The 55,942-nt window shown below is 53.1% G+C and carries 50 protein-coding genes, 3 tRNA genes and 1 pseudogene (1 of these 54 running past the window's edge); 30 read left to right on the top strand and 24 right to left on the bottom strand.

Annotated features, from left to right (window positions below; translation table 11 throughout):
* Window positions 1-114 precede the first annotated feature (114 nt).
* Window positions 115-190, top strand: a tRNA-Lys gene (locus GKG34_RS12825).
* A gap of 100 nt (window positions 191-290) precedes the next feature.
* Here GKG34_RS12825 and tnpA read toward each other — a convergent pair.
* Together tnpA and GKG34_RS12815 are read right to left on the bottom strand one after the other, a co-directional pair.
* Window positions 291-634, bottom strand: a pseudogene (gene tnpA / locus GKG34_RS12820) (IS200/IS605 family transposase); the annotation flags it as partial.
* Window positions 635-1,064: 430 nt separating this feature from the next.
* Window positions 1,065-3,326 (bottom strand): glycogen/starch/alpha-glucan phosphorylase, encoded by a 2,262-nt coding sequence (locus tag GKG34_RS12815; RefSeq protein ID WP_154256479.1) that lies wholly within the window; start codon window positions 3,324-3,326, stop codon window positions 1,065-1,067.
* Window positions 3,327-3,584: 258 nt separating this feature from the next.
* On the opposite strand from GKG34_RS12815, the gene GKG34_RS12810 reads away from it, so the two are divergent.
* From GKG34_RS12810 to GKG34_RS12795, 4 genes are all read left to right on the top strand, one after another.
* On the top strand, window positions 3,585-4,442 hold the full coding sequence (locus GKG34_RS12810) for an AraC family transcriptional regulator (RefSeq protein WP_120121008.1): 858 nt from the start codon (window positions 3,585-3,587) through the stop codon (window positions 4,440-4,442).
* Window positions 4,443-4,590: 148 nt separating this feature from the next.
* The gene (locus GKG34_RS12805; RefSeq protein WP_337679960.1) at window positions 4,591-5,142 is read left to right on the top strand and encodes a 4-alpha-glucanotransferase; all 552 of its coding nucleotides are present in this window, start codon (window positions 4,591-4,593) and stop codon (window positions 5,140-5,142) included.
* Between the two features lie 415 nt (window positions 5,143-5,557).
* The gene (locus GKG34_RS12800; RefSeq protein WP_165852626.1) at window positions 5,558-6,289 is read left to right on the top strand and encodes a GntR family transcriptional regulator; all 732 of its coding nucleotides are present in this window, start codon (window positions 5,558-5,560) and stop codon (window positions 6,287-6,289) included.
* Window positions 6,290-6,568: 279 nt separating this feature from the next.
* Window positions 6,569-8,086: a sodium/proline symporter gene (locus GKG34_RS12795; RefSeq protein ID WP_154256474.1), complete on the top strand. Its 1,518-nt coding sequence runs from the start codon at window positions 6,569-6,571 to the stop codon at window positions 8,084-8,086.
* Window positions 8,087-8,220: 134 nt separating this feature from the next.
* Here GKG34_RS12795 and GKG34_RS12790 read toward each other — a convergent pair whose 3' ends face one another.
* From GKG34_RS12790 to GKG34_RS12780, 3 genes are all read right to left on the bottom strand, one after another.
* Window positions 8,221-8,883: a helix-turn-helix transcriptional regulator gene (locus GKG34_RS12790; RefSeq protein WP_154256472.1), complete on the bottom strand. Its 663-nt coding sequence runs from the start codon at window positions 8,881-8,883 to the stop codon at window positions 8,221-8,223.
* Between the two features lie 150 nt (window positions 8,884-9,033).
* On the bottom strand, window positions 9,034-10,638 hold the full coding sequence (pckA, locus tag GKG34_RS12785) for a phosphoenolpyruvate carboxykinase (ATP) (protein WP_097774186.1): 1,605 nt from the start codon (window positions 10,636-10,638) through the stop codon (window positions 9,034-9,036).
* A 216-nt stretch (window positions 10,639-10,854) separates the two neighbouring features.
* Window positions 10,855-11,160 carry a hypothetical protein gene (locus GKG34_RS12780; protein WP_154256470.1) on the bottom strand — a complete coding sequence of 102 codons (306 nt, stop codon included), beginning with the start codon at window positions 11,158-11,160 and terminating at the stop codon, window positions 10,855-10,857.
* On the opposite strand from GKG34_RS12780, the gene GKG34_RS12775 reads away from it, so the two are divergent.
* The 12 genes from GKG34_RS12775 (at window position 11,150) to thrS (ending at window position 22,733) form a co-directional block, all read left to right on the top strand.
* The gene (locus tag GKG34_RS12775; RefSeq protein WP_154256468.1) at window positions 11,150-11,782 is read left to right on the top strand and encodes a hypothetical protein; all 633 of its coding nucleotides are present in this window, start codon (window positions 11,150-11,152) and stop codon (window positions 11,780-11,782) included. The genes GKG34_RS12780 and GKG34_RS12775 overlap by 11 nt on opposite strands.
* A gap of 88 nt (window positions 11,783-11,870) precedes the next feature.
* Window positions 11,871-11,945: transfer RNA gene (locus GKG34_RS12770), tRNA-Glu, on the top strand.
* Between the two features lie 41 nt (window positions 11,946-11,986).
* Window positions 11,987-12,063: transfer RNA gene (locus GKG34_RS12765), tRNA-Asn, on the top strand.
* A gap of 319 nt (window positions 12,064-12,382) precedes the next feature.
* Complete coding sequence (trpS, locus tag GKG34_RS12760) at window positions 12,383-13,444, top strand: tryptophan--tRNA ligase (protein WP_097781017.1); 1,062 nt, start codon at window positions 12,383-12,385, stop codon at window positions 13,442-13,444.
* Window positions 13,445-13,600: 156 nt separating this feature from the next.
* Window positions 13,601-14,362, top strand: a complete 762-nt coding sequence (locus tag GKG34_RS12755; RefSeq protein ID WP_005938331.1) for an SDR family oxidoreductase — start codon at window positions 13,601-13,603, stop codon at window positions 14,360-14,362.
* A 319-nt stretch (window positions 14,363-14,681) separates the two neighbouring features.
* A complete protein-coding gene (locus GKG34_RS12750) occupies window positions 14,682-15,491 on the top strand; it encodes a gluconate 5-dehydrogenase (protein ID WP_005938335.1) in 810 nt (269 codons plus the stop codon).
* A 103-nt stretch (window positions 15,492-15,594) separates the two neighbouring features.
* Window positions 15,595-15,939 (top strand): cupin domain-containing protein, encoded by a 345-nt coding sequence (locus GKG34_RS12745; RefSeq protein WP_154256466.1) that lies wholly within the window; start codon window positions 15,595-15,597, stop codon window positions 15,937-15,939.
* 45 nt (window positions 15,940-15,984) lie between these two features.
* Window positions 15,985-16,620 (top strand): RpiB/LacA/LacB family sugar-phosphate isomerase, encoded by a 636-nt coding sequence (locus GKG34_RS12740; RefSeq protein ID WP_097781014.1) that lies wholly within the window; start codon window positions 15,985-15,987, stop codon window positions 16,618-16,620.
* A 12-nt stretch (window positions 16,621-16,632) separates the two neighbouring features.
* On the top strand, window positions 16,633-17,040 hold the full coding sequence (locus tag GKG34_RS12735; protein ID WP_154256464.1) for a DUF1622 domain-containing protein: 408 nt from the start codon (window positions 16,633-16,635) through the stop codon (window positions 17,038-17,040).
* 321 nt (window positions 17,041-17,361) lie between these two features.
* Window positions 17,362-19,107, top strand: coding sequence for an ammonium transporter (locus tag GKG34_RS12730; RefSeq protein ID WP_005938342.1), 1,746 nt, complete (start codon window positions 17,362-17,364; stop codon window positions 19,105-19,107).
* A gap of 207 nt (window positions 19,108-19,314) precedes the next feature.
* Window positions 19,315-20,583 carry a chloride channel protein gene (locus GKG34_RS12725; RefSeq protein ID WP_154256462.1) on the top strand — a complete coding sequence of 423 codons (1,269 nt, stop codon included), beginning with the start codon at window positions 19,315-19,317 and terminating at the stop codon, window positions 20,581-20,583.
* A gap of 365 nt (window positions 20,584-20,948) precedes the next feature.
* On the top strand, window positions 20,949-22,733 hold the full coding sequence (thrS, locus tag GKG34_RS12720) for a threonine--tRNA ligase (RefSeq protein ID WP_005938348.1): 1,785 nt from the start codon (window positions 20,949-20,951) through the stop codon (window positions 22,731-22,733).
* Between the two features lie 507 nt (window positions 22,734-23,240).
* Here thrS and GKG34_RS12715 read toward each other — a convergent pair.
* Complete coding sequence (locus GKG34_RS12715) at window positions 23,241-23,762, bottom strand: hypothetical protein (RefSeq protein WP_097774180.1); 522 nt, start codon at window positions 23,760-23,762, stop codon at window positions 23,241-23,243.
* Window positions 23,763-24,323: 561 nt separating this feature from the next.
* Between GKG34_RS12715 and GKG34_RS12710 the strand changes: the two genes are divergently transcribed.
* Window positions 24,324-25,244, top strand: a complete 921-nt coding sequence (locus GKG34_RS12710; protein WP_097774179.1) for a sugar phosphate nucleotidyltransferase — start codon at window positions 24,324-24,326, stop codon at window positions 25,242-25,244.
* 109 nt (window positions 25,245-25,353) lie between these two features.
* On the opposite strand, the gene GKG34_RS12705 is transcribed toward GKG34_RS12710, so the two are convergent.
* From GKG34_RS12705 to GKG34_RS12685, 5 genes are all read right to left on the bottom strand, one after another.
* Complete coding sequence (locus GKG34_RS12705; protein WP_154256460.1) at window positions 25,354-27,654, bottom strand: GGDEF domain-containing protein; 2,301 nt, start codon at window positions 27,652-27,654, stop codon at window positions 25,354-25,356.
* A 200-nt stretch (window positions 27,655-27,854) separates the two neighbouring features.
* Entirely contained in the window at window positions 27,855-28,958 is a 1,104-nt protein-coding gene (locus GKG34_RS12700; RefSeq protein WP_120081321.1) for a putative ABC transporter permease, read from the bottom strand.
* Between the two features lie 36 nt (window positions 28,959-28,994).
* Window positions 28,995-29,174: a DUF6472 family protein gene (locus tag GKG34_RS12695; protein WP_097781009.1), complete on the bottom strand. Its 180-nt coding sequence runs from the start codon at window positions 29,172-29,174 to the stop codon at window positions 28,995-28,997.
* Entirely contained in the window at window positions 29,167-29,943 is a 777-nt protein-coding gene (gene trmB / locus GKG34_RS12690) for a tRNA (guanosine(46)-N7)-methyltransferase TrmB (RefSeq protein WP_097781008.1), read from the bottom strand. The genes GKG34_RS12695 and trmB overlap by 8 nt, the downstream gene beginning before the upstream one ends.
* Before the next feature lie 169 nt (window positions 29,944-30,112).
* A complete protein-coding gene (locus GKG34_RS12685; protein ID WP_154256458.1) occupies window positions 30,113-31,300 on the bottom strand; it encodes an alanyl-tRNA editing protein in 1,188 nt (395 codons plus the stop codon).
* A gap of 531 nt (window positions 31,301-31,831) precedes the next feature.
* Here GKG34_RS12685 and malQ point away from each other — a divergent pair.
* The 3 genes from malQ to GKG34_RS12670 all read left to right on the top strand — a co-directional run bounded on the left by malQ (window position 31,832) and on the right by GKG34_RS12670 (window position 34,941).
* A complete protein-coding gene (malQ, locus tag GKG34_RS12680; protein ID WP_005938260.1) occupies window positions 31,832-33,373 on the top strand; it encodes a 4-alpha-glucanotransferase in 1,542 nt (513 codons plus the stop codon).
* Between the two features lie 279 nt (window positions 33,374-33,652).
* Window positions 33,653-34,441, top strand: a complete 789-nt coding sequence (locus tag GKG34_RS12675; RefSeq protein ID WP_005938264.1) for a diguanylate cyclase — start codon at window positions 33,653-33,655, stop codon at window positions 34,439-34,441.
* 59 nt (window positions 34,442-34,500) lie between these two features.
* Window positions 34,501-34,941: a hypothetical protein gene (locus GKG34_RS12670; RefSeq protein ID WP_044953312.1), complete on the top strand. Its 441-nt coding sequence runs from the start codon at window positions 34,501-34,503 to the stop codon at window positions 34,939-34,941.
* A gap of 144 nt (window positions 34,942-35,085) precedes the next feature.
* Here the strand turns inward: GKG34_RS12670 and GKG34_RS12665 are convergent, their stop codons facing one another.
* From GKG34_RS12665 to GKG34_RS12630, 9 genes are all read right to left on the bottom strand, one after another.
* Window positions 35,086-35,769 (bottom strand): 5'-methylthioadenosine/adenosylhomocysteine nucleosidase, encoded by a 684-nt coding sequence (locus GKG34_RS12665; protein WP_005938270.1) that lies wholly within the window; start codon window positions 35,767-35,769, stop codon window positions 35,086-35,088.
* Window positions 35,770-35,929: 160 nt separating this feature from the next.
* Window positions 35,930-37,063 (bottom strand): redox-regulated ATPase YchF, encoded by a 1,134-nt coding sequence (gene ychF / locus GKG34_RS12660; protein WP_097774170.1) that lies wholly within the window; start codon window positions 37,061-37,063, stop codon window positions 35,930-35,932.
* A 121-nt stretch (window positions 37,064-37,184) separates the two neighbouring features.
* Window positions 37,185-38,180 carry a site-specific integrase gene (locus GKG34_RS12655; RefSeq protein ID WP_279235900.1) on the bottom strand — a complete coding sequence of 332 codons (996 nt, stop codon included), beginning with the start codon at window positions 38,178-38,180 and terminating at the stop codon, window positions 37,185-37,187.
* Between the two features lie 11 nt (window positions 38,181-38,191).
* Entirely contained in the window at window positions 38,192-38,356 is a 165-nt protein-coding gene (locus GKG34_RS15930; RefSeq protein ID WP_243139266.1) for a hypothetical protein, read from the bottom strand.
* A gap of 127 nt (window positions 38,357-38,483) precedes the next feature.
* Window positions 38,484-38,795, bottom strand: a complete 312-nt coding sequence (locus GKG34_RS12650; protein WP_154256454.1) for an excisionase — start codon at window positions 38,793-38,795, stop codon at window positions 38,484-38,486.
* A gap of 39 nt (window positions 38,796-38,834) precedes the next feature.
* Window positions 38,835-39,347 carry a hypothetical protein gene (locus GKG34_RS12645; RefSeq protein ID WP_154256452.1) on the bottom strand — a complete coding sequence of 171 codons (513 nt, stop codon included), beginning with the start codon at window positions 39,345-39,347 and terminating at the stop codon, window positions 38,835-38,837.
* Window position 39,348: 1 nt separating this feature from the next.
* Window positions 39,349-41,049 carry a DEAD/DEAH box helicase family protein gene (locus tag GKG34_RS12640; RefSeq protein ID WP_154256450.1) on the bottom strand — a complete coding sequence of 567 codons (1,701 nt, stop codon included), beginning with the start codon at window positions 41,047-41,049 and terminating at the stop codon, window positions 39,349-39,351.
* A gap of 145 nt (window positions 41,050-41,194) precedes the next feature.
* Entirely contained in the window at window positions 41,195-42,832 is a 1,638-nt protein-coding gene (locus tag GKG34_RS12635) for a hypothetical protein (RefSeq protein WP_154256448.1), read from the bottom strand.
* A 377-nt stretch (window positions 42,833-43,209) separates the two neighbouring features.
* A complete protein-coding gene (locus GKG34_RS12630) occupies window positions 43,210-44,385 on the bottom strand; it encodes an IS110 family transposase (protein WP_154256446.1) in 1,176 nt (391 codons plus the stop codon).
* A gap of 461 nt (window positions 44,386-44,846) precedes the next feature.
* Between GKG34_RS12630 and GKG34_RS12625 the strand changes: the two genes are divergently transcribed.
* The 8 genes from GKG34_RS12625 (at window position 44,847) to GKG34_RS16090 (ending at window position 50,235) form a co-directional block, all read left to right on the top strand.
* Window positions 44,847-45,782: a DUF932 domain-containing protein gene (locus tag GKG34_RS12625; RefSeq protein ID WP_154256444.1), complete on the top strand. Its 936-nt coding sequence runs from the start codon at window positions 44,847-44,849 to the stop codon at window positions 45,780-45,782.
* Between the two features lie 10 nt (window positions 45,783-45,792).
* Entirely contained in the window at window positions 45,793-46,131 is a 339-nt protein-coding gene (locus GKG34_RS12620; protein WP_154256442.1) for a DUF3848 domain-containing protein, read from the top strand.
* Complete coding sequence (locus GKG34_RS12615) at window positions 46,128-47,060, top strand: lambda-exonuclease family protein (RefSeq protein ID WP_154256440.1); 933 nt, start codon at window positions 46,128-46,130, stop codon at window positions 47,058-47,060. The genes GKG34_RS12620 and GKG34_RS12615 overlap by 4 nt, the downstream gene beginning before the upstream one ends.
* A 60-nt stretch (window positions 47,061-47,120) precedes the next feature.
* Window positions 47,121-47,837: a DUF1071 domain-containing protein gene (locus tag GKG34_RS12610; protein WP_154256438.1), complete on the top strand. Its 717-nt coding sequence runs from the start codon at window positions 47,121-47,123 to the stop codon at window positions 47,835-47,837.
* A gap of 65 nt (window positions 47,838-47,902) precedes the next feature.
* Window positions 47,903-48,796 carry an Rpn family recombination-promoting nuclease/putative transposase gene (locus GKG34_RS12605; RefSeq protein WP_154256436.1) on the top strand — a complete coding sequence of 298 codons (894 nt, stop codon included), beginning with the start codon at window positions 47,903-47,905 and terminating at the stop codon, window positions 48,794-48,796.
* Between the two features lie 111 nt (window positions 48,797-48,907).
* Complete coding sequence (locus tag GKG34_RS12600) at window positions 48,908-49,270, top strand: LPD28 domain-containing protein (RefSeq protein WP_154256434.1); 363 nt, start codon at window positions 48,908-48,910, stop codon at window positions 49,268-49,270.
* Between the two features lie 112 nt (window positions 49,271-49,382).
* Complete coding sequence (locus tag GKG34_RS12595; protein WP_173015257.1) at window positions 49,383-50,123, top strand: recombinase family protein; 741 nt, start codon at window positions 49,383-49,385, stop codon at window positions 50,121-50,123.
* Window positions 50,101-50,235, top strand: a complete 135-nt coding sequence (locus GKG34_RS16090; protein ID WP_279235899.1) for a hypothetical protein — start codon at window positions 50,101-50,103, stop codon at window positions 50,233-50,235. The genes GKG34_RS12595 and GKG34_RS16090 overlap by 23 nt, the downstream gene beginning before the upstream one ends.
* 51 nt (window positions 50,236-50,286) lie before the next feature.
* Here GKG34_RS16090 and GKG34_RS12590 read toward each other — a convergent pair whose 3' ends face one another.
* From GKG34_RS12590 to GKG34_RS12580, 3 genes are read right to left on the bottom strand one after another with little or no spacing between them, the layout of a single operon-like run.
* Window positions 50,287-50,448: a hypothetical protein gene (locus tag GKG34_RS12590; protein WP_154256430.1), complete on the bottom strand. Its 162-nt coding sequence runs from the start codon at window positions 50,446-50,448 to the stop codon at window positions 50,287-50,289.
* 45 nt (window positions 50,449-50,493) lie between these two features.
* Window positions 50,494-52,173, bottom strand: a complete 1,680-nt coding sequence (locus tag GKG34_RS12585) for a hypothetical protein (protein WP_154256428.1) — start codon at window positions 52,171-52,173, stop codon at window positions 50,494-50,496.
* 15 nt (window positions 52,174-52,188) lie between these two features.
* Window positions 52,189-55,047 carry a zinc ribbon domain-containing protein gene (locus GKG34_RS12580; protein ID WP_154256426.1) on the bottom strand — a complete coding sequence of 953 codons (2,859 nt, stop codon included), beginning with the start codon at window positions 55,045-55,047 and terminating at the stop codon, window positions 52,189-52,191.
* A gap of 226 nt (window positions 55,048-55,273) precedes the next feature.
* Here GKG34_RS12580 and GKG34_RS12575 point away from each other — a divergent pair, with 226 nt between their 5' ends.
* On the top strand, window positions 55,274-55,609 hold the full coding sequence (locus GKG34_RS12575; protein WP_154256424.1) for a helix-turn-helix domain-containing protein: 336 nt from the start codon (window positions 55,274-55,276) through the stop codon (window positions 55,607-55,609).
* A gap of 236 nt (window positions 55,610-55,845) precedes the next feature.
* On the opposite strand, the gene GKG34_RS12570 is transcribed toward GKG34_RS12575, so the two are convergent.
* Window positions 55,846-55,942 carry the end of an AAA family ATPase gene (locus GKG34_RS12570; RefSeq protein ID WP_154256422.1) on the bottom strand. The gene runs 1,160 nt beyond the window's last position, so only the last 97 of its 1,257 coding nucleotides appear in the window; its start codon lies beyond the right edge, outside the window — the gene reads right to left on this strand; its stop codon occupies window positions 55,846-55,848.

The raw sequence follows: 55,942 nt of genomic DNA, 5'->3' as shown, positions 1-55,942 counted from the left end.
GAACACAGAAGTTAAGCTCACTTGTGCCGAAGATAGTTCGCTGGAAACGGCGCGTGAAAATAGGTAGTCGCCGACTTGAGTTATCAGAATGAAGAAACCGCATTCTGATAATATGCACCTCTAGCTCAGTTGGTAGAGCAACTGACTCTTAATCAGTGGGCCCAGGGTTCGAGTCCCTGGAGGTGCACCAGATATTGAACGTCAAATCGTAAGATTTGGCGTTCTTTTTTATACAGGAAAGCGACTGCACACTTTCTGCACCACCGTTTGCACAGCCTGCTTTCTTTTGCATCCACAAAATATCCTCTGGCCCAGAAATGCCGATTTCCATACTTGTACTTTAAATTCGCGTGTCTGTCGAAAATAGGCTGCTCTTTCCCTTGAGATATCCCATAACGTAAGAAATGCTGTACTTCGGCGAAAAACTTATCAGCATATGGATATGGTCCGGGCAGGCTTCTGCTTCAATTATTTCAATATCCTTTTGCTCGCATAGTTTGCGAAGTATCTGACCAATATCTTTTTTGATTTGGCCATATATCACCATTCTCCGATATTTCGGTGCAAACACTACATGGTATTGACATCTCCATGTCGTATGGCTTAAACTATCTACGTCTTTGTTATTTTTCATTTCAAAGAGAAACCTCTCTGTTCCTAGAATGTGGTTGGCAAACCCACACTCTATTCTACAGAGAGGTTTCTCTTTGTCTAGGGCTAAAGCCGTTTTTATTCCACCAGCTTAGCTGGTGGTTTTTCTTCACTCAAGTTCTTAATAAGTAAAAGACGGAGTGCTGTGCATTTGTGCAGCACCCCGTCTTTTATTTGTGTTCATCTGCGCCCGGCTCATAGAGCAGCTCCAAATAGGGGTGCTTCCGGATGGCGGCAACCACCTCATCCAGGCGGGTCGCGCAGAAATTCTGGCAGCATAGAGTTTGTGCCGATAGAAATTTTGCGTACAGTAGATTTTGGAAATCTTCTTTGATGCCGCAAATCGTAGGCGGTGCCCATGGTTAGATAGATCTCGTCCTGCGGCAGAAGATCAATAAAATTGCGATAATAAACTATTTGCCCAGATGCCAGATGTCGCGGTCGTACTCGGCAATGGTGCGGTCGGAGGAGAACATGCCCGCTTTGGCAATGTTCACCAGACACTTGCGCCGCCAGCCTTTCGGGTCGCAGGCGTAATCGCTGAGGGCCTGCCCCTTGCGCACAACGTAGGCGTTGAAGTCCGGCAGGGTCTGGAACCAGTCTTTATGGATCAGCTCGTTGTGCAGGCGGGTCAGGTTTTCGGCGTGACCGGCGGCCAGCATCTCCGGGCCGGTGAGGAAGTTGATAGCGCGGCGGATGTTGGCATCCCCCTCCACCCACTGGGCGGGGTCGTAGTCGCCCACGGCGTAGCGGTGGATGACCTGATCGGAGGTCTGGCCGAAGATATAGATGTTCTCCTCGCCCACCTGCTGGCTGATCTCCACATTGGCACCGTCCATGGTGCCCAGCGTCAGCGCGCCGTTCAGCATGAACTTCATGTTGCCGGTGCCGGAAGCTTCCTTGGAGGCAAGGCTGATCTGCTCGGACAGGTCGCAGGCGGGGATCAGCTTTTCGGCGGCGGTAACGTTGTAGTTCTCCACGAACACCACCTGCAGCCACTTGGACACTTCCGGGTCTGCGGCAATGACCTTGGACAGGGTCAGCAGCGCATGGATGATGTCCTTTGCAATGGTGTAGGCAGGTGCCGCCTTGGCACCGAAGATGCTCACCAGCGGAGCAGCGGGCAGGTGCCCGGCCTTGATCTCGTAGTACTGATGGATGAGGTACAGCAGGTTCAGCTGCTGGCGCTTGTACTCGTGCAGGCGCTTGGACTGGATGTCGAACACAGCATCGGTGTTCACGCTCACCTTCTGGGTGCGCAGCAGCCAGTCTGCCAGTGCTTCCTTGTTGGCCTTTTTCACAGCGGTCAGCTGCTCCAGCACAGCTTCGTCGTCAGCAAAGGCCAGCAGCTTTTCCAGCTCGGCGGCATCCTTACGGAAGCCGGAGCCGATGTGCTGTTCCAGCGCGGCGGTCAGGCGGGGGTCGCATTCCAGCAGCCAGCGGCGGAAGGTGATGCCGTTGGTCTTATTGTTGAACTTTTCCGGGTACAGCTCGTAAAAGCCGTGCAGCTCGGATTTTTTCAAAATCTCGGTGTGCAGCGCCGCCACGCCGTTGGTGGAGTGGGTGAAGTGGATGTCCATGTGGGCCATGTGCACCCGGTCGTCCTTGTCGATGATGGCAAGGCTCTCGTCCTTGGTGCGGGTGCGGGCCAGTGCGTCCAGCTTTTCGATAATGGGCATCAGCTGGGGCACCACGGCATCCAGATAGGCGCGGGGCCACTTTTCCAGCGCTTCGGCCAGAATGGTGTGGTTGGTGTAGGCGCAGGTCTTTGTGACGATCTTTACGGCTTCCTCAAATTCGATGCCCTTTTCGCCCAGCAGCCGGATCAGCTCCGGGATGACCATGCTGGGGTGGGTGTCGTTGATCTGGATGGCGGCGTAGTCGGCCAGATCATGGTAATCGCAGCCCCGGGCGGCACACTCGGACAGAATGAGCTGGGCACCGGCAGAAACCATCAGGTACTGCTGGTACACCCGCAGGCGGCGGCCTGCTTCATCGGAATCGTCCGGGTAGAGGAAGAGGGTCAGGTTCTTGTCGATGGCAGTTTTATCGAAGGCAATGCCGTCATGGACGATGCTCTCATCAATGGTGTCAAGGTCAAACAGGTTCAGGGTGTTGGTGCGGCCCTCGTAGCCGGTGACGGCCAGCTTGTACAGCCGGGCAGTGTACTCCTTGCCCGCCAGCTCCACCGGGTAGGTGATGTCGGTCTTTTCTGCCCAGCTGTGGGCGGTGAGCCACGGGTCGGGCTTTTCGTTCTGCACGCCGTCCTCAAAGGACTGGTGGAACAGGCCGAAGTGATACCGCAGGCCCACGCCGTCGCCGGGCAGATTCAGCGTTGCCAGAGAGTCGAGGAAGCAGGCAGCCAGACGGCCCAGACCGCCGTTGCCCAGAGAAGGTTCCGGCTCCACCTCTTCGATATCGGAAAGGCTCTTGCCGACGGCAGCCAGTGCATCGCGGGCTTCATCGTACAGTCCCAGATTGATGAGGTTGTTGGACAGCAGCTTGCCGATGAGAAATTCGGCGCTGATATAGTACAGCTTGCGGCCGGTGACCGGCTGCACACGATCGGCGCTCTTCTGCCGGACGAGTTCCAGCAGCGCGAGATACAGCTCCTGATTCGTGCAGTCTGCCAGCGGCTTGCCCGTGAGACCCTGTAACGTTTCGGTAAAGCTCATAAATGCATCCTCCTTTGTTAGGGTGTATCTGAAAAGTCGAAAATTTAGTCTATTTCTGCAAGCACAGCCGGATCTTGCGTGAAACAGCCTTGGATCCCGTTTGTGCTTGCGAAATATTCGTCATTTTCTTTGTTTTCAAATACACCTTGCGGAAAACAGGTTTGACATCTGTACTTCCAGATATACCACATAAAACAATCAAAATCTTGCCTAAAAAGTGCAGACTGTGGTACAATCCTATCATCGGGAGGTGAAACAATGCAAAATCAGGCATCTTTGCAGGAGACCAAGCAGCATGGTGCCGTGCGGTTTCCCTTCAATCTGTATCCCTGCACCATTCCGGGGGACTTTCCGCAGGTGGCGCTCCACTGGCAGGAGAGCATGGAGCTGGTCTTTGTCAAGCGGGGCACAGGACTGGTGCAGGTGGGCGCTGAGAGCTGCCCGGCCCGCATGGGGGACATCTTTATTTTTACGCCCGGCACCCTCCATGCCCTGCGGCAGGCCGAAGGGCAGTGCATGGAATACGAAAATATCATTTTTGAGCTGGAGCTTCTGGGCGGCGCAGAGGACCTTTGTGCCGAGAAATATCTGCTTCCGCTGCAAAGCGGGCGCTTGTCGCTGCCTGCGCGGCTGACCCCGAACGATTTGTGCTATCTGCAGGCCGCCGCCTGCCTGCGGGAGGTGGAGGATGCCAACCGCGCCAAGCTCCCCGGCTACGAGCTGCAGGTCAAGGGGGCATTGCTGCGGTTTCTTGCCCTGCTCCTTGCACAGGGCCGGCAGCGGCTTGCCGCCGAGACAGCCGACACCCAGCGGCTGAAAACGCTCCTGCAATGGCTCTCGGCCCATTATACCGAGGAACTCCGGGTCGCCGATGCCGCCGGGGTCTGCTCCTTCAGTGCCAGCCACTTCATGCGGTGGTTCCGGCAGATGACCGGGCAGAGCTTTGTGGCCTTTCTGAACGAGTACCGGCTCAACGCCGCCGCCGAAGCGCTGCAGGCCACGGATGAGACGGTTCTGACCATCGCTTCCCGGTGCGGGTTTGAGAACCTCTCCTATTTTAACCGGGCGTTCAAGGCGCACTTCGGCACGACACCCCGGGAGTACCGGAAAAAATAAGCAAAACGAGGCCGTTCTGCCTCTCTGGAAAAGAGAGGGAACGGCCTCGTTTTTTGCACATCAGATCTCCGGCGGCGGGCAGCAGCTCTCCCGTGGGATGAGCTTATGCGGCACGATGATCTTGGTTGCCAGAAGATTCGGGTTCTCGATGTGGTTGATCGAGCTGTTCCGTGCCGTGGAGCAGGCATTGGGCAAGCGGGAGATCATTGCAGAGGACCTTGGCTATATGAGTGAGACGGTCCGTCAGCTGGTGCGGGACAGCGGTTTCCCCGGCATGAAGGTGTTGGAATTTGCCTTTGACTCCCGCGACACCGGCAGTGCCAGCGACTATCTGCCCCACAACTACCCGGTGAACAGCGTGGCCTATACCGGCACCCACGACGACGAGACGCTGGTATCGTGGTATCAGACTGTCACCGATGCCGAGCGCGCCATGGTGCGGGACTATCTGTACGACTACGCCACCCCGGAGGAGCAGCTCTATAAAAGCATGATCGCACTGATCCTGCGCAGCGCAGCGGCGGCCTGCATCGTTCCCATGCAGGACTGGCTGGGGCTGGACAACTCTGCCCGCATCAACAAGCCCTCCACCGTGGGCCAGAACTGGCGCTGGCGGCTGAAAAAGACCCAGCTGAGCAAAAAGCTCCAAAAGGAGATCTGCCAGCTGACCACCCGCTACGGCCGGATGAACTGGGCGTGACAGTATAGTGCCCTGGACTTGATTTTGGAAAGTTTATTGCAGAATAGTGGCAGAAGTAATACTTATTCAAAAATAAAAACGACAAAGAACAAATAAAAAAGTACAGAATATGAATCGGGACGCGTCTTTTTTTGTTACCCTGCAAGGCAAGGCGGCTTTGAGGGAGAGATGAAACAGGAAAAGGGGAATGGTCATATCCGGCCGTGCACCCCACTTGGCCGGTGATGGCCACCAGCGGCGCACCGTCCGGATAGGAGTGCGCGAGGCGCACCACAAAAAAGCACGAAGCAGCAATGCTTGGTGCTTTTTCTTTTTGACATGTGCCGCGGGATGCTTTATAATAAGAATGATTTCAGATGCCTGCGGGGCGGTGCGCCCTGCGGTAAAATTACGGCAAGCAAAAAAGGGAACTGCTATGAGAGAAGAAAAGGCCAGCGCATTGCCGCTGCTGCTGGACGTGCGCAGAATGGACGAAAATAACCGGGCTTACGCCTACCGTATGCTGCGCAAAAATATTATGACCTTGCAGCTGCAGCCGGGCTGTCAGCTGAGCGAGGCCGAACTGTGCGAACAGCTGGCCATGAGCCGCACACCGGTACACGAAGCGCTGATGATGCTGAAAAGCGAGTGGCTTGTGGATGTTCTGCCGCAGCGCGGCAGCATTGTGTCCAAGATCAGCGTTCCATACCTGAACGAAGGCTTTGCCATGCGCCGCATTCTGGAACCGGCGCTGCTGCGCGGGCTGGCCGGAAAGCTGACAAGGGAACAGCTGAACGAATTTCAGGAACTGCTGAACCGGCAGAACGAAGACCTTTATCTGGATCAGGATGCAGCAGATGACTTCTTCATCTCGCTGGATAACGACTTCCACAGGCTTTTGTACCACGATTCCGGCTACGACCGCATCTGGGAGGCCATGCACAACGTTACGTCCCATATGGACCGTGTGCGGTATCTGGACTCGGCCCTTTGCCGGGGAAATATTGCCTCGGTGCAGAAAGAGCACGAGCAGATCTTTGGCTACCTGCGGGACGGCCTGCCGCTGGACGTGGACGTAGAAGCCCTGTTTGAGCATCACCTTGGCATGTACCGCGAGAATTTCCAGAAGATATTGGAACGGTTCCCGGATTTCTTTGTACGGACATAAACCAAAAAGAGCACCCGCTGCTGACCCTTACAAGGCCATGGCAGGGGGTGCTTTTTTGGTTCAATACGGATACGGCTTTACGCCGGGCTGCGGATATCAATTTACGACGGCAGTGTTTCTGATGGATTTTGCACCAGAAATGCTGCTTTTTCTGTTCAAAACCCGGAAAAACAGAAGTTTGTGCTCTTGAATTGCCCGAAAAGCTTGCAGGAATGCAGGTTTTTGTGGTAATATTTAAGATGTGTTCCCGTTGAGGGGAAGAAAGAGAGGGGTAATCAAATGATCAATATCTGCATCATTGCCACCATTGTGATCTATCTGGTGGGAATGCTGCTGGTTGGCTTTGTCTACAGCAAATCCAACGAGGACAGCAGCGATTTCTACCTCGGCGGCCGCACGATGGGCCCGCTGGTCACGGCTATGAGCGCCGAAGCCAGCGATATGTCCAGCTGGCTGCTGATGGGTATGCCGGGCCTTGCATATCTCACCGGCATCGCGTCGCCGGGCTGGACGGCCATCGGCCTTGCTGTGGGCACATGGCTCAACTGGCTCATCGTGGCCCGCCGCCTGCGCCGCTACTCGGCCAATCTGGATGCCATCACGGTGCCGCAGTTCCTTTCCCTGCGGTTCCATGACCAGCGCAACCTGCTCAACGCGCTGGGCGCGGTCATTATCATCGTGTTCTTCATCCCGTACACCGCTTCCGGCTTTGCCGCCTGCGGCAAGCTGTTCAACAGCCTGTTTGGCGTGGATTACATGGCGGCCATGGTCCTGTCCGCTGTGGTCATCGTGGGCTACACCATCATGGGCGGCTTCCGCGCTGTGTCTACCACCGACCTGATCCAGTCCGTTGTCATGAGCATGGCGCTGATCGCGGTGCTGGTGTATGGCGTCAATGTGGCAGGCGGCTGGGACGTGGTTCTGGACAACGCCCGCAGCCTGCCCGGCTACCTGACCATGGCTGCAAGCCACAATGTAGCCGACAACTCCGCTACCTCCTACAGCATGCTGGACATCGCGTCCACGCTGGCATGGGGTCTGGGCTACTTCGGCATGCCCCACATCCTGCTGCGCTTCATGGCCATTGAGGACGAAAAGAAGCTGGTGCTCAGCCGCCGCATTGCAAGCGTGTGGGTGGTCATTGCCATGACCGCTTCCATCGTCATCGGCATGGTGGGCCTGGGCATGACCAAGGCGGGCGCGCTGGAGTTCCTGAGCGGTTCTTCCAGCGAGACCCTGATTGTGCGCGTGGCCAGCCTGATCGCTCAGCACGGCGTGCTGGCAGCCATTCTGGCAGGTCTGATCCTTGCCGGCATCCTTGCCGCTACCATGTCCACCGCCGACAGCCAGATGCTGGCAGCGGCCTCCAGCGTATCCCAGAACATCCTGCAGGAGTTCGGCCACATGAAGCTGACCGAGAAGCAGAGCCTGTTCGCTGCCCGCCTGACCATCATCTGCATCAGCGTGGTGGGCGTGGTGCTGGCCCGCGACCCCAACTCCAGCGTGTTCGGCATCGTCAGCTTTGCATGGGCCGGCTTTGGCGGCTCCTTTGGCGCAGTGGTGCTGTGCTCCCTGTTCTGGAAGCGCTGCAACTGGCAGGGCGCACTGGCCGGTATGCTCTCCGGCGGCCTGATGGTCTTTGTATGGAAGTACATCGTCAGCCCGCTGGGCGGCGTGTTTGGCATCTACGAGCTGCTGCCTGCCTTCCTGGTGTCTCTGGTGGTCTGCGTTGTGGTGAGCCTTGTTACCCCGGCACCCTCGGCAGAGATCGAGGCAGAGTTCGACGCTGCAAAGTAAAAACGATTTAAAATGCCCTCCGCTGCGCTCTGGGCATAGCAGCGGAAAATGATTGATCCTTATGCAAAAGAGCAAAGCCGGCGGGCTTTGCTCTTTTGCTTTTTCACGGGTGGGGACGCAGAGGAAAGCGGCATTTAATTCAAAAGGATCAGCCATGCTTCGCAGCATGGAAGCAGAAATCCAAAACAGAAAAAGAACAGAAGATCCAGCACGAGCCGCATCAGACGGGTAAGCGGCGTGCCGAGAGACATGGCGTGAATGATAAAAAGATTCGCCTCACCCCAGCGCCGGTAGTAACCGGTTTGCTCAAAATTGTTCCAGAGTTCAAGAGATAGAAATTCAAATCCGGCAAACAATGGAAAAATGACCAGGGAGGACATCCAGCCGTCGGCCTGAAGCAAACCATCGCTGAGAGTCCGCCAGTGTACAGCTAATCTGCCTGGACAGGCAAAAATTCCCCACAGGGCAAGTGCAATGCTTAATGCAAGAAGAGCAGTACGCACAGAATGCCAGTCTACAGTGTGCTGGCGGCGCAGCATGGTGAAAAAATCTTCCAGAGGAACGGGAGGAGTGTCATCTTTTTGACGGGAGTCATGACAGTGCATCAGGTCAGCGAGGGTCAGGCCCAGCACATCGGCCAGCGGCTCCAGCGTGTTGATGTCTGGCAGCCCGATGCCGCGTTCCCAGCGGCTGACGGCTTTATCCGTAACGTGAAGCTGCTGAGCCAGTTCGGCCTGCGTCATGTTCCGCTCCCGGCGCACTTGTGCAAGGAATGCACCAAATTCTTTTGCATCCATTCTGCTCACATCCTTTTCCACAGGATAACACAGAAATGTGGAAAACACAACCGACGGAGCGTTTACCTGCCGGTCTGCAAAACAAAAAGGACGTGCTCCCTTGCGGGAACACGTCCTTTTTTATCGCTTCAGTATCAGGCAGAGATCAGCTTACAGCTGGGGGCCGGCAGAGACCAGAGCCTTGCCGTGCTCGTTGCCCTCGTACTTCTTGAAGTTCTTGATGAAGCGGCTTGCCAGATCCTTGGCCTTCTCTTCCCACTGGGAAGCGTCAGCGTAGGTGTCACGAGGATCCAGAATGCCGGTGTCCACGCCGTTCAGCACGGTGGGAACCTCGAAGTCGAAGTAGGGGATCTTCTTGGTGGGGACATTGTTGATGTCGCCGTTCAGGATGGCGTCGATGATGCCGCGGGTATCCTTGATGGAGATGCGCTTGCCGGTGCCGTTCCAGCCGGTGTTGACCAGATAAGCCTTGGCGCCGCTCTTCTGCATCTTCTTGACCAGCTCCTCAGCATACTTGGTGGGGTGCAGCTCCAGGAAAGCCTGGCCGAAGCATGCGGAGAAGGTGGGGGTGGGCTCGGTGATGCCGCGCTCGGTGCCTGCCAGCTTTGCAGTGAAGCCGGACAGGAAGTAGTACTGGGTCTGCTCGGGGCTCAGGATGGAGACCGGGGGCAGAACGCCGAATGCGTCAGCAGACAGGAAGATGACGTTCTTTGCAGCGGGTGCAGAAGAAATGGGGCGGACGATATTCTTGATGTGGTTGATGGGGTAGGACACACGGGTGTTCTCGGTAACGCTCTTATCAGCGAAATCGATGTGGCCCTCAGCATCCAGAGTGACGTTCTCCAGCAGAGCATTGCGCTTGATGGCGTTGTAGATATCGGGCTCGGAGTCCTTATCCAGGTTGATGACCTTTGCGTAGCAGCCGCCCTCGAAGTTGAACACGCCGTTGTCGTCCCAGCCGTGCTCGTCATCGCCGATCAGCAGACGCTTGGGATCAGTGGACAGGGTGGTCTTGCCGGTGCCGGACAGACCGAAGAAGATAGCGGTGTTCTCGCCGTTCAGGTCGGTGTTGGCAGAGCAGTGCATGGAAGCCATGCCCTTCAGCGGCAGGAAGTAGTTCATCATGGAGAACATGCCCTTCTTCATCTCGCCGCCGTACCAGGTGTTCACGATGACCTGCTCCTTGCTGGTGATGTTGAACACAACAGCAGTCTCAGAGTTCAGGCCCAGCTCCTTGTAGTTCTCAACCTTGGCCTTGGATGCGTTGTAGACAACGAAATCGGGCTCAAAGTTCTCCAGCTCCTCAGCGGTGGGCTTGATGAACATGTTGGTGACAAAGTGTGCCTGCCATGCAACTTCCATGACAAAGCGGATGGCCATGCGGGTATCCTTGTTGGCACCGCAGAATGCATCCACCACGTACAGGCGCTTGTTGGACAGCTCCTTCTGAGCGATGGCCTTCACAGCAGCCCATGCTTCCTGAGAAGCGGGGTGGTTGTCGTTCTTGTACTCGTCGGAAGTCCACCACACGGTGTCCTTGGAGTTCTCGTCCATAACGATGAACTTGTCCTTGGGAGAACGGCCGGTGTAGATGCCGGTCATAACGTTCACAGCACCCAGCTCGCTGACCTGGCCCTTTTCGTAGCCTTCCAGACCGGGCTTGGTCTCTTCCTCGAACAGCTGCTCGTAGGAGGGGTTGTACACGATCTCAGTCGTGCCGGTAATGCCATACTTGGTAAGATCCAACTTTGCCATATTCGCTATACCTCTACTTTCGTTTGATCCATACGTCCTGTATAGGGCACAGCGTTTCCCGGCGGGCCGGGCGCTGCGCAGAAGGCTTGCAGTTTGTAAATGCAAATTCTCCTGTATACCATTATACATAAAAGTATCCCGAAATCAATAAACGAATCGTGCTATTTGCAGAAAAGAAACAAATTTCATTAAGAAATTTAACTGCCTGAAACAATTTCAGGAAACAAAAGCAGGGGGCAAGACCTGAAAAAATAAGGTGGAACGGCGGGAAAACAATTTTTTGATAAAATTTTGACGAGCTGGGATGCATGAAAAACCGAGCACAAAAACGGCCCTTCCCGCAAAACGGCGCGGCAGGGAAGAACGGAACAGGATCCACAGCCCGATTTGTGCAAAATTTACGAGATTTTGACGATTTTTATGACAAAGAAGCTTTGCCTGTGGTATACTGTATCTGACAAAAGGACAGCCCCGCTTTTTCTGTGTGCTACATATAAAAAGGAAAAAGATCATGAAGACCATCTACATCCTGCTCACCCGGTCGGGTACCCTGCTTTCAAACCTTGTTTACGCTGTTACCGGTGCAAATTATACCCACGCTTCGCTGGCTTTTGACGAAGACCTGAGCTGCCTGTACAGCTCTACCCGCAAAAACGGCTATACCATGTTCCCGGCAGGGCCCAGCAGGGAATACCTGAACCGGGGTGTGTTCCGTCTGCGGGAGAACGTGCCCTGCGCACTGTATGCGCTGGATGTGAGCGATGAAGCCTACACCCGTGCCCGCCGCCGTGCCGAGCACATGATGGCCCACGGCAGCCTTTACCAGTTCAACGTTATCGGTCTTGCGCTCTGCGGGATGCATATCCGCTGGAAGCGCCGCCGGCACTATTTCTGCTCCCAGTTCGTCAGCGAGGTGCTGGAAAAGAGCGGTGCCATGGAGCTGCCCAAGCACAGCACCCTGATGCACCCGAACGACTACACCCGGCTGGAAGAGCTGCGGTGCGTATACAAGGGTACACTGGCCGGCCTGCCGCAGCGCCAGCAGATGGAATTTGACCAGAACGATACGGTGATCAGCGTATATCTGGGGCTGGCGCTGGGCCTGTTCCACACCGGCGCGGCCCGAGTGTGGAAGATTTTTTGAAAAAATTGAATTTTTGTGTTGACAAAGCAGGCGTGCTATGCTAAAATAGCCAAGTCGGGAGCGAACACCCGATGCAAAATGGACGTATGGCCCGTTGGTCAAGCGGTTAAGACAGAGGCCTCTCACGCCTTTAACATCGGTTCGATTCCGGTACGGGTCACCATTTTATAGTAGTAAAACGGTCATGTGCCGTTTTATATAGATGCCTCTTTAGCTCAGTCGGTTAGAGCACCTGACTGTTAATCAGGGTGTCGCCTGTTCGAGTCAGGCAAGAGGCGCCAGCAAAGCGATGGAAGTTTTCCATCGCTTTTTTCTTTTTCTCCGGCCGCTTTTGTTGACAGAAAATGCGAGGCGGGATATACTTAAAATAATAAGCGAAACAGGAGGAAACTCCTTCCGTCATTGCCTGCGGCAATGCCACTGCTCCCCTTTTTGTCACTTGCGTGACATCTTCCCCCGGCCGGGGGAAGTCTTTCTCATTGAGGGAGGCTTTGGCAAAACCGGAAACTTTGCCGCACCGCCAAAGGCCCCATCTCCGAGGGGGCTGGCACGGCGTAAGCCGTGACTGGGGGAGTTTGCCCTTTAAAAAAGGAGAACATCATGAAAAAAATCATTCTGACCGGCGACCGTCCCACCGGCCGCCTGCATGTGGGCCACTATGTCGGTTCCCTGAAGGAGCGGGTGCGCCTGCAGAACTCCGGCGAGTACGATGAGATCTACGTTATGATCGCCGATGCACAGGCCCTGACCGATAACGCCGACAACCCGGAAAAGGTGCGCCAGAACATCCTGCAGGTGGCGCTGGATTATCTGGCCTGCGGCATCGACCCTGCCAAGACCCATATTTTCATCCAGTCCATGGTGCCGGAATTGACTGAGCTGAGCTTCTACTATATGAACCTCGTCACCGTGAGCCGCCTGCAGCGCAACCCCACCGTCAAGAGCGAGATCCATATGCGCAACTTTGAGACCAGCATCCCGGTGGGCTTCTTTTGCTACCCCATCAGTCAGGCTGCGGACATCACCGCCTTCCATGCCACCACCGTGCCTGCCGGTGAGGACCAGAAGCCCATGATCGAGCAGTGCTGTGAGATCGTGCGCAAATTCAACGCCGTTTACGGCGATACCCTGACCGAGCCGGAGATCGTGCTGCCCCAGAACGCCGCCTGCCTGCGCCTGCCCGGCACCGACGGCAAGGCCAAGATGAGCAAGAGCCTCGGCAACTGCATCTACCTGTCCGAGGAACCGGAGGACATCAAAAAGAAGGTCATGTCCATGTACACCGACCCCAACCACCTGCGGGTGCAGGACCCCGGCAAGGTGGAGGGCAACCCGGTGTTCATCTATCTGGACGCCTTCTGCCGCCCGGAGCACTTTGCCGAGTTCTGGCCGGAATACCAGAACCTCGACGAGGTGAAGGCGCACTACCAGCGCGGCGGTCTGGGCGACGTGAAGGTGAAAAAGTTCCTGAACAGCGTCATGCAGGCCGAGCTGGAGCCCATCCGCACCCGCCGCAAGGAGTGGGAGCAGCGCCTGCCCGAGGTGGTGGAGATCCTGAAGGAGGGCAGCGCTTATGCCGAAAAGACTGCCGCCGCCACGCTGGCCGAGGTGCGCAAGTCCATGCGGATCGATTACTTCGACAACGACAACCTGTTGAAATAAAATCTATGAGAGTGTCCAGGATGCCGCAGGTGTTCCGGACACTCTTTTTATAGTTTACGAAAATTGCATAGAAAATGCGGTCAAACTGTGTTAAAATAGGGGCAATAAGTACAGAAAGCCCCCGTTCTGGGGGCGAGAGGAAAAAGGAAAATCACCATGCAAAAGACCATCTGGATCACTGGCGCAAGCTCCGGCATCGGGCAGGAGTTTGCACGCCGCTATGCAAAGCTGGGCTGCCGGCTCATCCTGACCGCCCGCCGCACCGACCGGCTGGAAGCGCTGGCCGCAAAACTGGGCACGCCCTGCCGCATCCTGCCTGCCGATCTTGCAAAGGAAGAGGACTGCCAGCGCCTTTTCAAGGAGCTGGAGGGGGAGACCATTGATATCTTTATCAACAACGCGGGCTTTGGCGTGTGCGGCAGCTATCTGGAGACCGACGATGCCCGGGAAGAGGAAATGATCCGGGTGAATGTGGAAGCCATGGCGCGGCTGTTCCGCTTTGCGGTGCGCAGGATGCACGCGGCAGGCGGCGGCACCATCCTGAACGTGGCATCCTCGGCGGGGCTGCTGCCCGGCGGGCCCTATATGGCGGGCTACTATGCCAGCAAGGCCTATGTGGTCAGCCTGACCCGGGGTGTTGCCCGGGAGCTGCAGGAGCTGCACAGCCCGGTCTACGTGTGTGCGCTCTGCCCGGGGCCGGTGGATACCGAGTTCAACGACCGGGCGGGGGTGGTGTTTGCCCTCAAGGGCATCACGCCGGAGTTCTGCGTACAGGAAGCCATGCACGGCATGATGCACCGCAGGATCATCATTGTGCCCTCGGCCTTTATGCGGGCATGCACCACGGCGCAGAAGCTGCTGCCCGCCTCCCTGCTGATGCCCATTGTGGCACGGCAGCAGAAAAAGAAGCTGGGATGATATTCTGGATGGCTTAAGATGGCTCTTGTCAACAAGCCCAAATTTTTCCGCCGAAATTGTGCGCACCGCTAATGACTGAAACCGTGTATACAAGAAAAACCCGGGTTTTTGCAGCTTTGCACGACTTTTCACGAAAAAATTTCCCGGAAAATTAAAAATACAGCCAAAATGCAGAAGAAAATGCCTTGACAGAGCCAAAAAAGAATGTTACCCTGTATACAAGAAGGATGCTAAAATTGAGAGTTCGGCTTTCTGAGCGTCCTGCAGAGCAAAAACGGGGCTTCCCCGCAAAGGAACAATTTGATTGGAGGACTCTATTATGGCACAGTGCACTCCCAAATCTTTTGATCTGACCGGCAAGGTCGCGCTGATCACCGGCGCATCTTATGGCATCGGCATGGCTATTGCAAAGGCAATGGCAGCCAACGGTGCAACCATCGTGTTCAACGACATCAAGCAGGAGCTGGTGGATAAGGGCATCGCTGCTTACACAGAAGCAGGCATCAAGGCTCACGGCTACGTCTGCGACGTGACCGATGAGGATGCCGTCAACGCCATGGTGGCAAAGATCACCGAGGAAGTTGGCCACATCAACATTCTGGTCAACAACGCCGGTATCATCAAGCGCATCCCCATGACCGAGATGAGCGCTGCTCAGTTCCGTCAGGTCATCGATGTTGACCTGAACGCTCCCTTCATCGTGGCAAAGGCCATCATCCCCGACATGATCGCACAGGGCGGCGGCAAGATCATCAACATCTGCTCCATGATGAGTGAGCTGGGCCGTGAGACCGTCTCCGCCTACGCTGCAGCCAAGGGCGGCCTGAAGATGCTCACCAAGAACATCGCTTCTGAGTACGGCGCATACAACATCCAGTGCAACGGCATTGGACCCGGCTACATCGCTACCCCGCAGACCGCACCTCTGCGCGAGATCCAGCCCGACGGCAGCCGTCATCCCTTCGACCAGTTCATCGTTGCCAAGACCCCCGCAGGCCGCTGGGGCGAGGCAGAGGATCTGGGCGGACCTGCTGTCTTCCTGGCATCCGAGGCTTCTGACTTTGTCAATGGCCTGATCCTGTACGTCGATGGCGGCATTCTGGCTTACATCGGCAAGCAGCCCCAGTAATGGCTGAGGATATCCCAAAGGACTGAGCACGGCGGCAGCCGGGCAGGCTTTGCCTGCTGGCTGCCGCTTTTTGTGTTTGTATGGGAAAGGATGTTGTGTTATAATGGAAAAACAGCATAAAGACGTAGTATGGGTGCCCCATGCCGAAATCGAGCCGGAGGTGTGCGGCAAGGGCGTAAAGCGCCGCATTCTGGCCTACAGCAAGGATGCCATGTGCGTGGAAAATACCTTTGAGACCGGCGGTGTGGGTGCCATGCACTGCCACCCGCACACGCAGGTCACCTACATCGTCTCCGGCCGCTACCGCTTTACCATCGGCGACGAGACCCGCGAGGTGGGCCCCGGCGACACCCTGCTCAAGCAGGACGGCGTGATGCACGGCTGTGTGTGTCTGGAAGGCGGCGTGATGATGGACTTCTTTACCCCCATGCGCGAGGACTTTGTATAACACCTGCACCTGCAGGAGAAGATCATAAAAGGAGAAGAAACTACTATGAAGATTGCACTCATCAACGAGAACAGTCAGGCCGCCAAGAATGGCATCATTGAAGCTGCCCTGAAAAAGGTGGTGGAGCCCATGGGCCACGAGGTGGTCAACTACGGCATGTACGCTGCCGACGATGCTGCCCAGCTGACCTATGTGCAGTGCGGCATTCTGGCTGCCATCCTGCTGAACAGCGGCGCAGCCGATTACGTCATCACCGGCTGCGGCACCGGCGAGGGTGCCATGCTGGCACTGAACAGCTTCCCCGGCGTGATCTGCGGCCATGTGGAGGACCCTGTGGATGCCTACACCTTTGCCCACGTGAACGACGGCAACGCCGTTGCCATGCCGTTTGCCAAGGGCTTCGGCTGGGGCGGTGAGCTGAACCTTGAGTACTGCTTCGAGAAACTGTTCGGCTTCGGCCACGGTCAGGGCTACCCCAAGGAGCGCGTGGAGCCTGAGCAGCGCAACAAGAAAATTCTGGACGGCGTGCGTGCCGCTACCTTCAAGCCGCTGATCGAGTGCCTGAAGAGCATCGATCAGGACCTGCTGAAGGGCGCTGTGGCCGGTGCAAAGTTCAGCGAGCTGTTCTTCGCCTCCTGCAAGGACGAGGAGCTGGCAGCATACGTCAAGACGCTGCTGTAAGAGGATGCTGCTATGGGCTGGCTTTATCATCTGAACGCAGGCGTTACCCATGGACTGGAAGGCTTTCTGGAGACCGCAGTGCCCATGATCGCGGGCCTTGCCGAAGTGATCGGTCTGTTTATCATCGTCACCAGTCTTATCAAGGCCACCTACCACTATGTGCGGGCGACCTTCTTCCATGACCACCATGATTTCCACCACGAGATGAGCAGCGGCCTGACCACGGCGCTGGAATTCCTGATGTCGGCGGAGATCGCAAAGACCTTCCTTTTGCAGAATCTGGAGTCGGTGGTGCCGTTGGCTGCTACCTTTGCACTGCGCGCCATGATGAGCTTGATGCTGCACTGGGAAATGCAGGGCGGACACCGCTCTGGCCGCAAAAAAGCGGAAAACGACACAGAAGCGGAAAAGAATGACTAGTGCGCAGCTGAAAACAGAGTTTTGCCAAACTTTTGCCGTGATAACTTTCTTTGCGTTGTGAAAAACGTAAAACCTTGACATGAGCCCTTGACACTTTTGCACAAAGGGACTATACTCTTGCCATCGAAAGCAAAGGCGCTGACGGAATTGATTCCGCCAGCGCCTTTTGTGTTTTCGGGGATATTGCCGCTCGGGGGAAGATAGAGGGTCTCCTGAGTGCAAATGAAGCGTTCCTGCGTGCGATCGGCACGGGGAACACCGCACACGCCAAAAGGTTCTGGTGGCCTTGCGGCATCACATTCGTGGGAGGTATGGAAAGTTATGTTCAGCTCCGTCAACACCTGTTGGACGCTGGTTGCAGCGTTCCTTGTCTACTTCATGCAGGCGGGCTTCGCCTTGTGCGAAGCCGGTTTCACCCGTGCCAAGAACACCGGTAATATTCTGATGAAGAATATGATGGACTTCTGCATCGGCACCCCGTGCTACTGGATCATCGGCTTTGGCCTGATGTTCGGCGGCACTGGCGCACTGATCGGCGGCTTCGACCCGTTCATTCAGGGCGATTACAGCCATCTGGGTCTGGATATCCCGCTGTGGGTCTACATCGTGTTCCAGACCGTGTTCTGCGCAACGGCTGCCACCATCGTTTCCGGCTCCATGGCCGAGCGCACCAACTTCAAGGCTTACTGCGTTTATTCTGCTGCGATCTCACTGGTGGTCTACCCCATCTGCGGCCACTGGATGTGGGGCGGCGGCTGGCTGCAGAGCATGGGCTTCCATGATTTTGCAGGCTCTGCAGCAGTCCACAATGTGGGCGGTGTCATCGCTCTGCTGGGCGCATGGATGCTGGGTCCCCGCATCGGCAAGTACGACAAGAACGGCAAGCCTCACGCCATTCCCGGCCACAACCTGACCGCCGGTGCTCTGGGCGTGTTCATCCTGTGGTTCTGCTGGTTCGGCTTCAACGGCGGCTCCTCTCTGAGCCTTGCCACCGACGAGGCCATGACCATGACCGGTCTGGTCTGCTTCAATACCAACCTTGCTGCAGCCGTTGCCACCTGTGTGACCATGATTTTTACATGGCTGCGCTACGGCAAGCCCGATGTTTCCATGACCCTGAACGGTTCTCTGGCCGGTCTGGTGGCGATCACTGCAGGCTGCGATACCGTTTCTCCGTTCGGCGCATTCTTCATCGGCTTTGTGGCCGGCTTGCTCGTTGTTCTGAGCGTTGAGTTCTTCGATAACATCGCCAAGGTGGATGACCCTGTTGGTGCAGTTTCCGTCCACTTTGCAAACGGCGTGTGGGGCACCATTGCGGTGGGCCTGTTCTCCACCGGTGCCAACACTGAGCACGCAGGTCTCTTCTACGGCGGCGGTCTGGCACAGCTGGGCACCCAGCTGCTGGGCCTCGTTACCGTTGACATCTACGTTGTCGTTGTGATGTTCATTATCTTCAAGCTCATCGATAAGTTCATCGGCCTGCGCGTTCCCGCAGAGGTGGAGATCGACGGTCTGGATATCCACGAGCATGGTCTGGCATCCGCTTACGCTGGTTTCTCCATCTCCGATGCAAACTCTGCTGCCATGGTGCCCAACGAGAACACCGACCTCGGCGAGGACGATGTGACCAAGGCCACCGACAAGCAGATCAGCGCTGCCGTTCCTGTGGTGCGCGAGCCTTCGCCCGTGATCCACGATGGCGTGTACGACACCGGCATGCACAAGGTGTCCATCATTGCAAAGCTTTCCAAGTTCGATCAGCTCAAGACTGCCCTCAACGATCTGGGCGTTACCGGCATGACCGTCACTCAGGTGATGGGCTGCGGCATCCAGAAGGGCACTTCCGAAAAGTACCGCGGCGTGCCTGTGGATACCACCCTGCTGCCCAAGATCAAGGTGGAGGTGATCGTCTCCAAGATCAGCGTGGACGCTGTGGTGGAGGCTGCCAAGAAGGCACTGTACACCGGCCATATCGGCGACGGCAAGATCTTTGTGTACAACGTGACCCGCGTGGTCAAGATCCGCACCGGCGAAGAGGACTTTGCCGCCCTGCAGGATGTGGAGTAAAACTCCAAAATCTCTAATGGCAACCAAATCAAAAGCCCCGCTTCTGCGCACAAAGAAGCGGGGCTTTTGACATTTGTTTTACCGGGTATGTAAAAGTTGTATAATATCCTTTGCCATTCTTTGGTTGACATTGATAGAAAAACATGTTATGTTTTGGCGCATATAGACAAAATCAGATCGAAAATAAGAGAGGTGCGGGGAAGAAACATGTGGAAAATAAAGGAATGGTTCCTGCATTATAAGGAAGCGATCCGGGTCTCGCTGCTGGCACTGTTCCGGTGGACGCTTCTGGCTGTGTGCACCGGCGTGCTGTGCGGCGGCATCGGAACGCTGTTCCATCTGGCAGTGGAATGGGTGACCGAGCAGCGCGCAGAGCAGGTCTGGCTGCTATGGCTTCTGCCTGCGGCAGGCATTGCCATCACGGCTCTGTATAAGGCGACGGGCTGTGTCGGCAAGGGCACCAACGATGTGCTGCGGGCCGTGCAGGACGGCAGCTCGGTGACGCCGTGGCTGGTCCCGGCCATCTTTCTGGGCACTGTGCTCACCCATCTGTGCGGCGGCTCGGCCGGCCGCGAGGGCGCAGCGCTGCAGATGGGCGGCAGCATCGGCTGGAATATCGGCCGGGTGCTGCACTTCAACAATCATGACTGCCGCACGGCTACCGTGTGCGGCATGGCGGCATTTTTTTCGGCGCTGTTCGGTACACCGCTGACCGCGACCCTGTTTGCGATGATGGTGGTGGATGTGGGCCTGATGCTGACCGTGGCCTTCGTGCCGGGCTTTCTGGCGGCGCTTATTGCATACAGCATCTCGCTGAAGGCCGGCATTGCGCCCACAAGGTTTGTGATGGAAGCGCCGCCGCTGGATGCCAGGACGGTGGTGCGCACCGCCGTGCTGGCCATGTGCTGCGCGGTGGTGGCGGTGATTTTCTGCCAGATGCTGCACTTTTTTGAGCATGAGATCCCCAAACTGCTGCCGAATCCGTGGGTGCGGGCTGCTGCAGGCGGTGCGGCTGTGGTGGCGCTGTCCTACCTGATGGGGGTGGGCCGCTATAACGGTGCCGGCATGGATGTCATTATGGATGCCGTTGAGCTGGAGCAGGCTCTGCCGTGGGACTTTGTGTGCAAAATGGTGCTTACGGTGCTGACCCTGAGCGTGGGCTTCAAGGGCGGCGAAGTGGTGCCGAGCTTTTACATCGGCGCAACGTTTGGCTGCGTGGTGGGGCCGCTGCTGGGGCTCCCGGCGGGCTTTTCTGCTGCAGTGGGTCTGGTGTGCGTGTTCTGCGGGGCGACCAATACGTTGGTGGCTTCCATTGTACTGGCGGCTGAGCTGTTCAGCGGGGCCGGGTTTGAGCTGATGGCTCTGGCCTGCGGCCTGAGCTATATGTTCTCCGGCTATCACAGCCTGTATTCCAGTCAGGGATTCCGCACCAGCAAGCTTTTTTCGGAATTCCTGCAGCCGAAGGAAGAAAAATGAAGAAAAAATTTCATGGCTGCGTCTCTTGATTTTTTCGGCGGGACGTGCTACAATCAGCGTAGTTTCATCCTGTAAAAGCGATGATGCGGACAAACTGAGTTCCCGTTTCTCCATGACCCAGAGAGGGCTGCCCCGCAAGGGTGCTGCAAGCAGCCTGCCATGTGCCGGAGTTCTACCACCGCAGAGCGCAGAGGAGAACCTCTGCCGGGTGCGCCCGTTACAGCACAGCGAGTGGCACGCAGAGGCGTGCAATTCGGGTGGAACCGTGGAACGTTTCTGATTTTTTCAGGCGCTTCATCCCGTGAGTAAGTGTGCGGGATGAAGCGCTTTTTTGTTTTACTTTATCTGTCAAAGGAGCAAACATTATGAAGATCATCTATAAGGACGGCCATGTGGACGAGTGCCCGCAGGACCAGGAACTGCACGTTATCCGCCACACCGCAGCCCACATCATGGCGCAGGCCATCAAGCGCCTGTATCCGCAGGCTGACTTTGCCTTCGGCCCCGCTACCGAGAACGGCTTCTACTACGATGTCGATCTGGGCGACCAGAAGCTCAGCGACGAGGATCTGGCAAACATCGAAAAAGAGATGCGCAAGATCGTCAAGGAGAACCTGCCCATCAAGCCCTTCATCCTGCCCCGCGCCGAGGCCGTGAAGCTGATGGAAGAGCGCAAGGAGAACTACAAGATCGAGCACATGGCGGATCTGGCCGATGAGACCGAGTTCAGCTTCTTCCAGCAGGGCGAGTACGTGGATATGTGCATCGGACCCCACCTGACCTACACCAAGGCGCTGAAGGCCTTCAAGATCACCCAGCAGTCCGGCGCATACTGGAAGAACGACAAGGAAAACAAGATGCTCACCCGCATCAATGGCGTGGCCTTCCGCAATCAGGAAGAGCTGGATGCATGGGAGAAGGAGCAGCAGGAGGCCCGTGAGCGCGATCACCGCAAGATCGGCAAGGAAATGGGCCTGTTCATGACCGACGATCTGGTTGGCCGCGGCCTGCCCATGTTCCTGCCCGCAGGCTACACCGTCTGGCAGGAGCTGGAGAACTATATCAAGGAGAAGGAGCGTGCACGCGGCTACCTGCACGTTATGACTCCCTGCATCGGCACTGTGAACCTGTATAAGACCTCCGGTCACTGGGATCACTACCGTGAGAACATGTTCCCCGCCATGGAGATGGAGGGCGAGAGCTATGTTCTGCGCCCGATGAACTGCCCCCACCACATGATGATCTACGCAAATCGTCCCCATTCTTACCGTGACCTGCCCATGCGCATCGGTGAGATCGCCCACGATTTCCGTTACGAGTCCTCCGGCACCCTGAAGGGCATCGAGCGCGGCCGTCACTTCTGCCAGAACGATGCTCACCTGTTCTGCACCCCGGAGCAGATCAAGAGCGAGGTCGCAAACGTGTGCGACCTGATCTTTGAGGTGTACAAGGACTTCAACATTACCGATTACCGCTGCGTGCTGAGCCTGCGTGATCCTGCCGATAAGAAGAAGTACCACGACGATGATGCCATGTGGAACCATGCAGAGCAGGCCCTGCGCGAAGTGCTGACCGAGCTGGGCATCCACTTCACCGAGGAGATCGGCGAGGCTGCCTTCTACGGCCCCAAGCTGGACGTGAACGTCAAGCCCGCCGTGGGTGCCGAGTACACCCTGTCCACCTGCCAGCTGGACTTCTGCCTGCCCGCAAAGTTCCACCTGACCTACGTGGACAAGGACGGCACCGAAAAGACCCCCGTGGTGCTGCACCGCGCCATCCTGGGCTCTCTGGACCGCTTCATGGCTTACCTGATCGAAGAGACCAAGGGCAAGTTCCCCACCTGGCTGGCTCCCACGCAGGTCAAGGTGCTGCCCGTCTCCGAAAAGACGCTGGACTACGCCGAGGGCGTGACCGAAAAGCTGGTGGAAGCCGGTGTCCGTGTTGTGCTGGACGACGACAACCAGAAGATCGGCTACAAGATCCGCGAGGCACAGCAGGTGGACCGTGTGCCGTATATGCTGGTTCTGGGTGCCAAGGAAGCCGAGGCAGGCAACATCTCGGTGCGTGACCGCAAGGGCGAGACCACCACGATGGAGCTGGATGCGTTCATCGCAAAGGTGACTGCCGAGATCCGCAACCGCAGCCTGTAAGCAGACACTGCAAAACACAAAGCGCCGCTTTCCCGGCAGGGGAGAGCGGCGCTTTTTTTGCATGGCAACAACGAATGTAAGGATCCGTATGGATGCCGCAAACTGAAAAAAATACCGCCGCCTTGACTTTTTTGCAAGGATGCATATAATAAGGGTAGAGAAAGTTGATAGAGATTGAGTATTGCATCGGTCTCACACAAAAGTGAACCCCCTCGGAGTTGCCGCTCCAAGGGGGTTCTTGTGCTTACTTGCCCTTGCGGTGACTATCAAGCCACTTGCACAGATAGTTTGCCGTTACCTGCGCTGCGACAGCCACGAGAAAGTTGCCTAAAATTGAGTTCATCGGTCCTCACCCCCTTCTGATGCCAGAATGGGAAGGGCAGCGCGACCAGTATAGCACAAAAATCGACAGTGTGCAATTTTCGGCAAATAACAACACATAAACGGGAAGGCCCTGTTCCGATCGGAACGGGGCCTTCGCTTATGTTATATACTCCGTAAAGAGAGTTACACGTTTTCCTTCTGGACGCTCTTGACGGCCAGAGCCTTGGCAGGCTTCATCAGCAGCACGCACACGCCGTTGAAGAGAACGGAACCCACGATGAAGGTGATGAAGAACTGGGGCAGGTGGGTGGCCAGAGCGGTGGTGTCGATGCAGGCCACAGTCAGGTAGGCAAAGCCCACGTTGTTCAGCACCTTGGGTGCGTAGGGGTGCAGGATGATGAGGATGAACAGCACCACGGCCAGCGGGATGAGGAAGCCGAAGAAGCTGCCCAGCACCGGGGTCAGGGCCGTGATGGAAAGCAGAGCGATCACAGTGAGGATCAGACCCACAAGACCACCCAGCTCAACGGTGACGAAGCGATCCTTCACATCGCCTTCCAGCGTGAACATCATGATATTGCTCAGAAAGATCAGCCAGCTGTACTCCAGGCCGGTCACATGGATGATGGCATTGGCGATCAGGATCCACACCAGCAGCATCAGGCGGAAATACAGCAGAAAGCGCTTGGTAACGGCTTCATTCATGATAAAATACCTCTTTCTTGATCGTGTTGGAAAGCTTTGCTTTCACTAAAGGACACTTTTTGACAGGTAAAACCTGCATTGACGCCGCCATTATACAATATTTACATGGCAAAAACAATACTTTTGCAAGAATAAATTGCATATTTTGGAAATTTTAGCTTGCAGAACGAAGGGGCGATTGAAAAATGGCTCCGCTTCGCTCTGCCATTATCAGCGGAATGAATTTTATATTTTTGAGTTTGTCGCGGCCTGCGGCCCGCGACAAACTCATTTTCACACAGAGGCCCAAACGGATAGCCGCGATTGGCGGAACCCTCTCAGGCAAAACCTGACGGTTTTGCCAGCTCCCCCGAAAGGGGGAGCTGGCATTGAGCAAAGCGAGATGACTGAGAGGGTCAGTCACCCGAGAGCTGGCACGGCGCTTTTAATCCGGATCAAGCTGCAAAAATTGATTTCCCTGAGGCGGAGCCATTTCAAATTGTTTTTCTGTCCAAAATGGAGTATAATGAGACAATAAATATTCTGCCGCAGCTGCGGCCTGAACAGGGGGAGGAACCTTATATGAACAAACCGGTACTGGTGGTCATGGCGGCTGGCATGGGCAGCCGCTACGGCGGCATGAAGCAGATCGACCCGGTGGGGCCGAACGGTCAGGTGATCGTGGATTATTCCCTTTACGATGCCCGCCGCGCAGGCTTTGAGACGGTGATCTTTGTTATCAAGCATGAGATCGAGGATGCTTTCAAGGCAGCCATCGGCGAGCGTGTATCCAAGGCCATGAACGTGAAATACGCCTTCCAGCAGCTGGATGAGCTGCCCGCAGGCTTTGCCGTTCCGGAGGGCCGTGTCAAGCCCTGGGGCACCTGCCACGCCGTTCTGGCGGCAAAGGACCTCATCGACGGCCCGTTTGCAGTCATCAATGCCGATGATTATTACGGCCCGGAGGCCTTCCGGGTGATGTATGATTACCTGTCCACCCACGAGGACGGCAGCTATTACGACTACTGCATGGTAAGCTATCTGCTCCGGAACACTGTCTCCGAGAATGGCAGCGTGGCCCGCGGCGTATGCGTGACCGAACCCGACGGCACCCTGCACAGTGTGACCGAACGCACCCGCATTGAAACGTACGAAAACGGCGTACACTTCACCGAGGACGGCGGCGCAAGCTGGACCGATCTGCCCGGCGATACCCCGGTGAGCATGAACCTGTGGGGCTTTGGCAAAAGCTTTCTGGACGAAGCCGAGCAGCGCTTTGCGGGCTGGCTGACCGAAAATCTGCCTAAAAACCCGCTCAAGTGTGAGTATTTCCTGCCGCTGGTGGTCACGGAGCTGATCGAAGAGGGCAAGGCAAAAATTCAAGTGCTGCGCAGCACGGATAAATGGTACGGCGTTACCTACCGTGAGGACAAGCCGCTGGTGGTGGAAGCCATCGCCCGCAAAACGGCAGAGGGCCAGTACCCGGAAAATCTGTGGGCCTGACCATTTAAAATGCCCTCCGCTTGGCTCTGGGCACCCGGCACAACTTTTCTGTAAAAACAAAAATCGGAAACGACCGCAGTCGTTTCCGATTTTTTTAACGTTTAATCACTTATTTTGTCTGGGGAGGGGTAAGGGATGCCCCTTCATCCGAGAAGATCCAGAGCGTTTCATCGATATGAGAGCCACTCCTGGAGTAGGGTGTCACCTTGACGCGGAAGGTGGTGTCGTCGGTCTTTTTATAGGTGTGCTCCACGATGTCGCCGGTCAGGACCTTGCTGCGGATATAGTTGTAGTCCAGCAGGTCCGCCAGACTCTCGCGGTAGGCGGGCTGCACCTGCGTATCACGGTACTGCTGCAGAACGGCGAGGAAAGAGCCGCCGGAGGTGTCCAGAATTTTCTGGAAATAGTCCGGGACGATCACGCCGCGCATACGGTCGGTCTTCAGATCCACAACGAACACGCTCTTGTACTTGGGGGCAAGGACCCGCAGAAAATGCTCGGCATCCCGCTTTTCGGTCAGGGTCTGCTCCAGCTTCTCGTTCAGGCCCCGCAGCTGGCGCTCCTGGCCGTTGCGGGCATAATAGGCCTGCTTGTCCTGCCGCATGGCAGCTTCGGCCTGATTCATGGCATCGTCCAGCCGGTGCAGGTCGTTGGTGCTCTGGATGCCCACCGAGATCTCATATTCCTTCGCGCGCAGGAAAGCACGCATCTTGTCCACAGCCACCCACACGCTGTAGGGCGGCTGGTTCGGGGTGAAGATCACGAATTCGTCACCGCCGATGCGGTAGATGCGGCTGGAAACAAAGAACTTGCGGGCCGCATTGGCAATGAAGCAGAGCATGGCATCGCCGCTGCGGTGGCCCAGATGGTTGTTGATCTCGTGCAGGCCCACCACATCGATGTAGGTGCACACCATGGAGTCGTATTCGCTGGACTGCAGCGTCCGCAGATCGGTCTCGAAGAGGCTGCGGTTCAGCAGGCCAGTCAGGGTGTCGTGGCTGTAGGAGAAGTCCAGCTCCTCACTGAGATGGTCGGCCTGTGCATCCTCACGCACCACCACGGTGGCCCATGGGTTCTGGGCGCAGCAGTTGCGGCAGGGCAGAAACTCCATGGTGATCCACACGAACTGGCCGGACACGTTTTTGCGGAAGCGGTAGGCCTCCGGCTGCTGGGTGCTGAAAACAGCGGAGCGCAGGGCCTCCAGATCGGTCTGGTCGGTGAACATCTCCGCGTCGTCCGGGTGGATCACCTTGTTCGTCACCATGCGCTCACAGTAAGCGGCAAAGTCCTCCTCAGTGTCCGAACCCGCACCGGGCAGGCGCGGATCCCGCTTGATGACCCGGTATTCGCCGGTGGAAAGATTCAGCAGGGAAAGCTCCAGCACATTATCCGCAAAGATCTGGTAGGCCTGCAGTGCCAGTGCGGTCTGCTCACTGTCGGAGACGGGGACCCGGCGGTCATGGCGCATCAGGTCGCGGCGCATATCCCAGTAATCCTCGCTGTTGGGCTGGGCCAGCAGGGCCTCGGCATTCTCCACCGGCATGGGCTTGTAGAAGTAATAGCCCTGCGTATACAGGCAGTCGGCGGCCTGCAGCATGGAGACCTGCTCCGGCGTTTCCACGCCCTCGGCGATGATGGGCAGATTCAGGCGGTGGGCCATATCCACCACCGATTCCACGATCTGCACGCCCTTGCTGCGGTTCTGCTGGTTCATGTCGATGAGCTTCATGTCCAGCTTAATGGCATCCACGTTGGTGTCCTTGAGCATATTCAGCGAAGAATAGCCGCTGCCAAAGTCGTCCATCATCACAGAGAAACCTTTGCGGTGCAGGCCCTGGATGGTGTTTTCCACCAGAGAAGCGTTTTCGGCCAGCATGGTCTCGGTAATCTCGGCCAGCAGGAGCTTGGGCTCCAGCTGATACTTTTCCACAAGGTTGGAGAAGATCTGCGGCACGTCCAGATTGACGATATCCACCACAGAAACGTTCACAGATACAGGCACAAGATTGCTGCCGCTCTCTTGCCACTTGTGCAGGGTCTTGCAGACAGACTCCCAGATGTACTGATCCAGCTGGGTCACAAGGCCGGTGCTTTCCAGCAGGGGCATGAACTCAGACGGGGGCACGCAGCCGCGGGTGGGGTGGTTCCAGCGCACCAGTGCTTCCATGCCCACGATGGCGCGGGTCATGCTGTTGCACTTGGGCTGCAGAAAGAAGCAGAACTCGTGATTTTTCAGGGCGTGCTCCAGCTCGCTCAGCAGCTGACGCTGCTTCTTGAGACAGCTGAGCATGGCCGGAGTAAAGGGGTGCATACCGCCTACGGCCGGGCTGGGGTCTACCGATGCGATCTGTGCAAGTGCATCGGGTTGCAGTGCGCCGACATTTTCATTCGACTTCAGTTCTTCGGACATGATAAATCCCTCGCTGTTGGATGTTTTCGACAAAATATGGCATTTTAGAAAACAGTATAGCACGATTTTAAACCTTTGAAAATAGATATTTAAAACATTGCGACATTGCGGCAAAAAAGAACGGAACACCAGACGGGTCCGGAAGGCGGGGCATAAAAAGACCGCTGCATTCCTGTGCAGCGGTCTTTTGGGCAGCGGTCTCAGGCATCCTTGCGGGTGTCGGAGCCGTTTTTCTTCGGTTCTTCTTCGGGGCTTTCCCGGCGGGCAAGACCAAGGCGCAGGGCCTTGAGGGTGGTCTTTTTTACGCCATGCTTCAGGCCGGGGAAGGCGCGCAGCATGCGGCGCGGGCCAACGATGCGGGGGGTGCGCAGCAGCTGGGCCTGCATTTCATCGCTGCGGGCCTGCAGCTCCTCGGCCAGCTGTTCCAGACGCAGCAGCTCGGCAGCGCGCTCCATCGTGCCCTTGGCGGCCAGCTGTGCAGCCTTGGCGGCTTCGGCCGTGTTGAGCTTGGCGATCTCGGAAGCACGCTTTGCGGCCTCGCGGGCCTCTTCGGTCTTGGCACGGACGGCGGCCAGCGTTTCACGCAGGGCGCGCTTTTTCGGTGCGGCTTCGCGGGCCTCGGCGGCAGCAAGCTTGAGCTGCAGGCGCTGCTCGTCCAGCTTCTGGTCGGCGTTCAGGGTGGTGGTGCCCAGCAGCTGGGTCATGGCATCGCTGACGGCATGGATACTGTCGGCCAGCTGCTCCATGGCATCCAGCGTCTTGGCCAGACCGGAGGCGGCAAAGGCCGTAACGACTACGTCTGCCGCGTAGACTGCATAGAGCACACACATAACGACAAAGCCCACAAAGGGCGGGACCATATCCACAAGACCGGCGACGACTGGGTGGACGATGCGCATGACCACCAGCGTGCCCACGCCCCACAGCAGGCTGAATTCCAGACAGATGTAGCCGCCGATGTTGAAGGGAAAGTCGCTGTAGTCCCACCAGCGGGTGTGATAAAGCTTATACAGTGCCCAGCCGCCTACCAGTTCCAGCGCACTGGGCAGGATGACACCGCCGATGTACAGCAGCAGGACGCTGTCCTGCAAAGGGGTCAGGGTGAACAGCACGATGACCATGCCGAAGCCGTAAATGGGGCACACCGGGCCGTTGAGAAAGCCGCGGTTCACCAGCTGACCGGTGGTGGCGGCGGCAAAGATGACCTCCAGACACCAGCCGGTGCAGGAATAAATGAGGAAGAAGGCCAGCACATGATACAGCGAAAAGCCGCATACTGTGGTGGTCGTGAGAAAGTTGAGCATAAAACACCTCCTGTGAGAATCATGCTGCGGTGCAGGTCAGTTCTGTTTTTGTACGATCTTGTATTCATCGCCCGACTCAAAGAACGGGCAGGCAGCTGTGCTGCGGGAAAGATAGCGGGCCATCTCGTCCTCGTCCAGACAGCCGCCCTGAGCACAGTACCAGCTGCCGTACTCGTCCTGCACATTGTTCAGGCAGATCTCGCAGGGGTCATTCATTGCCTTCGCCTTCCTGTGCAGCCTTGGCAGCAGCCTCGGCCTCGGCCGCTTCGCGGGCCTGACGCTTGAGGATCTTCGGCTCGATCCAGGTCACGCTGGCGGGGTCCGGGTCCTTGCGGGCGATCAGGGCCTTGATCTTGATGCCCATTTCGGTGAACATGCCCTCGTGTTCGGTGCGGATGTTCCACTCCGGCTCGTTCTCATGGAGGTCAAAGGTCATCCACTCGATGTCGTAGCCGGAAGCGGGGAAGTATTCCAGACTGTCGCGGAACAGATCATCGTCGTCGGTCTTGAAGTAGATCTCGCCGCCGTCCTTGAGGAACTCACGGTAGTTGATAAGCTGGCGCGGGTAGGTGAGACGGTGCTTGTGGGAAGAGCCGTTCTTGCTCCACGGATTGCAGAAGTTGATGTAGATGCGGCTGACCGTATCCTCGGCGGTAATGACCCCCTTGATGCGCTCGATGTCGGTGCTCATGATCTTCACGTTGTCGATGGGGCGGCCCGCAGCCTGATAGGCGGCTTCGATCTTGCGCTTGGCGAGGATGAGCACCTTATCGGTGATATCGATGCCCAGATAGTTGTTTTCCGGATGGGCGCAGGCCAGCTGGGAGATGAAGCCGCCTTTGCCGCAGCCCAGTTCCAGCACAAAGGGCTGCTCCGGGCGGGCGTACTGGGCGTGCCACTTGCCGCCCCAGATCAGCGGCTCGTGCACATGGAAGTCGGCTGCCATCAGCTCGTCGTGGGCATAGGGTTTGAAACGCATTCTCATAGTTTGTTGTTCTCCTTAAAATTAACGTGGCTCGCCCTCTCAGGCGCTGACGCGCCAGCTCCCCCAAAGGGGGAGCCCTTGGCAAAGCCGGAAGGTTTTCCGTACTGCCAAAGCCTCTCCCTTTGGGAGAGGTGGCTTTGCGAAGCAAAGACGGAGAGGGCGAGGATGCTTACCGGTTTTGCTCCCGCAAAAATTCCTCCACCTGTTCCGGTGCAGCGGCGCAGCTGCCCTGACAGATGCCGGGCTTGCCGCCGCCGCGTCCGTTCAGGGCGGCGTTCAGGGCTTTGGTCAGGGCGCGCACATCGCCGTCTGCCTGTGCGATGCAGTAGCCGGTGCCCTTTTCGGTGGGGGTCAGGGCGGCGCAGAGACCGGTGGTGGCTTCGGTCAGGCGCACCGCCAGTCGGTGCAGGCCGTCCGGGTCAAGGCCGGGCACTGTGCGGATGGCATCCTCACCGGGGTTTGCCAGCTGGGCAAGTGCATCGAACAGCTGAGAACATACGCCAAAGTGTGTAAACTTGAGCGCAGTATACTCATCGTAGACGCGATGCACCGCCACAGCGGTCTGGTCGGCCTTGGCCGAGAGCAGCGCCCCGATCTCTGCCTGCCGCTGGCGCATAGCCTGTGCAGCAAGCAATGCCCGCTGGCCGCACACCACGCTCAGCCGCACGCCGCCCTTGTAGTTCTCGCTGGCCAGAATTTTGATCTGTCCCACCTGTCCGGTGGTGCGGGTGTGGGTGCCGCAGCAGGCGCAGACATCCGCACCGGGAATGGTCACGATGCGCACCTGCCCTTCGATCTCCTTTTTGGAGCGGTAGACAAGGGCGGCAAGCTCCTCCCGGGTGGGGTAGCTGACCAGCACCGGCACATCCTGCCACACGATGCGGTTGGCGGCAAGCTCGGCTGCCTGCAGGCCCTCGGCAGAAATGGGCACGCTGGTGTCCATGCGCACAGCCTCGGAACCGATGTGGAAGCCCACGTTCTCGGCCCCGAACATCTGGTGCAGGATGCCGGAAAGGATGTGCTCACCGGTGTGCTGCTGCATTTTGTCAAACCGCCATTCCCAGTCGATGCAGCCGGAAACGGCAGTGCCGGGAACAGCGCTTTCCGGCAGAGCGTCCACGCTGTGCCAGAGGATGCCGTCATGCTCGTGCACATCGGTCACATTCAGCGTGGCACCGTCCGGCAGGGTCAGGGTGCCCCGGTCGGCAGGCTGACCGCCGCCCTCCGGGTAGAACACCGTGCCGTCCAGCGCAATGCGCCCGCCGCCGGTCTTTTCGTCCGGCTCTGCGGCAAGGATGGTGCTTTCGCACTGGGTGCGGAAAGCGTCCTGTTCAAAGTATTTTTCTGTGCGCTGCATGGCGCGGGTACCTCCTGTTCAGGGTGCAGTTTGACGATTTAAAATGGCCGCCGCAGGCTCTGGCCATATTCAGCGGAAAATTTATTTTTATTTTTGCAAAATTGGAACGACTGCGGTCGTTCCAATTCTGCTTTTTCACGCAAGGGACCGTAAAGGCCAACAACAAAAGAGATTTTACTGCATCTGCCGGTTTCGGCCCTTCTGGTGAAAATGCGTTTGGAGCGGACCGCGTTTGCGCAGCAATGAAAGCCCCGGTGGGGCTTTTAAGCGGCGAGCGGTCTGCGTCAGCAGATGGCGGGGCCTTGCCCCGACAAGTTCCGCAGGCCGCGACAAACGCGAAATAAAAAATCTGGATTCCGCTGAACATAGCCAGAGCGAAAGCGGAGGCTATTTAAAATCGAAAAAGGGATACACACCCAGTTTAAAAATAAGTATACCACGTTTTTTGCCTGTGGAAAATAGTCTGCGGATATGTTATGATAAGAAACAACGATATTCCCATAAAATGTTAAAAATGAGGAAGGTAATAGCATGCGTGAAAGTGGAATCCTGATGCCGGTGTCCAGCCTGCCCGGCCCTTACGGTATTGGCTGCTTTGGCAAGGAAGCATTCAAGTTTGTGGATTTTTTGGCACAAGCGGGCCAGAAGATCTGGCAGATCCTGCCACTCAGTCCCACCGGCTACGGTGACAGCCCCTATCAGAGCTGCTCGGCCTTTGCGGGCAACCCCTATTTTATCGACCTCGACGCTTTGAAGGAAGAAGGCCTGCTCACCGCCGCCCAGCTCAAGGCCGAAAAATGGGGCACAGACCCCAAAGAGGTGGACTACGGCACTTTGTATGTGAGCCGCTTTAAAGTCCTGCGCACCGCCTACGCCGCATGGCGCAAGCAGTGCGCCGGGCTGCACGGCTGCAGCTATTACTTCCCGGATGATTATTATGCCTTTACCCTCGCCAATGAGGAATGGCTGGACGACTACGCCCTGTACATGGCCCTGAAAGTGGCCAACGGCATGAAGAACTGGGTGGAGTGGGACAAGCCCTACCGCCTGCGCGACAAGAAGGCCCTTGCTGCCTTTGCCGCCGAAAACGAGGAGGAGATCGGCTTCTGGAAGTTCGTGCAGTACAAGTTTGCGGCCCAGTGGCAGGCGGTGAAGGCTTACGCCAACAAAAAGGACGTGCAGATTTTGGGCGACATCCCCATCTACGTCTCTGCCGACTCGGTGGATGCATGGGTGGGCGGCGCGCTGTTTGAGCTGGATGCCGACGGCGGCTTTGCCCGTGTGGCGGGCTGCCCGCCGGATTACTTCTCTGCTGACGGTCAGCTGTGGGGCAACCCGCTGTACAACTGGGCCTACCACAAAAAGACCGGCTACGCGTGGTGGGTGCGCCGGGTGCGCCACGCACTGGGCATCTACGACCTGCTGCGCATCGACCACTTCCGCGGCTTCGATACCTATTGGGCCATCCCGGCGGACAGCACCACCGCCCGCACCGGCAAGTGGGAGAACGGCCCCGGCATGGAGCTGTTCGATGCGCTGGAAGCTGCCCTTGGCAAGCTGCCCATCATTGCCGAGGATCTGGGTGAACTGTTCCCCAGCGTGCGAAAGCTGCTGGCCGACAGCACCTTCCCGGGCATGAAGGTGCTGCAGTTCGCCTTCAGCGGCGGGGACAGCGAGTATCTGCCCCACAACCACGTCAAGAACAGCGTGGTGTATCCCGGCACCCACGATAACACCACCCTGACCGACTGGTGGGAGAACGGCGCTTCCGAAAAGGAAAAGGCTGCCGCTGCCGCTTACCTGCACCTGACCGGCGTAAAGCCCACCGCAAAGGAGCTGGCGGCTATCCGGACCGATGATGTCCGCATCGCTCTGCTGCGCGCAGCGCTGGGGTCGGTGGCTGACCGGGCCATCATCCCTATGTACGACTGGCTGGGTCTGGGTGCGGAAGCACACCTGAATACCCCCGGCAAGCTGGGCGGAAACTGGGCATGGCGCGCCGCTGACGGCTTTGCCGCCAAGGCACTGGCCAAGACCATCCACGACGAGTGCAGTGTGTACTGCCGCGTATAAACAGAAGGCACAGAGCGGCGGGAGCTTAGCAATTTGACGAAAATATAAAAACTCCGGCAGAAAATTGTGCGTTTTGCTGGTAAAATCGGAAGCTGAATGGTATAATGTTGCTAAAGCGGCATTATGCCATTTTTCTTTGCCTGATGCGTTCCCGGCATTTCCGGAAACAGGGCGGGCGCGGGATGCATAATGCGGCAGATGGTTCCTGAACGTATGGGGAACAGGTGACTGCACGCGGGATACGGGAGCGCCGCGTGCGCAGATGATGGGGAAAATTACATGAAGAAAGAATGTACCGAGCAGGATCTACGGGAACTTGCGCGCTCAGCGCAGGCCGTATTTGAGGCAGTGACCCTGACCGAAGCACCGCTTTGTGACGGCTGGCAGGACGATGGCCTGCGGGTGGACTACGAGCTGCGCAATGGCCGTGTGGACTGTGTGCTGCACCGCAGAGTGGAAGCGGACGGCAAATGCTGGGAGCTGGAAATGTGCGCACCGCTGGCAGGCAATGTGCTGCCGGAAGAGCGCATGACACCCCGGGAGCGGGAACTGTGCCGCGAGGATATGAGCCACGATTTCCTTACCGGTGTGTACAACCGCCGCTATCTGGAAACGGTGTTTGCCCAAAAGCTGGAGCAGTGTGCAGCGCAGGGCCGCAAGGCGGCTGTGGCGCTGGTGAGCATCGACAATGGCCAGAAGCTGCGGGATACCTACGGCCAGCCTGTGATGGACCAGCTGCACTGCTTTGTGGGCAACCAGTGGAAAAAGAACTTTGATACCCCTGCGACCCGCGTGGTCTGCCGCCTGACCGGCAGCATCTTTGCGGTGGGCTGTCTGGACGCCGACGGCAAGCAGCTGGCAGAGGAAATGCAGAACCTGTATCGGCAGATGCCCCGGGAATGCATCACCACCACCGGCATGATGCGCCGGGTACCCTTTACCCTGAGCTGCGGCGTGGCGAGCTTTGAGGATGTGCAGGCCAAGAACTGGCAGGCGCTGTACGAGCTGTGCGACGCACGCCTGCGGGAGGCACAGAACGCCGGCGGCGATCAGATGCGTGCAGAATAAAACCAGTGTATAAAATCCCCCTTTTGGCGCAGACTAAGGCCAGAAGGGGGATTTTTTGTATGGAAAACCAGAAAAACGACAACCTGAACCTGCTGGAAGCCGTGGTGCAGAATACCGAGATGGGCAAGAACACCTTGGAACAGATCGTGCCGATGACCGACGATGTGCAGTTCAAGGCCGAGCTGCTGCGCCAGCGCAATGTGTACCACCAGCTCAATCAGGAAGCGCACACCGCCATCGAGGCCTGCGGCGGCACCGCGCAGGGGCAGAGCGCCATGGCAAAGCTGAACACGAAAATGGGCATCAGTATGAAGACCCTCACGGACAAGTCCACCCGCAATCTGGCCGAGATGCTCACACAGGGCAGCGGCATGGGGGTGGTGGACTGCGTAAAGGCCCAGAAGGATTACCCCAATGCCGCGCCCGGCGCAAAGCGTCTTGCTCAAAGACTGCAGGAGTTTCAGGAGGATAGCCGGGTAAAGCTGGAACAGTTCTTGTAAAAGAAAACCCTCTCAGGCTCACTTTGTTCGCCAGCTCTCCCGAAGGGCGAGCCATTGGCAAAACGGAAAACGTTTCCGGAATGTCAAAAGCTCCCCCTTTCGGGGGAGCTGGCAATGCGAAGCATTGACTGAGAGGGTTCTTTTTTACAGTGCTTCCACCATTGCTGCCACGATCTTGGTGGCGGTGGCTACATATTCCGCAATGCTGAACTTTTTCACCACCAGCACCTCGTGGCCGTCCTCGTCAGCGTTGTCGCTCATGGCGCGCAGGATGACGCAGGGCACACCGTTCTTGGCGGCAATCTGGCTCACAGCGGCACCTTCCATCTCCACGCAGTCGGGGGCGCATTTGGCTTCAATGGCAGCCTTGGTTTCACTGTCGCCCACAAACAGGTCGCCGGTGGCGATCTTGCCCACCAGAGCCTTCACACCCGCTTCGGCGCAGGCTTTTTCGGCGGCAGCGATCAGCTCCGGGTCGCCGGTGTATTCCTTGAGGAACGGCGGGTTCTGGCAGATCATGTCCAGCTGTGCGTCGTGGTACAGCACGGTCTTGCCGATGACCACATCGCCAATGCCGATCTTCGAGGTCATATTGCCTGCGATGCCGGAAAAGATGATCTTCTCCGCGCCGAATTTTGTGATGAGCACCTGCGTGGTGGCGGCGGCATTGGCCTTGCCCATGCCGGCACAGCACACCACCACCTGTCTGCCGGCCAGCGTGCCCTTGTGGTAATCCACGCCGCCGTAGGGCTCCACGGTGACATTCTCCAGCTTTGCACACAGCTGATCGACTTCATCGGGCATTGCGCCCATAATACCGAAAATCATAGGAAACCTCTTTTACGATTTTAAATGGCCGACGCGTGCGCTCTGGCCATATATAGCGGAAAGTTATTTTTAATTTTGTAAGTTCCAAAAGCCTGCGGGCTTTTGGAACTTACTTTTTCACGGGAAGGGGCGAAACCGGAAGTGACATCTTTGCCGAAAATCAGACGTTGAACAGGAACTCGATCACATCGCCATCGTTGACAACGTATTCCTTGCCCTCGGTGCGCTGCAGGCCCTTGGCCTTGACGGCGGCGTAATCGAAGTTGTTGGCTTCCAGATCGCTGTAGCCAATGACGCTGGCACGGATGAAGCCGCGCTCGAAATCGCTGTGGATCTTGCCGGCAGCCTGCGGTGCTTTGGTGCCCTTGCGGATGGTCCATGCGCGGCACTCCTTCTTGCCGTCGGTCAGGAAGGAAATCAGGCCCAGCAGATCATAGCTGGCAGTGATGAGGTTGTCCAGACCACTGGCTTCAATGCCCATTTCAGCCAGAAAAGCCTTCTTTTCCTCGGGAGAGTAGTCGGCGATATCCTCCTCGGTCTTGGCGCAGATGGGAATGTAGCGTGCGCCCTCTTCCTTGGCGCGTGCGGCCACCAGCGGGACATACTTGTTGTTTTCGATGCCCTCCATCAGGTCGTCCTCGCCCACGTTGCAGGCGTACAGCACCGGCTTTGCGCTCAGCAGACCCATCTCGTGCAGAACAGCTTGCTGCTCGGCATCGCCCTCGTCAAAATCGAAGCTGCGGGCAGGCTTGCCGGCGCTCAGGTGGTCGGCCAGCTGCTGCAGCCATGCGGCTTCGGCGGCAGCACCCTTGTTGTTGCCGCTCTTGGCAGCCTTTGCCATGCGGCCTGCGCGGTTCTGCACCACCTCAAGGTCGGACAGGATCAGCTCGTAGTCGATGGCATCGATGTCGGCAATGGGGTCCACGGCCTCAGCCTTGGAAACATCCTCCACCACATGGATGATGTTGTCATCGTCAAAGCAGCGCACCACATGCACAATGGCATCGCACTCGCGGATGTGGCCCAGGAACTTGTTGCCAAGGCCCGCGCCCTGACTGGCACCCTTTACAAGGCCCGCGATATCCACGAACTCCACGATGGCAGGGGTCTTTTTATTGGTCTGCCAGATCTCGGCCAGCTTGTCCAGACGCTTGTCCGGCACGGCTACGATGCCGCTGTTCGGCTCGATGGTGCAGAAGGGATAGTTTGCGGCTTCTGCGTTCTTGGTGGAGGTGATGGCATTGAACAGAGTGGACTTGCCGACGTTCGGCAGGCCGACGATACCTAATTTCATAGTTATGATTTCTCCTTTTATGATGTAGATGATAAACAGCTATATTAAACGAATATAAGTTGTTTTTTGCGAAAACTGAATTTGGCGTTGGGTGGGCAGATCGGATTCACTCACCCTTTTCTCACCCTTTTTGTGCTTCCTGCGCCTTTGCGAACTGCGCTACACCCTCTTTCATGGAATCGTCTGTCACATGAACATAGCGGTTCATGGTGGTCGTGATACTGGCATGACCCAGCAGCTTTTGCAGGACTTTGGGCTGCATTCCACTCTCAATGGCGCGGGTAGCGTATGTATGGCGTAGAGCGTGCATACAGAAACGCTTGATTCCCGCATCATCGCACAGCTTGTAGAGGTGAGTGTCGTAGGAGCTGTTCTTGGCAGGCATTCCGGTGCGCCAGTTGATGAACACCAGATCACGCATGACCAACTTTCGCTTCTGACCAGTCTTACGATCCATAAAGGTCAGGACAGTGGACAGGCCGTTCGATTCGTTGCGGTATTCTCTGGTGTCGTAGATTTCCCGCAGGATGCCGTAAGCGGTGTCAGTCAAAGGAATGGTGCGATAGCTGGATTCCGTTTTCGGAGGGCCAGCTCGCCATTCGTCTTGCTTGTAGCGGAACTCCAAGGTCTTGTTGACCGTCAGGGTGCGTTTCTCCCAGTCAATAGCATCCCATGTCAGACCGATCATTTCACCAGTACGCAAGCCAGTTTCCAGAATCAGTGCGTACTGAGCATAGTTGTGGGAGCCTTTGGCAGCTTCCAGAAACCGTTTCTGCTCATCCACAGTCAGAAAGTGGATGTCATCAACCGCCCGGACAGGTTTCGTATAGCGAACACCATCCATAGGATGACGGTCGATGAAGCCATTATCTTTGGCACTCTTGAAAAATGTGCCCATGGTCATATAAGTCTGGCGGATGGTAGAACCAGCGTAGTCGCTCTCCATGGCATTCAGGATCATCTGGCAGTCCATAGGTTTGACATCTCGCAACAGCATAGAACCGATAAACGGCTGAACATTATGTTCGTAGCGTTCACGGTAATTCCGAAGCGTATTCGGGGCACGGTTGCAAACGACATCTTTGAGCCAGCGGTTAAACCATGCGTTCACAGTCATGTCGGGTGATACTACAGCTCGGCTTTCGGGGTGTAAGCGTAGATAGAGCTGTTCTTGCCGCCAATTTTTGGCTTCTGGCAGGGTCTTGAAGCAGCGTTCTCTACGCTCACCGCGATAATTTCGGCAACGAGCATAATACAGGCCATCTTCTTTTCGTTGACCGAGTCCTTTCCCAAGCTCTTTTCCTTTAAGATCTTTTCCCATGTTGCGGCTCCTTTCTGAGAAAAAAGAGCCCACACAACACACTTTATTGTATCATGTGGGCATGGTTTATGCAAGTCCTTCAGAGGACGTTATATGGTGTCAGATGGCGTACTGCTCGTCCAGAAACTCCTCAAACTTTTTACGTTTGATGCGTTTTGTATTGCCCACGAAAACAACAAACTTGCAGCCATCCTGCAAGGCAAGCTCGGAAATTCGGTTCTGACCGATACCGAAATATGCAGCAGCTTCAGGCACGGACAATAGCCACTTTTCGCAGAGCGGAACAGATGGAACAGATTTTTTGGTGTATGTATCACTGCCAGACAAGGAACTGGGATCACGGTTGATGTCGTCAGTGAGGTTAAACGGAACCGCAAAAGTGGCAGAATGAATGTTGAGATTGGTGTTCATAAATTTCCTCCTTGGTGATAAAAGTGTCTGCGAGTATAATTAAGGCTTGGACAGTTTTGGGCGAGGGGATTGGTCTTCTAGGGGCAATAACTGGCGAACTGTAACCCACTGACAAATCTCACCGGATTGATTTAAGTAAACTCGTTTCTTCTGAGCAAAGGAATAGAGAGGAATATAGCCTACTTTTTGCAACACTTCGATTATAAGGCTGCTTTTGAAATCTACGTTGTAGGAGTTCTTATAGGTTCCGGCCAGTTGTTCATCAAACCAAACCTGAATCTCACCAGTACCCTTGAAGACAAACTTAGTGTTTGCGACAGATTCAGACCAGATGAAACAAGGGATATAGTCCCAGCTTGTAAGCTTTCCCAACACGATTTTGGATGGGGGATGTGCATGGCGGCTTTTGGCTTCGCGTTGGAGAAGATCGAGGCAATCGCTGGATGAGATGCACTCATGTAAAATTCCATGCAAATGCTGTAAGTCGATTTCAGCTTGTTTCCGGGAGAGGGATACATAATAGCCCTCATTAGAGATGCGAACATAGATCATTTTAAGTACCCTCCTTAACGATAAATTTTAGTCTGTTGCTGGTTTTAACTTGATAGCCATATAATGGAAGAAGTTCTTCGATAACTTGCGTTCCCGGTGTCCGATCTTTCTTTCCGCTACAAAGAACTTCTCCTCCGGCTGCTTCGTGTAAGAGACGAAACTGCTGGCGAAAGTTGGCCCATCTTTCTTTATTGAGCGGTTTTGATGCCGTTTCTTCCAGAAACGTCTGGAGCTGTTCAATGGCATCACTTTGGCAACAAAGGCTTTCGTCAACAGCATCACTTAAATTGAAGCCAAACCAACATAACGCTTTCTTGACATATCCATCGGGAGAACCTTCTAATCTGCGTAAAGTATCGCGAGCATCAGAACGGTAATAATTGAGAGAGGCAAACGTGAAGATGCTGTTTTTCGGATGGGAGCTTTCGTTGTAAGAGAACTTTGTTCTCAAGAACTCAAGCTCACCGTTCCAAAACATATCTTCTCTGGTTTTTGCATCAGCATCTAACCACTTGTCGAGTAGATTCTCCTGACGATTCCATTGGGAGATTCTAGACGAAAAGTAGCTTTTAGCTCTGCGTGGAATCACTAATTCGAGCGTTTGGCCTTCTTCATACATCCGCACACGACCAGCTTGCTGGACAGCGGCCATGTACTCGGTACCGGAAATGTACAAATGGGTAATGTCCTTATCAATCAGATTCGTGCCGTTATCCAGCACGGAAGTGGCAATCAACACTGAAACTGACTCAAAGCGATTCTTGGTCTTGATTTCCTCAAGCACCTTTTTGTCTAACTCGTCCATGGAGTATGACCTAGAGGACGTGGATTCTGAAACAATAAAGGCAGCGGAGATGCCGTGACTGTTTAGCTTTTCTTTGCAGTCCTTTCCGTGCTTCTTGGAATCAACAAAAACAACCGCCTTACGAAGACTATGAGCTTCATACTGTTCGATCACATCATCCCAAAGGGATTGACCGTCGGCAAGGATGCGAGGGTGCAGATAGCTGTAATCAGGCTCTGCACCCATGACCTCAAAGAAAGGAGCACGTTGTAGCAAGCCATTGTAGTTGCTATATATCTGTGAGATCATATTGTTTCTGGCATACCTGAAGCCGGGTGAAATTTCCCAATAAGGAAAATTTTCCGCCAAATCTACAACTTGCTCCATCTTCAAAATGACATTTCGGACAGGGCTCATAGTAGCCGAGGCGTAGATGCGGACAGATTGAGCAAAGACCTTGGGAAGATTCACGAGAGGAGCCGAATCTGTGGTGAACACCGAATCTGCAATGAAATAGTGGCATTCGTCACAAACCACAAAGGCGTACTCTTTGGCTTCAAAAGGCCCGATTTTAATGTTCGGAGTGTCCTTGCCTTGAAGTCTTCGGGCCATGTACTGGTACGAGCACACCACGAGGTCTCCTAGCGGATAAATCCCCTCTTGGGGAAATTCAATAGCTCCGGGCGGTATGCCCAACTCTTTCAGGTAGATGTTGATGAGCTGCTCTGTTAGAACACTGCGGTTGACGATCAAGAGTACTTGCTGCCTTCGTCGTCGGGCCTCCGGTACAAGGTCTTTGATAAAGAAGGTGGTTTTACCAGATCCTGTGGGAGCCTTGAGCAAGTAGACATTTCTGGGTAAACCGGGTGGACTATGAACGATAGGTTGCTTGATATCTTCTGATAAATATTGGCTCATTGTTGGGGCCTCCTTTCTGTGAGAATAAGATACCACAGATCGAATAAATTTGATGAAATACGAAATTTTCGTAATCTGGAGTAAGCTGTAAGACAAAAAAATCGGCCCATGAGCTTTATTTGCTCAAAGGCCGATTTACTAACAGTCAACGTTTGCTTTTTGTGGGTAGAAGTGGGATTTTGTAATTTTTAAGGACTTCTATAAGTGCAGTGGTTTGTAATGCAGAAAATCCAGATAACATATCAGAGCGCAAGTTGAATTCCTTTTTAATAGCATCAGTGGTTGGAAAATATTCAAGCATTTTCTCTATGTGAATCGGGGTATACAATGCAGAACAAGCCTGTATATTTTCAACGGAAAGATGATAGAAAGATGATTTTGCTATGAGCGAGGCCGGGAGAGTGAACGAAGATTCATTTCGAGCAAGAAGGTCTTCCGCATCAATGATATGCTCCCGAACTAAGTTATAGGAAAGATTTAGAAGAGCATCATAGGCACTGTTGAAGAACTCTATGGTTTTGGCAAGAGGCTCGATTAAAGTGGAGGCAAAACTTGGACGATATAGATTTGTGCAGGATGTCTTTTTCTGTTCATTGTCATATTTCATTAGGAGTGCAGCGGTTGAAACGGTGGAGGCTAGATAGATTCGGAGCCTTGGAGGTTTGCACTTCATAAGAACTTTTAGTATTTGAACAGAAATATCAAAAGCTTCTGGGATGGAACGGGTTTCTTCACCATAAAAAGGGAAAAGGGCTACAACGGTATTGAAACCAAAAAGTTTCTCTAAGTACCATCGGTCTTCGGATTTTGGAGAAAGATCGAAGTCTGAACTAAGACCATCTAGCATGGCACGAAATGTTCGATGTGTGCTGCTGAATAAGGCTCTTGAGGTATAGTATTTTTCTGTACCAGCGATGTCTTTTAATCCTATAAAAGTCAAAAATGGGTTTGATGTAGAGGGGGAGAGGAAAGCAGACATAGAATATTTACAAAAAGAGGCATGAATCATGTCCGTCGGAATAATGGTATTGCAAAATGATTTCAAAGATGCGCTGTATTCGCAAGGAAGATAATCCAAATCTGTAACGTAAATATCGTTGTATTTGCGTATCAGTTCAGAGCAGTCTGACTTCTCATTCCAATTAGGCCATTGATCCTCTTTTAGCAACTTTGGATTCAGTTGAACAGCTTTCAACTTGACAGCAGGATACTGTGCTTGAAGGTCATCGAATGAAGATTTTAACTGAATATACCGTAAGTTGAATATAAGGGCATCTGCTATGTCACTAATGAAATCTGAACAAAATTTATCATAAGTAGGACTATAACTGTAAAAATGACAGAGACGGCTAAGATAATCATTTACAGAAAAAGACGGTGGGGACAAGAACGGAATGTTTAGAACTTTATATAATTCAGGAGCGGATGTATCAACCTTAATGGAACGTCTAGAAATGTTGTTTGCATCAGAAGTGGCAGCGGCTTCGGCATATTCATCCGTAGTGGTAAAAGGTGAGTAGCTGTTGGAAGACGGAGGGATGCTGTATGGTAATAGCGATGACATAAGAGAGGAAACGCCTAAAAATTTCTGGCATGAATCTTCATGAGATGAACCTGTACAAAGATCGAGAATCGGTTGAAGAACATCTTCAATCGAAAAAGTCTTTCCAGCAGCTTTTGGGTTTTCATGAAATTGCTGAGGAAGTGATGCAAGTTCAGGTGGAAGCGTGTTTTTAATACGAGTCTCACCTGTTTTGTCAAAAATATCGCCAAATTCAATCATAAGATAACACCTCCACCACTATTTTATCGTACATATGGCAAAAGGCAAGCCGATATGTTTCAAAATCAAAAATTTTAGCCAGATAATATAAAGGTGAACACAAACCTCTGAGCCGAAAGACTCAGGGGCTATTTTTATGTCTGGAGACTAACTATTAAAAGTCAAGCCCCAAAATGAAAAAATCCGCCAACCGACCGCTGCCCCTGACAAACAGCATTCAAATGCTGGAATCAGAGCAGCGAGGGCGACGGAGAGAACAGCAAAGCAAGCCCAGCCAGCCCTCGCACAAACAGGATAGCATTTGAATGCTTCGGTTCGTCAAGGGTTCGCTGCGCCAGCTAAGTTTCTGTTGGAATTAGCTCAGGCTCAGGAGAAAATCATGCAGCTGCAAGATATGCTTTCCCGGATTTCTGTAAGGCATAAATCAACCGAACGAGTTTCTTCATGGCGTGGGACAGGGCAACGTTGTAGTGTTTTCCTTCGGCACGTTTTTTGGCAAGGTATTCAGCAAAGACAGGATTCCAGTAGCAGACATACTTGGTTGCGTTGTAAAGGGCATGTCGCAGGTAGCGGGAGCCACGTTTTTCCATGTGAGCATAGCAGTTCGTGAGTTTTCCGGACTGGTATGTAGATGGAGAGCAGCCAGCGTAAGCAAGAATTTTGTCAGGAGAACTGAAATTGGAGAAATCCCCGATTTCTGCAAGGATCACAGCAGCGGAGTTTACTCCCATGCCGGGAATCGAGAGAATTGGTGGATTGAGCTCATCTATGATTTTCTGAATAGAATCTTCGATTTCGTTGATCTCGGAGGCAAGTTCTTGAATGAGTTTAATGGTATGCTTCAATTCCAGAGATTTGGCAGGCATGACAGAGCCAATAGAAGTTCTGGCTGCCTCTCGAATCTGGATGGCTTTCTCTTTTCCGTAGCGTCCTTTGGACGCTGTTGTAAGAAGGTTTGTCAGCTTGGTAAGATGGACTTCTGAAATTTGCTTTGCACCGGGATATTCGCCGAGAAGTGCGTAGATTGAAGTGCCATGGATAGACGAAACAAGCTGTTCCAATTCGGGAAATAGAATCGTAGCCAATCTGGACACCGATTGCTTTAGTTTAGCGCGTTCCTGAACTTTATCAAATCGGTATCTTGTTAGTGACTTTAGATCTTCGTTATGGTATGCTATATCCGTGTAGGACTTGAGGTCTACATCGGACAATAGCATAGTTGCAATCGTTCTTGCATCCACACGATCAGTTTTGGTTTTACGAAGGCTGAGACTCTTTCGGTATAGGTTGATGTGCAAAGGGTTAATGACATAAGTTGGCAGACCGTTGTCAAGAAGGAACCCAAGAATGTTGTAGCTGTAATGCCCGGTAGCCTCAAGTCCTACTTTTATTTTGTCTGACTTTTTGGTACAGTCTCGAATCGTCTGAAGTAGTTGCTTGAATCCATCCATGTTGTTGGGAATAGTAAAACAGTCGGCACGAACCGTCCCGTCTGAATCAAGAATACAGCAGTCATGCTTATCCTTGGCAACATCAATTCCAACACAAACCATTTTGATGCCTCCAGTATATTTATTTCGATGCTGTTCAGGACCACAGACTTCTTTGCTCTTGTAACCTCGTTCTAAATAAACCGTCTGGCGGTATCTAACTGATTAACATTTCGACAAAGAAGCTGTGGTTGGAGCCTCCCGAAAACCGTCTTTGCGGTAGGTGATACATACCAATCCACAGCATCCTGAACTTATTGTAGCATTCCGCTGGAGAGCGGTCTATAAATACTACTATTTTATTATACGAGGTGATTTTCTATGCTGTTCCGTATCATCGTTGTCATCATCACCATTACGGTTTCATTCTAAGCTGCATCCGCACAGAAAGGAGATGTCCCCATGAACTTTTTACCTGAGCTCATTCAGAAACTTGGCACGGTTCTTGTTGAAGTCCTCGTGCTGATCGCTGAAGAAGTCGAAAAGAAAAACTAACGAAAACAAATCAAAAAGGAGATTTTACTATGTCTGCAAACGTTGAAACTATGTTCTCTGTCCGTGAAACCCCGTGGCACGGCCTTGGCCGTATCGTCATGGATGCCCCTGCAAGCCGTGAAGCCTTGGAGCTGGCTAGTCTGGATTGGCAGGTGGAGAGCCACAATATCTATTCCGGCACGGGTACTATGATTCCCGGCTATCGCGCAAATGTCCGCAGCACCGATGATGCTGTTCTGGGCGTGGTATCTGACCGCTACCGCATTGTGCAGAACGAAGAAGCGTTCCAGTTCACGGATGACCTGCTGGGTAAAGGCGTTACTTATGAAACTGCCGGTTCTTTGCAGGGCGGCAAGAAGGTCTGGATGCTGGCGAAGCTGCCGGAGAAATACATCATCGCCGGAGACGAAGTGACCCCCTATCTTGTGTTCTTCAACAGCCATGATGGCAGTTCTGGTGTAAAAGTTGCCATGACCCCGGTTCGTGTCGTCTGCCAGAACACTTTGAACCTTGCCCTTGACTCTGCAAAGCGCATCTGGACTGCTCGCCACACCGAAAATGTTCTGCTCCGGGTGCAAGATGCTCGTGAAACTTTACAGCTTGCCAACAGCTATATGGGGGAGCTGGGCAAGGGCATCCATGAGCTGACCACCATCAAGCTGTCTGACCGCAAGGTGCAGGAGTTTATCAACGAGTTCTTCCCCATCACGGAAGACTTAACCGATGGCCAGCGGAAGAACAACCTGCGCTTGCAGGAAGATTTGAAGGCTCGCTACTACAACGCACCTGATTTGGAGTGGGTTGGAAAGAACGGCTGGCGGTTCGTGAATGCTGTTTCCGACTTTGCCACCCATGCAGACCCCATCCGTAAGACCCGGAACTACAACGAAAATCTGTTCCTGCGCACCGCAGAGGGCAATCCGATGATTGATAAAGCCTACAAGATGGTGCTGGCAGCAGCATAAAGGAGGACGTATGAACGATGTGAGCAACCGGGCGGTCCGGGAATTTTCTGAGTTCCTGAACAGCATCGAAGCCGATTTTCCAAAGCCTACTTGCACCACGGCATACGAGATTACGATGAAAAGTACTATCGTCAGTGCCTTGATTACGCTGGACACCGAAAAGCAGATGGACGAGCGTTTCTGGAACCATCTCCGGGTGCAGCGGAACATTCTGGATTTCCTGTATACCCTGTGGCTGGATGATGACCGCACCTTGGTGGATGAGCTTTCCACCATTATCAAAGACTTGGTGGAATATGATTTCTCCATTGCAGAAGAACAGATGAAAGTGAGGTTGAACATTGCATGAAACGACTTGTATCTACACGGAACTTATCCAAAGAAGATTGGCTCCGTTACCGCAAATGCGGCATTACCGGCACGGATGCCGGGGCTATCCTTGGCCTGAATCCGTACCGCTCCGCATTTCAGGTGTACCACGACAAAATCAGCGACACCATTGAGAATATGGACAACGAAGCCATGCGTCAGGGTCGTGACTTGGAGGATTATGTAGCACAGCGGTTCTCCGAAGAAACAGGGTTTAAGGTGCGCCGTGCAAATGCCATCTACCAGAGTGAGGAACATCCGCTGCTTCTGGCAGACTTTGACCGTCTAATCGTTGGGCAGAAAGCTGGATTGGAGTGCAAGACGGTTTCGCCCTTCTCTGCGGACAAGTGGGCTGATGGGAAAATCCCGGCTCACTATCTGGCGCAGGTTGACCATTACTTAGCCGTCAGCGGTTTCGACTGCTGGTATGTGGCGGCTCTGATTTTCGGCAGAGAGCTGGTGATTCACAAAATCGTGACAGATAAGCAGGTGCTTTCTGATCTCATTGATAAGGAAGAACGTTTCTGGACGAACTATGTTGTGCCCCGGATTCCCCCTGCACCCAACGGTTGTGACAGTGATACGCAGAAAATCAACCAGATGTATGAGGTAGACGACCGGGATAAGACCGCTGACCTGAGTACTCTGCATGGACTTCTGGATAAGCGGCAGGAGCTTTCCGACCAAATCGAGCAGATGAAACAGGAGAAAACGGCCATCGAGCAGCAGGTCAAGCTGCAAATGCAGGATGCCGCCTATGGCACAGCACCGGGTTATAAGGTATCGTGGGTATCCTCCGAAAGCAAACGAGTGGATTCTCAGAGACTGAAAAAGGAGCAGCCGGACATTTTCAATCAGTACAGCAAAAATGTAAGTAGCCGCAGATTCACCATCGTTCATGCGGCATAACATTTGTAATTGGCGGCAGGGAGTAAATACTCTGCCGCCTTTTTTCTTGGAGGTTATCTTATGGCCACAGAAAATCCATTCGTAAAATTATTTGCTATCGATTTCAAAGATCATCTGGAAGTCAAAAAGTCCGGCAACACGGAACTGAAATATGTAAGCTGGGCGTATGCTTGGGCAGAGGTGAAGAAGCTGTATCCCTCTGCCAGCTATGAAGTCAAAAAATTCAACGGTCTGCCCTATGTTTATGATCCCATAACCGGCTTCATGGTGTACACCTCGGTCACGATTGAGGGCGTTTCGCACGAAATGTGGCTGCCTGTACTGGATAGCGCAAATAAAGCGATGAAAGCCACGCCTTATACCTACACCACCCCGAAATGGGACTACAATCCGCAGACCCGCCGCCGTGAGAAAGTCGGCATGGAAGAACGCACCGTAGAAGCAGCATCCATGTTCGATGTGAATAAAGCTATCATGCGGTGCTTGGTAAAGAACCTCGCTATGTTTGGTCTGGGCCTGTACGTTTATGCCGGAGAGGATTTGCCGGAAGATGCTGCACCGCAGCCGGAATCAGAGCCGCAAAAGCAGCCGAAACCGAGATCCGCTGCCCCGAAGCAGGAACAGCCGCCTGTGCCCTGCATCTGCGCCCGGTGCAATCAGCCCATCAAGAGGGTCAAGCTAAAAGATGGCTCCATCATGCAGGCGGCAGAGTTTGCCGCTACCCATGAGGGAATGTGCGCAGACTGTTACAAAGCCACCAGATTGAACGTAGCATAAGGCAAATGCTTGTAAATTTTACATCTGTATGCTACTATAATAACAAGAGAAAAGAAGGTGATGGCATGGCGCAAAAGGATACATCTGAAAAAATTCTGGAATCCTATAACGATGTCTTTTCGGACATTGTGAACGTGCTTCTGTTCAACGGCAAACAAGTTCTGTCTGCGGATGAACTGGAAGATCAGGCTCCACGCTCCTACTACAAGGCAGATGGAAAGATTCGTGAGATTGAGCGGGATGTTGCCAAACGCTGGAAGAACGGAAATATTCGTGTGGCCTGTATCGGCTTTGAAAATCAGACCGCTTCTGACCCCAATATGCCGCTCCGTGTCATGGGTTACGATGGCGCAGAATATCGGGCGCAACTGCTCAACGACAGCGAAAATCTCTATCCGGTTGTAACGCTGGTGCTTTACTTCGGCCACGATAAACCGTGGAATGGGCCGCTTTCCCTGAAAGAGCGACTGAATATTCCCAAAGAGTTTGAGCCGTATGTCAACGACTATAAAATCAACCTGTTCCAGATTGCCTATCTGACCCATGAGCAGGTAGAGCTTTTCCAGAGCGATTTTAAGGTCGTGGCAGACTACTTTGTACAGAAGCAGGAAAACGGCGACTACATTCCGAGTTCGCAGGATCTGACCCATGTGCAGGAAACGCTTCAACTGCTGAGTATTATGACGAATGATAATCGGTTTGAGGAGGCGTACAATACGAATACCGATGGCCAGAAAGGAGGCCCACGCAATATGTGCGATGTGCTTGATAAAGTGGAAAACCGTGGCATTGCGAAAGGCATTGCAAAAGGCAAGGCTGAAGGCAAAATCGAAGGCGAAGATACGCTGGCTTTGCTGATGAAGAAGCTGTTCGATCAGAACCGTATTGAAGATGCAAAGCGGGCTTCAGAAGATAAGGAGTACCGTACTCGGCTGATGAAAGAGCTTGGCATCAGCTAAGCAAAAAATTATATGTACAACTGGGAGAGTGTCTTCGGATGCTCTCCCTTTACTTTTGCAGGGCAGTCCGTGTGGAGTGTCCTGTTTCTTTATATAAGGAGAGGACAGATTATGACCGTTAACGCAATGACCGAACACTACGAAGAAATCACGGTTTGCGGAAAGCCTGCGCTGTTCACCAGCATCCGCATCAAGAGAGATACTGTCCCGGACGGCCTGTACGCCTACGATGTCCGGCATGATGACGAATGCCGTGGTATTCCCTGCGAGATCGCGCCCTTTGTGATGGTCAATCACTGGGGCACCATCATCCTTGCGGAACCGCTGGAACTGCCGGACGATGGGCGGCGATATATTGACGAGGACACCGACTGGAACTACGCTCCCTTGGATGGCGAGGGCACCACCAATCACAAACCGTGTACTACCATTTCTGCTTTTATGGCTGTCTACGGCTACCAAAAACTGTCTTAAAGATGCCGTATGGACAGTTTTGTATCAAAATCAGCGGTTTTCAGGCTATTTTGAGCTGCAAAATACAGTCTTAAAAATGTCGCTCGTTATCTTTGAGCCAGAAAGGAATCCCATGAACATCTATGGCTATTGCCGCATCTCCACGGCAAAGCAGAGCATTGACCGTCAGATCCGCAACATCAAGGCCGAGTACCCGACTGCCCATATCGTGCAGGAAGCCTACACCGGTACATCTATCTTTCGCCCGGAGTGGCTGAAGCTTTACCGGGTTCTAAAAGCAGGAGATACGGTGGTGTTCGATTCGGTGTCCCGGATGTCCAGAAATGCAGAAGAGGGTTTTGCTCTGTACGAAGACCTTTACCACAAGGGCATCCAACTGGTGTTTTTGAAAGAACACCACATCGACACTGAAACTTACAAAAAAGCCCTGTCCGGCAGCATTGCCATGACAGGGACAAATGTAGACTTCATCTTAAAGGGCATCAACGAATATCTGATGGCCTTGGCAAAGGAGCAGATCAAGCTGGCCTTTGAGCAGTCCGAAAAAGAAGTTGCCGATCTGCACCAGCGCACCCGTGAGGGTCTTTTGACCGCCCGGTTGAACGGCAAGCAGGTTGGCCGCAAAAAGGGTGTTGGCTTTGAAACAAAGAAGGCCAGAGAAGCCAAACAGATCATCCGCACCCATTGCAAGACCTTTGGCGGCACATTGGATGACATGGAGTGCATAAAATTGACTGGACTTGCCCGGAACACCTATTATAAATATAAGCGTCAGATTCGTGCCGAACTGATGGCTGAGCAGGATTTGCCGAAAGGAGCAAGTATCTTTTATGAACCACCAAAATCATTCTGAGCCGGAGAACAGGCTCACCCCAGAAGAAAAACAGGAGTTTTTGGAACTTCTGGCCCAGCTTACCTCGGAGCAGCGTGAAGCATTGAAAGAAGTGCTCAAATCCTTTACTTAACAAAAATGTGCAGGGCGGCGTTGCTGCTACCCTGCACATTTTTATTTTTTGTTATGCACGCTCTACTCTAACGCTACCAGTACGAGCGTCTTTAATGATACGAAAACGAGAACCGCAGCCAGAACAGGTTTTGGTTTGATTTGTTCCACCTCCGAGAATTAAGCGCGCAAGTTCATGTCCACAATCAGGGCATTTGATAACTTTCATAGCCATATTAAAGCCTCCATTCAAATTTTGCTTTTGTACTGCCCGTAGAGATTAGGCAGCGTTACCATCTTTGAAGTTGCCTTTATATTGAACACTGCCGTCTTCATTGTACAGTGTCCCCTTACCATTACGTTTTCCGTTCTTATATTCGCCATCATAATAAAGGCTACCGCCCTCGTAGTAACCTTTTCCCTTGCCAGAGGTCTTATCATCTTTGAAGCCGCCTTCATAAATAAGGGATGGCACATTTTTACTATAATTGAATATGTACTCCTTACCTTGACCGTTTTTCTGGTTTTCCTTTAATCCTCCATCGTATTCGATATATGCGTCGTCTTTGAATTCCAGTCCAGTGGTTTGTGTATCACGACAGGTCTTAAAACCATAGTAAATATATCCATCACCGGATGCGACAAAGCGATGATGAACAACTAGCATTGTAATAGTCGAGCAGTCGTCGCCTTCATATGCGTAGTCAACATTGGGAATGTCTGAATCAAAAACGATTCCATAACCGCTGGGCTTTCCTTTTTTGAATTCGCCACCGAAGACCAGTTTATGATCGCGGTAAACCAGTCCGATGCCATCAGCTTTACCATCTTTAATATTTCCGTAGAAAGTATAGTCTGCTTTTCCATCAAAAGATTGAGTCAGTGCGTCATGCGAAAAGTACACGTCTACCCCTGTACCTTTGCCGATCAATGCGAGGACTTTATTGCGCTTGTCTGTGTATTTTTGGGGGAAAGAAAAACCAGTTGAAGTTGCTGTGATTGTGGACGTGCTTTCCGTCTCTTGCTCGGAGCTTTCGGAAGAATGTTCCTCTTCAAAAGACGAGGCGTTCTGCTCCACGCTTTCTGAGCTAGAAGTATCTTCCTCAACAGAAGAACTGGACTCAAGCTGCGGAATGATTTCGGTATGTTCATATCCGCACACAGAACATTTAGAAACAATAGAGCCATCGCTTGTTTCAGATGCTTCTGTCCGAGAGATTTCGACCATGGTATGTCCTGTTGCGGGGAGCACAGTGTCAACTTTCTTTCCACACAGGCTGCATTCCTTTATAATTTCTCCATCTTCTGTACAGGTTGGCTGTACATCTTTGGTGGTTGTATACTCGTGCTTGCAACGTGCTTGTGGATCTGTTTCCATGGCAAGCATCATTATCACAATTCCGATAATGAGTGTAACAGCCATGAAAATAGCATCTTTTTTCTTGCTTTCCCTTTTCAGAAGATGAACGACAAACCGTGCAAGAAAATACCAAAAGGCAATAATAAGTCCTGCACCAATAAAAGTTAGAGCCGAAGTCAGAAAAGCATTTTCAGAGGAGGAAAGAAACACTGCAAAGAGAATAAGGACGCTTAGTGCGCTACATATCGTTCCGATCTTCGATTTTTTTGAAGTCGTGCCAGTTTTATTTGCCTTTGCGGCGTAATGGAATCCCAAGATTTCGGGTACAATGAGCGCCCCCATCGTGACCAAAGCCACTATTCCAAAAATCATTGACCATTTATCATATTTCTTTTCGGAAGGAGTTTTTATAGGCTTACGCTTTGGAGGTTCGGATGGGCTGGACGGAGGAGTGGGTATTTCTGCATCAGGTTTGAACTTCTCTGTGTTAGAGGAAATCGGATTGGACGATTCCTCTTTTGAGGGCTGCGAAATGGGTGTTCCGCACTCAGGACAAAAGATGCCTTCATCGAATTCTGTCCCGCATTTAGGGCATTTCATAATGGACGCTCCTTTTTATTTTTTGTAGTTAATTTTTGAGCCGCAGAAGCAGCAGAACTTTGAATTTCTTGGAATCTTCTTCCCACAATAAGGGCAAAAGATATTATCATTTTTTGGCGGCTCTTTGGGCTGCAATGGCTCTTCAGGCGATTGAACCTCAGAGCGAAGACCAATAACCAAAGCTTGATTCAGGTGGTCAAAAAGGGATGGTGAGTTGATTGTTGGATTCTTAAGCCGTTTTGAAAAAATCTTATCCGAACTGCTGATTTCAATATAGCTGGACTCATTGGATTTTTCTAGCTTGATAGATTGCAAATCCTCAACATGAATTGCGCAGCCTTCATTTTGACCATCAAGAAAATACAAAAAACTATTTGTGAGGACGATAATGAGAAAACTGTCTATGGTTCGTGCTGATACTTCGGAACTTTCGATGTTAATTATAATATTTATAAATGGGTTTGATTCATGTAGCAAAATGAATTCATTTCTGGAAAGATGTGCCTTCAGAGGAGATGTCCCAGTTACATTAGAATTGGGATGTTCAGAACTACCGTATAGCTGAGAACCCGATGTTAAACAAACAGAAGATTGTTCATCGGGCGATAAATAGTGATGCAACCGTTCACACAAAAAAGAACTCGAATTGATTTTATTATTAGGGATGATTTTTTGAACCATGAGAGATTGGGCTGTTTTGATGCACTTTTTCAGTAATTCTAATCCCTCTCGATCCTTGCCAAACTCGAATGTATGATCGGTGGATTTGAAAATGATTTTAGGATGATAGCTTTCTTTAGGCTCTTCTTTAATGTCTTTCCATAAGCGACCGGTGGGCATATATCTGCCTGGATAATAGATTCCGCTCGTTGTAATGACTGTGTAAGTACTATCTAAGAAGCTCTTTCGAGAGTAGTACATACAAACAATATCATCTTTTGGAACAAGTGCGCCGAAATCACCAACGTAAACAGATTTGTGATCTGAAAATTCTCCCTTTTTAGCCCAATTCTCATCAAGAGTAGTATTTATAGAGGTGCATGGGAATTGAGGATAGTTTAGGCATTGATTGACGATTGCAGATGCGATTTTTTTGCGGAGGTCGTTGTCATCTTTGTGGGGATCGGCGTAATTATCTAAATACCGTGCGATTTGCGTTGGGATGTTCAGAAGATCGGCACAATCAGCAAGGATGGCGTTATAGACATCACTTCCACTTGTTTTGAAAGAAGCTATAATTTCAAAAGGCTTCTGGGAATCAACTATTCCACGTTGTGTGAAAAGTTGCTGGATTGCATCACGGATTTGATAAATCTCCGAGGAGGGAGCATGGATTTGTTCTTTGATTTTAGCAGTATAACGACTATTGAGCTCTTCCACAGCCAAAGCCATAGTGACGGCATTGGCGATAGTTGGCGTTGAACTGGAGGATGCGATTCCGTTTGTAACAGGAATATGCCGCCTTTCTGCAAAATCAAGGATAGCGGTAATACGTTCTTTACTGCTCAGGCTTTCATTTCTGTAAAATTGCCTCAATTCCCGCATGGCACGCACGAAGTACTGCTGCTGCTGAACTTCTGCGGCAACTCTTAGATCACTTGCATTTTCCAGTTCTTGAATTTCATTGATTGCTGAGTGGTCAAGTTCAGGAAGATTGGGATAATCGTATCTTTTCTTAAGGTCTTCCAGAGATTGCAAATAGATGCGGTGTTGTTCGGCACTATTATTTCCAGCTCTAGATTGTTCCATAGCTTCATGGTATAGACCGTGAACTGCAAACTCAAAGGAAGATTTGATTAAAGTACCTGCGGCTTCATCACCTTTGACCGTTGCATGGATGCAATCGTCTGAAGATATTAGACTGTACTTTTGGCCAAGAGCGATGATTCCTTTGGCACATTCGCCATATTGTGCTGGCGAACTCAGTTGGTCTAAAAGTGCATCAAGGGCTGTATCCATCAATTCAAGTCGATCCGCATAAAGAGAAAATCCTAAGTACTCTGCTAGGGCAAGAACTTCAGTCTTGTCGATACCATCCTGCCGGTATAGAAAAGAATAGTACTCCTCATTATAAGGTGAGAGCTCGATTGCGGTAGACATGAGTCTCGCAATCTTTGATGTATCGGTTACTCTTGTCTGCACATTATTAAAAATAGCAAATGACTTTTCGATGTTCTCTCTTTGGCTCCAAGAGCATAAAATGCCTTTATGAGTAGAATACTCTATTTGACAAGCGAGAATGCAACCATGAATACAATTTTGCAACGCAATATCGAATTCCTGAAAAACATCGTCAGACAGCAAAGAATTTTGCTTGCTTTTGTATGCAGTGGAAGATGCAAAATCGCTGATTCCATCTCCAATACCACGTACAACACCAGTGGCAGCATTTAAGACAGCAGCTTGTGCAGCACCTTTAATTGCACCTGTGATTCCGAAACCTCCGCCCATCCACTGCGAACGATTTGCACGATTGTACGCTTTTTGTGTCCTTTTTTCCATGTACTCGTTTGCAAGATTGACGTAGTGACTAAGGAAATTTTGAAATTGGGGCTGTTTTGCAAAATTGAAATAGCGTTCCTGATACCTGTGTATGAACAGTTCCTCAGAACAATCGTAAATTTCATTTTCAACAAGAAAATTGACGATAATTGGAACGATTGCTTCGCAAATCAACTGATTGACCATTAGTGGAAATGATGAAGCGACCTCGTCAACATTTGGCATCTTTCCGTGTTTTGAAATCAGTTGTTCCATTGAATCATAAATGGAAAACTGGCTCATGTCATCTATAATATCAGTTCGGAGAGTGTTTAACTTATTAAAATCATCTGAAAATGAGATGCTGTTTTCTCCCAAATGGAACTGAACCATAGCGGAGGACCTCCTTTGAAAGCTAACCATGCTTGACATTTGAAACTTCCAACAAAGGTTACATACCTTTGCAATAGTAACAGAAAGACCATTGATTAGAAGTGTGATTCTGTAAAAATGCTACGAATAATCCTGCTATGATTATACGACTTATGCAATTACTGGTCAAGGCTTCAGAAGATAAAATCGTAAGTAAGCACTACGATTTGTACAAGGAGGCCGAACCATGGAACGAGAGAAGCCTACATTTGATATTTTAGGGCGCATTGAACAGGAGCGACTTGCCCGTGACTGGTCCGAGTATGCCCTTGCAGAAAACTCCGGGCTAACCCAATCCACCATCTCAACATGGAGAAGAAGAAATCTTCAGCCGAATGTTGCTTCTATCGAGAAAATCTGTGCAGGCTTCGGCATTACCCTCTCTCAGTTCTTTCAGGAGGAGGACTCAGTTTATCTGACGAAGGAGCAAAAGAAGCTTCTTGATCTCTGGGCTAAGCTCTCTCCTACTCAAAGAGAAGCAGTCACTAAAATGCTGTGTGCTTTCCTATATATAAGCGAATGACACTTTTTCCTGCTCGTCAGTCACACGTGTTAAAAATTTTTTCCGTAAGCCCCCTTTTTCGACGCACCCATTCAATGGGTGCGTTACAGGGGTGCTTCCGAAAATAATTTTCAACACATGTGCCTTCCTCGCAGGCTGGATTTCTTTTTAATATATCTATAAAATCCAGCATATTATCAAACAAAAAGCGGCCAAGCCTATAAAAGACTTGACCGTTTTCTTATTGATAATAGGATTTAGGTATAAAGTTCTCTGATTTTTGTAAGATCACTGTTCAATAGAGTTTCATGTTCCAGAAGCTCTTTCTGAACAGCAAGCAGGAAATCTCTGTTA

Source organism: Faecalibacterium sp. BIOML-A4 (genome assembly GCF_009679665.1).
Taxonomy (GTDB): domain Bacteria; phylum Bacillota; class Clostridia; order Oscillospirales; family Ruminococcaceae; genus Faecalibacterium; species Faecalibacterium taiwanense.
The sequence above is the reverse complement of the archived record's forward strand: the minus strand, read 5'-3'. Positions and strand labels throughout refer to the sequence as shown.

What these genes read in the sequence shown, in the direction of transcription:
- GKG34_RS12815 (WP_154256479.1), bottom strand. Translation starts at nt 3,326, where the DNA reads ATGAGCTTTACCGAAACGTTACAGGGTCTCACGGGCAAGCCGCTGGCA.
- GKG34_RS12810 (WP_120121008.1), top strand. Translation starts at nt 3,585, where the DNA reads ATGCAAAATCAGGCATCTTTGCAGGAGACCAAGCAGCATGGTGCCGTG.
- GKG34_RS12805 (WP_337679960.1), top strand. Translation starts at nt 4,591, where the DNA reads ATGTGGTTGATCGAGCTGTTCCGTGCCGTGGAGCAGGCATTGGGCAAG.
- GKG34_RS12800 (WP_165852626.1), top strand. Translation starts at nt 5,558, where the DNA reads ATGAGAGAAGAAAAGGCCAGCGCATTGCCGCTGCTGCTGGACGTGCGC.
- GKG34_RS12795 (WP_154256474.1), top strand. Translation starts at nt 6,569, where the DNA reads ATGATCAATATCTGCATCATTGCCACCATTGTGATCTATCTGGTGGGA.
- GKG34_RS12790 (WP_154256472.1), bottom strand. Translation starts at nt 8,883, where the DNA reads ATGGATGCAAAAGAATTTGGTGCATTCCTTGCACAAGTGCGCCGGGAG.
- pckA (WP_097774186.1), bottom strand. Translation starts at nt 10,638, where the DNA reads ATGGCAAAGTTGGATCTTACCAAGTATGGCATTACCGGCACGACTGAG.
- GKG34_RS12775 (WP_154256468.1), top strand. Translation starts at nt 11,150, where the DNA reads ATGAAGACCATCTACATCCTGCTCACCCGGTCGGGTACCCTGCTTTCA.
- GKG34_RS12780 (WP_154256470.1), bottom strand. Translation starts at nt 11,160, where the DNA reads ATGGTCTTCATGATCTTTTTCCTTTTTATATGTAGCACACAGAAAAAG.
- trpS (WP_097781017.1), top strand. Translation starts at nt 12,383, where the DNA reads ATGAAAAAAATCATTCTGACCGGCGACCGTCCCACCGGCCGCCTGCAT.
- GKG34_RS12755 (WP_005938331.1), top strand. Translation starts at nt 13,601, where the DNA reads ATGCAAAAGACCATCTGGATCACTGGCGCAAGCTCCGGCATCGGGCAG.
- GKG34_RS12750 (WP_005938335.1), top strand. Translation starts at nt 14,682, where the DNA reads ATGGCACAGTGCACTCCCAAATCTTTTGATCTGACCGGCAAGGTCGCG.
- GKG34_RS12745 (WP_154256466.1), top strand. Translation starts at nt 15,595, where the DNA reads ATGGAAAAACAGCATAAAGACGTAGTATGGGTGCCCCATGCCGAAATC.
- GKG34_RS12740 (WP_097781014.1), top strand. Translation starts at nt 15,985, where the DNA reads ATGAAGATTGCACTCATCAACGAGAACAGTCAGGCCGCCAAGAATGGC.
- GKG34_RS12735 (WP_154256464.1), top strand. Translation starts at nt 16,633, where the DNA reads ATGGGCTGGCTTTATCATCTGAACGCAGGCGTTACCCATGGACTGGAA.
- GKG34_RS12730 (WP_005938342.1), top strand. Translation starts at nt 17,362, where the DNA reads ATGTTCAGCTCCGTCAACACCTGTTGGACGCTGGTTGCAGCGTTCCTT.
- GKG34_RS12725 (WP_154256462.1), top strand. Translation starts at nt 19,315, where the DNA reads ATGTGGAAAATAAAGGAATGGTTCCTGCATTATAAGGAAGCGATCCGG.
- thrS (WP_005938348.1), top strand. Translation starts at nt 20,949, where the DNA reads ATGAAGATCATCTATAAGGACGGCCATGTGGACGAGTGCCCGCAGGAC.
- GKG34_RS12715 (WP_097774180.1), bottom strand. Translation starts at nt 23,762, where the DNA reads ATGAATGAAGCCGTTACCAAGCGCTTTCTGCTGTATTTCCGCCTGATG.
- GKG34_RS12710 (WP_097774179.1), top strand. Translation starts at nt 24,324, where the DNA reads ATGAACAAACCGGTACTGGTGGTCATGGCGGCTGGCATGGGCAGCCGC.
- GKG34_RS12705 (WP_154256460.1), bottom strand. Translation starts at nt 27,654, where the DNA reads ATGTCCGAAGAACTGAAGTCGAATGAAAATGTCGGCGCACTGCAACCC.
- GKG34_RS12700 (WP_120081321.1), bottom strand. Translation starts at nt 28,958, where the DNA reads ATGCTCAACTTTCTCACGACCACCACAGTATGCGGCTTTTCGCTGTAT.
- GKG34_RS12695 (WP_097781009.1), bottom strand. Translation starts at nt 29,174, where the DNA reads ATGAATGACCCCTGCGAGATCTGCCTGAACAATGTGCAGGACGAGTAC.
- trmB (WP_097781008.1), bottom strand. Translation starts at nt 29,943, where the DNA reads ATGAGAATGCGTTTCAAACCCTATGCCCACGACGAGCTGATGGCAGCC.
- GKG34_RS12685 (WP_154256458.1), bottom strand. Translation starts at nt 31,300, where the DNA reads ATGCAGCGCACAGAAAAATACTTTGAACAGGACGCTTTCCGCACCCAG.
- malQ (WP_005938260.1), top strand. Translation starts at nt 31,832, where the DNA reads ATGCGTGAAAGTGGAATCCTGATGCCGGTGTCCAGCCTGCCCGGCCCT.
- GKG34_RS12675 (WP_005938264.1), top strand. Translation starts at nt 33,653, where the DNA reads ATGAAGAAAGAATGTACCGAGCAGGATCTACGGGAACTTGCGCGCTCA.
- GKG34_RS12670 (WP_044953312.1), top strand. Translation starts at nt 34,501, where the DNA reads ATGGAAAACCAGAAAAACGACAACCTGAACCTGCTGGAAGCCGTGGTG.
- GKG34_RS12665 (WP_005938270.1), bottom strand. Translation starts at nt 35,769, where the DNA reads ATGATTTTCGGTATTATGGGCGCAATGCCCGATGAAGTCGATCAGCTG.
- ychF (WP_097774170.1), bottom strand. Translation starts at nt 37,063, where the DNA reads ATGAAATTAGGTATCGTCGGCCTGCCGAACGTCGGCAAGTCCACTCTG.
- GKG34_RS12655 (WP_279235900.1), bottom strand. Translation starts at nt 38,180, where the DNA reads ATGACTGTGAACGCATGGTTTAACCGCTGGCTCAAAGATGTCGTTTGC.
- GKG34_RS12650 (WP_154256454.1), bottom strand. Translation starts at nt 38,795, where the DNA reads ATGAACACCAATCTCAACATTCATTCTGCCACTTTTGCGGTTCCGTTT.
- GKG34_RS12645 (WP_154256452.1), bottom strand. Translation starts at nt 39,347, where the DNA reads ATGATCTATGTTCGCATCTCTAATGAGGGCTATTATGTATCCCTCTCC.
- GKG34_RS12640 (WP_154256450.1), bottom strand. Translation starts at nt 41,049, where the DNA reads ATGAGCCAATATTTATCAGAAGATATCAAGCAACCTATCGTTCATAGT.
- GKG34_RS12635 (WP_154256448.1), bottom strand. Translation starts at nt 42,832, where the DNA reads ATGATTGAATTTGGCGATATTTTTGACAAAACAGGTGAGACTCGTATT.
- GKG34_RS12630 (WP_154256446.1), bottom strand. Translation starts at nt 44,385, where the DNA reads ATGGTTTGTGTTGGAATTGATGTTGCCAAGGATAAGCATGACTGCTGT.
- GKG34_RS12625 (WP_154256444.1), top strand. Translation starts at nt 44,847, where the DNA reads ATGTCTGCAAACGTTGAAACTATGTTCTCTGTCCGTGAAACCCCGTGG.
- GKG34_RS12620 (WP_154256442.1), top strand. Translation starts at nt 45,793, where the DNA reads ATGAACGATGTGAGCAACCGGGCGGTCCGGGAATTTTCTGAGTTCCTG.
- GKG34_RS12615 (WP_154256440.1), top strand. Translation starts at nt 46,128, where the DNA reads ATGAAACGACTTGTATCTACACGGAACTTATCCAAAGAAGATTGGCTC.
- GKG34_RS12610 (WP_154256438.1), top strand. Translation starts at nt 47,121, where the DNA reads ATGGCCACAGAAAATCCATTCGTAAAATTATTTGCTATCGATTTCAAA.
- GKG34_RS12605 (WP_154256436.1), top strand. Translation starts at nt 47,903, where the DNA reads ATGGCGCAAAAGGATACATCTGAAAAAATTCTGGAATCCTATAACGAT.
- GKG34_RS12600 (WP_154256434.1), top strand. Translation starts at nt 48,908, where the DNA reads ATGACCGTTAACGCAATGACCGAACACTACGAAGAAATCACGGTTTGC.
- GKG34_RS12595 (WP_173015257.1), top strand. Translation starts at nt 49,383, where the DNA reads ATGAACATCTATGGCTATTGCCGCATCTCCACGGCAAAGCAGAGCATT.
- GKG34_RS16090 (WP_279235899.1), top strand. Translation starts at nt 50,101, where the DNA reads ATGAACCACCAAAATCATTCTGAGCCGGAGAACAGGCTCACCCCAGAA.
- GKG34_RS12590 (WP_154256430.1), bottom strand. Translation starts at nt 50,448, where the DNA reads ATGGCTATGAAAGTTATCAAATGCCCTGATTGTGGACATGAACTTGCG.
- GKG34_RS12585 (WP_154256428.1), bottom strand. Translation starts at nt 52,173, where the DNA reads ATGAAATGCCCTAAATGCGGGACAGAATTCGATGAAGGCATCTTTTGT.
- GKG34_RS12580 (WP_154256426.1), bottom strand. Translation starts at nt 55,047, where the DNA reads ATGGTTCAGTTCCATTTGGGAGAAAACAGCATCTCATTTTCAGATGAT.
- GKG34_RS12575 (WP_154256424.1), top strand. Translation starts at nt 55,274, where the DNA reads ATGGAACGAGAGAAGCCTACATTTGATATTTTAGGGCGCATTGAACAG.